Annotated in this window: 53 protein-coding genes and 4 tRNA genes (2 of these 57 running past the window's edge); 38 read left to right on the forward strand and 19 right to left on the reverse strand. The window is 73.8% G+C overall.

The window, feature by feature from the left end; all coding sequences use genetic code 11:
- Positions 1 to 3161, forward strand: partial view of an AfsR/SARP family transcriptional regulator gene (locus tag BUE29_RS15390; protein WP_073391328.1) — the 3' portion only. The gene continues 61 nt to the left of window position 1, outside the view; the window shows 3161 of its 3222 coding nt (coding positions 62-3222); the start codon falls outside the window, past its left edge; it ends in the stop codon at positions 3159 to 3161.
- On the opposite strand, the gene BUE29_RS15395 is transcribed toward BUE29_RS15390, so the two are convergent.
- Positions 3143 to 3976 carry an ABC transporter permease gene (locus BUE29_RS15395; protein WP_073391329.1) on the reverse strand — a complete coding sequence of 278 codons (834 nt, stop codon included), beginning with the start codon at positions 3974 to 3976 and terminating at the stop codon, positions 3143 to 3145. The two genes, BUE29_RS15390 and BUE29_RS15395, sit on opposite strands and share 19 nt — an antisense overlap.
- On the reverse strand, positions 3973 to 4953 hold the full coding sequence (locus BUE29_RS15400; protein ID WP_073391330.1) for an ATP-binding cassette domain-containing protein: 981 nt from the start codon (positions 4951 to 4953) through the stop codon (positions 3973 to 3975). The genes BUE29_RS15395 and BUE29_RS15400 overlap by 4 nt, the downstream gene beginning before the upstream one ends.
- 105 nt (positions 4954 to 5058) lie before the next feature.
- Between BUE29_RS15400 and rph the strand changes: the two genes are divergently transcribed.
- Both rph and rdgB read left to right on the forward strand, forming a co-directional pair.
- Positions 5059 to 5781 (forward strand): ribonuclease PH, encoded by a 723-nt coding sequence (gene rph / locus BUE29_RS15405; protein ID WP_073391331.1) that lies wholly within the window; start codon positions 5059 to 5061, stop codon positions 5779 to 5781.
- Positions 5778 to 6386: an RdgB/HAM1 family non-canonical purine NTP pyrophosphatase gene (gene rdgB / locus BUE29_RS15410; RefSeq protein WP_073391332.1), complete on the forward strand. Its 609-nt coding sequence runs from the start codon at positions 5778 to 5780 to the stop codon at positions 6384 to 6386. Before rph ends, rdgB begins: the two co-directional genes overlap by 4 nt.
- A gap of 53 nt (positions 6387 to 6439) precedes the next feature.
- Here rdgB and BUE29_RS15415 read toward each other — a convergent pair.
- Both BUE29_RS15415 and BUE29_RS22545 read right to left on the reverse strand, forming a co-directional pair.
- Positions 6440 to 6512 (reverse strand) — tRNA-Lys (locus BUE29_RS15415).
- A gap of 96 nt (positions 6513 to 6608) precedes the next feature.
- On the reverse strand, positions 6609 to 6764 hold the full coding sequence (locus tag BUE29_RS22545) for a hypothetical protein (protein WP_159440883.1): 156 nt from the start codon (positions 6762 to 6764) through the stop codon (positions 6609 to 6611).
- Between the two features lie 104 nt (positions 6765 to 6868).
- Between BUE29_RS22545 and BUE29_RS15420 the strand changes: the two genes are divergently transcribed.
- On the forward strand, positions 6869 to 7786 hold the full coding sequence (locus BUE29_RS15420; protein ID WP_073391556.1) for a LysR family transcriptional regulator: 918 nt from the start codon (positions 6869 to 6871) through the stop codon (positions 7784 to 7786).
- 79 nt (positions 7787 to 7865) lie between these two features.
- Here the strand turns inward: BUE29_RS15420 and BUE29_RS15425 are convergent.
- A tRNA-His gene (locus tag BUE29_RS15425) sits at positions 7866 to 7941 on the reverse strand.
- 29 nt (positions 7942 to 7970) lie between these two features.
- Positions 7971 to 8609 carry an oligoribonuclease gene (gene orn, locus BUE29_RS15430; protein ID WP_234971483.1) on the reverse strand — a complete coding sequence of 213 codons (639 nt, stop codon included), beginning with the start codon at positions 8607 to 8609 and terminating at the stop codon, positions 7971 to 7973.
- A gap of 87 nt (positions 8610 to 8696) precedes the next feature.
- Between orn and BUE29_RS15435 the strand changes: the two genes are divergently transcribed.
- The gene (locus BUE29_RS15435; protein WP_073391333.1) at positions 8697 to 9002 is read left to right on the forward strand and encodes a 4a-hydroxytetrahydrobiopterin dehydratase; all 306 of its coding nucleotides are present in this window, start codon (positions 8697 to 8699) and stop codon (positions 9000 to 9002) included.
- Between the two features lie 14 nt (positions 9003 to 9016).
- Here BUE29_RS15435 and BUE29_RS15440 read toward each other — a convergent pair whose 3' ends face one another.
- The gene (locus BUE29_RS15440) at positions 9017 to 9646 is read right to left on the reverse strand and encodes a TetR family transcriptional regulator (RefSeq protein WP_073391334.1); all 630 of its coding nucleotides are present in this window, start codon (positions 9644 to 9646) and stop codon (positions 9017 to 9019) included.
- 188 nt (positions 9647 to 9834) lie between these two features.
- Between BUE29_RS15440 and BUE29_RS15445 the strand changes: the two genes are divergently transcribed.
- The 5 genes from BUE29_RS15445 (at position 9835) to BUE29_RS15465 (ending at position 14445) form a co-directional block, all read left to right on the forward strand.
- The gene (locus BUE29_RS15445; RefSeq protein WP_073391335.1) at positions 9835 to 10968 is read left to right on the forward strand and encodes a ferredoxin reductase; all 1134 of its coding nucleotides are present in this window, start codon (positions 9835 to 9837) and stop codon (positions 10966 to 10968) included.
- A gap of 29 nt (positions 10969 to 10997) precedes the next feature.
- A complete protein-coding gene (locus BUE29_RS15450; RefSeq protein ID WP_073391336.1) occupies positions 10998 to 12125 on the forward strand; it encodes a fatty acid desaturase family protein in 1128 nt (375 codons plus the stop codon).
- A gap of 83 nt (positions 12126 to 12208) precedes the next feature.
- Positions 12209 to 12412: a hypothetical protein gene (locus BUE29_RS15455; RefSeq protein WP_073391558.1), complete on the forward strand. Its 204-nt coding sequence runs from the start codon at positions 12209 to 12211 to the stop codon at positions 12410 to 12412.
- Between the two features lie 106 nt (positions 12413 to 12518).
- A complete protein-coding gene (locus BUE29_RS15460) occupies positions 12519 to 14054 on the forward strand; it encodes a catalase (protein WP_073391337.1) in 1536 nt (511 codons plus the stop codon).
- 103 nt (positions 14055 to 14157) lie between these two features.
- On the forward strand, positions 14158 to 14445 hold the full coding sequence (locus BUE29_RS15465; protein WP_073391338.1) for a hypothetical protein: 288 nt from the start codon (positions 14158 to 14160) through the stop codon (positions 14443 to 14445).
- 32 nt (positions 14446 to 14477) lie between these two features.
- Here the strand turns inward: BUE29_RS15465 and BUE29_RS15470 are convergent.
- Positions 14478 to 14550, reverse strand: a tRNA-Arg gene (locus BUE29_RS15470).
- A 231-nt stretch (positions 14551 to 14781) separates the two neighbouring features.
- Here BUE29_RS15470 and ssb point away from each other — a divergent pair.
- The 5 genes from ssb (at position 14782) to BUE29_RS15495 (ending at position 19502) form a co-directional block, all read left to right on the forward strand.
- Positions 14782 to 15333, forward strand: a complete 552-nt coding sequence (gene ssb / locus BUE29_RS15475; protein ID WP_073391339.1) for a single-stranded DNA-binding protein — start codon at positions 14782 to 14784, stop codon at positions 15331 to 15333.
- A gap of 475 nt (positions 15334 to 15808) precedes the next feature.
- The gene (locus BUE29_RS23515; protein ID WP_084181208.1) at positions 15809 to 16552 is read left to right on the forward strand and encodes a LysM peptidoglycan-binding domain-containing protein; all 744 of its coding nucleotides are present in this window, start codon (positions 15809 to 15811) and stop codon (positions 16550 to 16552) included.
- Between the two features lie 212 nt (positions 16553 to 16764).
- Positions 16765 to 18447 carry an energy-dependent translational throttle protein EttA gene (ettA, locus tag BUE29_RS15485; RefSeq protein ID WP_073391340.1) on the forward strand — a complete coding sequence of 561 codons (1683 nt, stop codon included), beginning with the start codon at positions 16765 to 16767 and terminating at the stop codon, positions 18445 to 18447.
- A 16-nt stretch (positions 18448 to 18463) separates the two neighbouring features.
- Positions 18464 to 18862 carry an acyl-CoA thioesterase gene (locus tag BUE29_RS15490; protein WP_073391341.1) on the forward strand — a complete coding sequence of 133 codons (399 nt, stop codon included), beginning with the start codon at positions 18464 to 18466 and terminating at the stop codon, positions 18860 to 18862.
- Between the two features lie 7 nt (positions 18863 to 18869).
- Positions 18870 to 19502, forward strand: a complete 633-nt coding sequence (locus tag BUE29_RS15495) for a DUF8185 domain-containing protein (RefSeq protein WP_084181210.1) — start codon at positions 18870 to 18872, stop codon at positions 19500 to 19502.
- Between the two features lie 6 nt (positions 19503 to 19508).
- Here the strand turns inward: BUE29_RS15495 and BUE29_RS15500 are convergent, their stop codons facing one another.
- Positions 19509 to 21080, reverse strand: a complete 1572-nt coding sequence (locus BUE29_RS15500) for a glycoside hydrolase family 13 protein (RefSeq protein ID WP_073391342.1) — start codon at positions 21078 to 21080, stop codon at positions 19509 to 19511.
- 66 nt (positions 21081 to 21146) lie between these two features.
- Positions 21147 to 21551 carry a globin gene (locus BUE29_RS15505; protein WP_073391343.1) on the reverse strand — a complete coding sequence of 135 codons (405 nt, stop codon included), beginning with the start codon at positions 21549 to 21551 and terminating at the stop codon, positions 21147 to 21149.
- A 38-nt stretch (positions 21552 to 21589) separates the two neighbouring features.
- Between BUE29_RS15505 and BUE29_RS15510 the strand changes: the two genes are divergently transcribed.
- Positions 21590 to 22978, forward strand: a complete 1389-nt coding sequence (locus BUE29_RS15510) for a dihydrolipoyl dehydrogenase family protein (protein WP_073391344.1) — start codon at positions 21590 to 21592, stop codon at positions 22976 to 22978.
- A gap of 20 nt (positions 22979 to 22998) precedes the next feature.
- Here the strand turns inward: BUE29_RS15510 and BUE29_RS15515 are convergent, their stop codons facing one another.
- Positions 22999 to 23934, reverse strand: coding sequence for a mechanosensitive ion channel family protein (locus tag BUE29_RS15515; protein WP_084181288.1), 936 nt, complete (start codon positions 23932 to 23934; stop codon positions 22999 to 23001).
- Positions 23935 to 24062: 128 nt separating this feature from the next.
- Between BUE29_RS15515 and BUE29_RS15520 the strand changes: the two genes are divergently transcribed.
- Genes BUE29_RS15520 through BUE29_RS15530 form a run of 3 tightly spaced genes read left to right on the forward strand, consistent with a single transcriptional unit; the run spans position 24063 to position 25306 of the window.
- Positions 24063 to 24611 carry an HNH endonuclease gene (locus BUE29_RS15520; RefSeq protein ID WP_073391345.1) on the forward strand — a complete coding sequence of 183 codons (549 nt, stop codon included), beginning with the start codon at positions 24063 to 24065 and terminating at the stop codon, positions 24609 to 24611.
- A 46-nt stretch (positions 24612 to 24657) separates the two neighbouring features.
- A complete protein-coding gene (gene ctaJ, locus BUE29_RS22100; RefSeq protein ID WP_073391346.1) occupies positions 24658 to 24900 on the forward strand; it encodes an aa3-type cytochrome oxidase subunit CtaJ in 243 nt (80 codons plus the stop codon).
- Positions 24890 to 25306, forward strand: coding sequence for a DUF5130 family protein (locus tag BUE29_RS15530; RefSeq protein WP_200800245.1), 417 nt, complete (start codon positions 24890 to 24892; stop codon positions 25304 to 25306). Before ctaJ ends, BUE29_RS15530 begins: the two co-directional genes overlap by 11 nt.
- A 46-nt stretch (positions 25307 to 25352) precedes the next feature.
- Here BUE29_RS15530 and pepN read toward each other — a convergent pair whose 3' ends face one another.
- A complete protein-coding gene (gene pepN, locus BUE29_RS15535; RefSeq protein WP_073391347.1) occupies positions 25353 to 27923 on the reverse strand; it encodes an aminopeptidase N in 2571 nt (856 codons plus the stop codon).
- A 141-nt stretch (positions 27924 to 28064) separates the two neighbouring features.
- Between pepN and BUE29_RS15540 the strand changes: the two genes are divergently transcribed.
- Together BUE29_RS15540 and BUE29_RS15545 are read left to right on the forward strand one after the other, a co-directional pair.
- Positions 28065 to 28523 carry a peroxiredoxin gene (locus BUE29_RS15540; RefSeq protein WP_073391348.1) on the forward strand — a complete coding sequence of 153 codons (459 nt, stop codon included), beginning with the start codon at positions 28065 to 28067 and terminating at the stop codon, positions 28521 to 28523.
- An 81-nt stretch (positions 28524 to 28604) separates the two neighbouring features.
- The gene (locus BUE29_RS15545; protein ID WP_073391563.1) at positions 28605 to 29219 is read left to right on the forward strand and encodes a mycothiol-dependent nitroreductase Rv2466c family protein; all 615 of its coding nucleotides are present in this window, start codon (positions 28605 to 28607) and stop codon (positions 29217 to 29219) included.
- Between the two features lie 15 nt (positions 29220 to 29234).
- Here the strand turns inward: BUE29_RS15545 and BUE29_RS15550 are convergent, their stop codons facing one another.
- Complete coding sequence (locus tag BUE29_RS15550; protein ID WP_073391349.1) at positions 29235 to 30167, reverse strand: NAD-dependent epimerase/dehydratase family protein; 933 nt, start codon at positions 30165 to 30167, stop codon at positions 29235 to 29237.
- A gap of 103 nt (positions 30168 to 30270) precedes the next feature.
- Between BUE29_RS15550 and BUE29_RS15555 the strand changes: the two genes are divergently transcribed.
- Positions 30271 to 30957 (forward strand): TetR/AcrR family transcriptional regulator, encoded by a 687-nt coding sequence (locus BUE29_RS15555; protein ID WP_073391350.1) that lies wholly within the window; start codon positions 30271 to 30273, stop codon positions 30955 to 30957.
- A gap of 1 nt (position 30958) precedes the next feature.
- On the forward strand, positions 30959 to 31297 hold the full coding sequence (locus tag BUE29_RS15560) for a DUF952 domain-containing protein (protein ID WP_073391351.1): 339 nt from the start codon (positions 30959 to 30961) through the stop codon (positions 31295 to 31297).
- Here the strand turns inward: BUE29_RS15560 and BUE29_RS15565 are convergent.
- Positions 31281 to 32213 (reverse strand): cytochrome c oxidase assembly protein, encoded by a 933-nt coding sequence (locus tag BUE29_RS15565; protein ID WP_073391352.1) that lies wholly within the window; start codon positions 32211 to 32213, stop codon positions 31281 to 31283. The genes BUE29_RS15560 and BUE29_RS15565 overlap by 17 nt on opposite strands.
- 43 nt (positions 32214 to 32256) lie before the next feature.
- On the opposite strand from BUE29_RS15565, the gene BUE29_RS15570 reads away from it, so the two are divergent.
- From BUE29_RS15570 to BUE29_RS15615, 11 genes are all read left to right on the forward strand, one after another.
- Positions 32257 to 32730 (forward strand): ribose-5-phosphate isomerase, encoded by a 474-nt coding sequence (locus BUE29_RS15570; protein ID WP_073391353.1) that lies wholly within the window; start codon positions 32257 to 32259, stop codon positions 32728 to 32730.
- Positions 32731 to 32748: 18 nt separating this feature from the next.
- The gene (locus tag BUE29_RS15575; RefSeq protein WP_200800246.1) at positions 32749 to 33585 is read left to right on the forward strand and encodes a hypothetical protein; all 837 of its coding nucleotides are present in this window, start codon (positions 32749 to 32751) and stop codon (positions 33583 to 33585) included.
- Positions 33586 to 33736: 151 nt separating this feature from the next.
- Positions 33737 to 34012, forward strand: a complete 276-nt coding sequence (locus BUE29_RS15580; protein ID WP_073391355.1) for a hypothetical protein — start codon at positions 33737 to 33739, stop codon at positions 34010 to 34012.
- Positions 34009 to 35469, forward strand: coding sequence for a hypothetical protein (locus tag BUE29_RS22550; protein ID WP_073391356.1), 1461 nt, complete (start codon positions 34009 to 34011; stop codon positions 35467 to 35469). Before BUE29_RS15580 ends, BUE29_RS22550 begins: the two co-directional genes overlap by 4 nt.
- 115 nt (positions 35470 to 35584) lie before the next feature.
- Positions 35585 to 35854 (forward strand): hypothetical protein, encoded by a 270-nt coding sequence (locus BUE29_RS22115; protein WP_143168206.1) that lies wholly within the window; start codon positions 35585 to 35587, stop codon positions 35852 to 35854.
- Between the two features lie 78 nt (positions 35855 to 35932).
- On the forward strand, positions 35933 to 36868 hold the full coding sequence (locus BUE29_RS15590) for a hypothetical protein (RefSeq protein WP_073391357.1): 936 nt from the start codon (positions 35933 to 35935) through the stop codon (positions 36866 to 36868).
- Positions 36865 to 41277, forward strand: a complete 4413-nt coding sequence (locus BUE29_RS15595; RefSeq protein WP_073391358.1) for a type VII secretion EssC family protein — start codon at positions 36865 to 36867, stop codon at positions 41275 to 41277. Before BUE29_RS15590 ends, BUE29_RS15595 begins: the two co-directional genes overlap by 4 nt.
- Positions 41278 to 41281: 4 nt before the next feature.
- Positions 41282 to 43723: an NHL repeat-containing protein gene (locus BUE29_RS15600; protein ID WP_073391359.1), complete on the forward strand. Its 2442-nt coding sequence runs from the start codon at positions 41282 to 41284 to the stop codon at positions 43721 to 43723.
- Positions 43720 to 44715, forward strand: a complete 996-nt coding sequence (locus BUE29_RS15605) for an AAA family ATPase (RefSeq protein WP_084181290.1) — start codon at positions 43720 to 43722, stop codon at positions 44713 to 44715. The genes BUE29_RS15600 and BUE29_RS15605 overlap by 4 nt, the downstream gene beginning before the upstream one ends.
- A gap of 5 nt (positions 44716 to 44720) precedes the next feature.
- Positions 44721 to 45896, forward strand: coding sequence for a DUF58 domain-containing protein (locus tag BUE29_RS15610; RefSeq protein ID WP_200800247.1), 1176 nt, complete (start codon positions 44721 to 44723; stop codon positions 45894 to 45896).
- Positions 45893 to 48025, forward strand: coding sequence for a transglutaminase-like domain-containing protein (locus BUE29_RS15615; protein WP_073391360.1), 2133 nt, complete (start codon positions 45893 to 45895; stop codon positions 48023 to 48025). Before BUE29_RS15610 ends, BUE29_RS15615 begins: the two co-directional genes overlap by 4 nt.
- A 166-nt stretch (positions 48026 to 48191) precedes the next feature.
- Here BUE29_RS15615 and BUE29_RS15620 read toward each other — a convergent pair whose 3' ends face one another.
- The 4 genes from BUE29_RS15620 to BUE29_RS15635 all read right to left on the reverse strand — a co-directional run bounded on the left by BUE29_RS15620 (position 48192) and on the right by BUE29_RS15635 (position 52265).
- Complete coding sequence (locus BUE29_RS15620) at positions 48192 to 49865, reverse strand: serine/threonine-protein kinase (RefSeq protein ID WP_073391361.1); 1674 nt, start codon at positions 49863 to 49865, stop codon at positions 48192 to 48194.
- On the reverse strand, positions 49862 to 50155 hold the full coding sequence (locus BUE29_RS15625; protein WP_073391362.1) for a hypothetical protein: 294 nt from the start codon (positions 50153 to 50155) through the stop codon (positions 49862 to 49864). Before BUE29_RS15625 ends, BUE29_RS15620 begins: the two co-directional genes overlap by 4 nt.
- Positions 50156 to 50213: 58 nt before the next feature.
- On the reverse strand, positions 50214 to 51056 hold the full coding sequence (locus BUE29_RS15630) for an aldo/keto reductase (protein ID WP_073391363.1): 843 nt from the start codon (positions 51054 to 51056) through the stop codon (positions 50214 to 50216).
- A gap of 72 nt (positions 51057 to 51128) precedes the next feature.
- Entirely contained in the window at positions 51129 to 52265 is a 1137-nt protein-coding gene (locus tag BUE29_RS15635) for a cysteine--tRNA ligase (RefSeq protein ID WP_407657333.1), read from the reverse strand.
- A 102-nt stretch (positions 52266 to 52367) separates the two neighbouring features.
- On the opposite strand from BUE29_RS15635, the gene BUE29_RS15640 reads away from it, so the two are divergent.
- A complete protein-coding gene (locus tag BUE29_RS15640; RefSeq protein ID WP_159440884.1) occupies positions 52368 to 52604 on the forward strand; it encodes a sigma factor-like helix-turn-helix DNA-binding protein in 237 nt (78 codons plus the stop codon).
- Positions 52605 to 52633: 29 nt separating this feature from the next.
- A tRNA-Gly gene (locus BUE29_RS15645) sits at positions 52634 to 52704 on the forward strand.
- 20 nt (positions 52705 to 52724) lie between these two features.
- Here the strand turns inward: BUE29_RS15645 and BUE29_RS15650 are convergent.
- Positions 52725 to 53894, reverse strand: coding sequence for an NAD(P)/FAD-dependent oxidoreductase (locus BUE29_RS15650; RefSeq protein ID WP_073391365.1), 1170 nt, complete (start codon positions 53892 to 53894; stop codon positions 52725 to 52727).
- 196 nt (positions 53895 to 54090) lie between these two features.
- Between BUE29_RS15650 and BUE29_RS15655 the strand changes: the two genes are divergently transcribed.
- Positions 54091 to 55506, forward strand: coding sequence for an amidohydrolase family protein (locus BUE29_RS15655; protein WP_073391366.1), 1416 nt, complete (start codon positions 54091 to 54093; stop codon positions 55504 to 55506).
- On the forward strand, positions 55503 to 56203 hold the 5' portion of the coding sequence (locus BUE29_RS15660) for an enoyl-CoA hydratase/isomerase family protein (RefSeq protein WP_084181218.1). It continues 115 nt past the right edge of the window; only the first 701 of its 816 coding nucleotides appear in the window; its start codon is at positions 55503 to 55505; its stop codon lies beyond the right edge, outside the window. Before BUE29_RS15655 ends, BUE29_RS15660 begins: the two co-directional genes overlap by 4 nt.

The raw sequence follows: 56203 nt of genomic DNA on the forward strand, positions 1-56203 counted from the left end.
TGGCCGGCGCCCGGCTGCGCACGCTGCTGGCGCGGCTCGCCGTCGACGCCGATCGGCCGGTCGCGGTCTCCACCCTCGTCCACGCCGTCTGGGGCGACGATCCCCCCGCGGAGGCGACCAACGCGCTGCAGACCCTGGTGTCGCGGCTGCGCCGGGCCCTCGGCGGCATCGCCCCGGTCACGCAGTCGCCGTCGGGCTACCGGCTCGCCGCCGATCCGGGCGACACCGACGCCGGCCGCTTCCGCTCGCTCGCCGCCGACGGGGCGGCGGCCCTGCGTCAGGGCCGGGCCGCCGACGCGCTGGTGCTGCTCGACGACGCGCTCGCGCTGTGGCGGGGGCTCGCGCTCGCCGACACGCGGGACCTCGCCGACGACCTCGCGGCCCGTGCCGGCGAGCTCGACGACCTGCGTCTCACCGCCTCGCTCGACCGGGTCGAGGCGCAGCTGCTCGTCGACCCGTCCCGTGTCGACGCCGGCGAGCTGGAACGGGCGGTCGCCGACCACCCGCTGCACGAGCGCCTGGCGGCGACGCTGATCCGGGCGCTCGCCGCGGCCGGGCGCACGCCCGAGGCGCTGCAGGCCTACGAGGCGCTGCGGGGCCGGCTGGCCGACGAGCTCGGCGTCGACCCGTCGGCCGAGCTGCGCGAGCTCCACCTGACCCTGCTGCGCGGCGACACGGTCACCGCCGACCCCGCCGGTCCGGACGGCGACCGGGGCGCGGCGGCGCCGCGGCGGACCAACCTCAAGGCGCAGCTGACGAGCTTCGTCGGTCGTGACGACGAGGTCGCGCGCATCGCGAAGTCGCTCGAGGCGAACCGGCTCGTCACCCTGGTCGGGCCGGGCGGCGCGGGCAAGACGCGGCTGGCGGCCGAGGCCGCCGACCGCATCCTCGACACCGCGGCCGACGGCGTCTGGCTCGTCGAGCTCGCGGCGGTCACCTCGGGCGCCGACGTGCCGCAGGCCGTCCTCGCGTCGGTCGGCCTGCGTGACATCCACGTGCTCGACCGCCGGGCCGCGGCGAATGCGCGGGACGCCATGACGCGGCTGCGGGACGGGTTCGCCCAACGCAGCGCGATCCTGCTGCTCGACAACTGCGAGCACGTCATCGACGCCGGTGCCCGGCTGGCCGAGCAGCTGCTCGGCGAGTGCCCGGGACTGCGGGTGCTCGCCACCAGCCGCGAACCGCTCGGCATCACCGGCGAGACGCTGCTGGCGGTGCCGCCGCTGGCGTTGCCGGCCGCCGGCGCGACCGCCGTCGACGCCCTCGGGTTCCCTGCCGTACGGCTGTTCGTCGACCGTGCGACCGCGGTGCGTCCCGACTTCGTGCTGCGCGACGAGGACGTCCCCGACGTCGTCGAGATCGTGTCGCGGCTCGACGGCCTGCCCCTGGCCATCGAGCTCGCCGCCGCCCGCGTGCGCACGATGCCGTTGCCCGACGTCGCGGCGCGGCTGTCCGACCGCTTCCGCCTGCTCACGGGCGGCAGCCGCACGGCGATGCCCCGCCACCGCACGCTGCGCGCCGTCGTCGAGTGGAGCTGGGGGCTGCTGGACGACGTGGAGCGCGGTGTCGTGGAACGGCTCGCCGTGTTCCCCGCCGGCATCACCGCGGCGAGCGCCGAGGCCGTCTGCGCCGACCTGCTCGATCCCGCCGACGTCCCGGACTGTCTGGCGTCGCTGATCGACAAGTCGCTGCTGCAGCCGGTCGGCGAGGGACGACGCGTGCGGATGCTCGAGACGATCCGCGAGTACGGCGCCGATCGGCTCGCCGAGCGTGGCGAGCTGGGCGCCGCCCGCGACCGCCACGCGACGCACTTCGCCGCGGTCCTGGCCGAGGCCGAGCCCTACCTGACGACGGCCGGGCAGCTGCCCTGGTTCGATCTGCTGCGGGCCGAGCGCGAGAACATCGTGGCCGCGCTGCGGTTCCGGTGCGAGACCGGTGATGCCGACGCCGCGTTGCGGATCGCGGTCCCGCTGTCGACGTCGGCGATGCTGCTCGGCGAGCACGCCGAGATCAGCGTGTGGACCGCGGACGCGCTGGACGTGCCCGGGGCCACGGACGAGGGTCTGCGGCTCATCGCGCGGTCGCTGCTCGCGCTGCACTCGACGACGAGTGGCCGGATCGAGGACGTCGCACAGCTCTCGACCATGGTGGAGGAGCTGCGCGACTCGGAGGTCGACTTCGAGTCGGTGATGGTGCTGCTGCGGCCGGCGATGGCCTTCCTCGTCGGTGACGTCGAGCTCAGCAGACGCTGGCTGGAACAGAACCTCGAGGGCGGCGACGAGTGGACCCGCGCGGCCACGCGCATGTTCCTCGCGAACTTCCACGAGAACAGCGGCGATCTGGTGGGCATGCGCCGCGAGACCGAGGCCGCGCTGGTGCTGTTCCGCGAACTCGGCGAGCGCTGGGGATTGGGCAATGCATTGCGCGGCCTTGCGCAATTGTTGACCTTCGACGGTGACCTCGCCGGCGCGCGAGCCGCGTACGAGGAGGCGCTGGCCCTCATGCGGGAGATGAGGTCGACGGAGGACGAGGTGGTCCTCTACCAGCGCCTCGCCGACCTCGCGCTGCGGCAGGACGACGTCGACGCGGCCGTGCGCTACGTCGAGGCGGCCCATCGCAGCGCGGCGCTGGACCGCTCCCCGCTCGAGTCGGCGTTGACGACGGCGATGCGCGGCGAGATCGAGTGGCGGATGGGGCAGCACGCCGCCGGTCGGGCGCTGGCCGACGAGGCGCTGGTCGCACTGCACAACCTTCCGGTGCTCGCCCCCTCCCTGGGGCACATCCACGCCTTCGTCCTCACCACCGCGGCCCGGATCGAGTTCGAGAGCGGGGAGGTGGAGCTCGCGCGGGCGCACCTGCGCACAGCGCTCACGACTGCCCTCGGCACGCGGGACCACCCCGTCGTCGCGATGGTCGGCGTGCTGCTGGCCGACGTCCTCCGCTCCGACGGCGATGCCCGGTTCGCCGCCGAGCTCCTCGGCGCGTGTAGCCGGTTGCGCGGCGCCGAGGACCTCGACGCGTTCGACGTCGCCGCGGCGCGGCATCGGCTCGTCGCCGCGCTCGACGACACCGACTTCGGCCGCGCGTACGACGAAGGGCGAGCGCTGGACGGTGTCGCAGCGCTCGCCCTGGTCGGGCAGGGTCAGGACCGCTTGCGGTAGGCGCGCAGCGCGAGCGGGACGAACACGACGAGCAGGCCGGCCATCCACGCGAACGTGATGAGCAGGTTGGTGGCGACCGGGCCGCCGATCATGAGCCCGCGCATGGAGTCCACCAGCCGGGTGATCGGGTTGACGTGGTTCCAGGCCTGCAGCCAGCCGGGCATCGTCGACGGGTCGGTGAAGACGCTGCTGCCGAACGACAGCGGGAAGATCAGCAGGAACATGACGCCCTGCACGCTGCCGGCCGTCCGCGCCTTGAGCCCGATCCACACCGAGATCCAGCAGAAGCAGAGCGCGAAGGCGATCGCGAGCGCCGCCGCGGCCACGAGCGCGAGCGGGTTCGCGTCGATGCGGAATCCGATCGCGTACCCGAAGCCGAGCGTGACGACGCACAGGATCAGGTAGCGGACGAAGTCGGCGAGCACCGCCCCGACGAGCGGCGCCGAGCGGGCGATGGGCAGGGCCCGGAACCGGTCGAAGATGCCCTTCTCGATGTCGGTGTTGAGGTTCTGCCCCAGCGCGATGCTGCCCAGGGCGATGCCCTGTCCCAGCAGCCCGGGGAGCAGGTACTGCAGGTAGCCGTGGCGGTCGCCGCCGCCGATCGCACCGCCGAACACGTAGACGAACAGCAGGATGAAGATGATCGGCTGGATCGAGACGTCGATCAGCTGCTCCGGCGTGCGGACGGTCTTGATCAGGTTTCGCTTGGCGAGCACCAGCGCGTGGCGCAGGGTGCGCAGCGGCGGTGCGGACGTGTTCTCGCGGCTCGGGACGGTCGGCGTGCTGCCGGCCGGCTTGCTCAGGGTGGCCGTCATGCCGCCTCCTCGGTGTCGTCGGTGGGGTCGCCGGCCGGGGAGCCGGTGAGGGTGAAGAAAACCTCGTCGAGGCTGGGCAGGTGCAGGGACAGCTCGGTCACGGTGATCCCGGCGTCGTGCAGCCGGGCGACGGCCTGCGGCAGCGCGTCGTCGCTGGTCACCGGGACGCTCAGCGTGTCCCGGCCGTGGGGTTCGGCGTCGACGCCGGCGATGTCGCGCAGGAGCACGCCGACCTCCGCGAGCCGCTCCGGCTCGGCGGGGCGGACGGTCAACCGCTGGCCGCCCACGACGCGCTTGAGCCCGATCGGGGTGTCGTGGGCGATGACCTGGCCGTGGTCGATGACGGTGATCTGGTCGGCCAGGGCGTCGGCCTCGTCGAGGTACTGCGTGGTGAGCAGGACGGTCGAGCCGTCGGCCACCAGGTCGCGCACGACGTCCCACATCGCCTCGCGCTTGGACGGGTCGAGCCCCGTCGTCGGCTCGTCGAGGAAGATGACGGCCGGGCGGCCGACGAGGGACGCGGCGAGGTCGAGGCGGCGCCGCATGCCGCCGGAGTAGGTCTTGGCGATGCGGTCGGCGGCGTCGGCGAGGTCGAACCATTCGAGCAGCTCGCGGGCCCGTGCCGTGGCCGCCGCGGAGCGCAGGTCGAGCAGCTGCCCGATCATGCGCAGGTTCTGCAGGCCGGTGAGGTCGTCGTCGACGGAGGCGAACTGGCCGGTCAGCCCGACCGACTCCCGCACCCGCTGCGGCTCGGTGGCGACGTCGAAGCCGGCCACGCGGGCCGACCCGGCGTCGGGCTGCAGCAGCGTCGCGAGGATGCGGACGGCGGTGGTCTTGCCGGCCCCGTTCGGGCCGAGGACGCTCAGCACGCTGCCCTCGGGCGCGGCGAGGTCGACGCCGGCGAGGGCCTGGGTGGCATTGTTCCCCTTGCCGAAGCGCTTGGTGAGCCCCTCGGCTTCGATGGCGTAGTTGGTCATGGGAGCACCGTGCCCCCCGTCGCTGGCACGGCGCGGTCACGCCGCTGACACGGGACGGCCCCGGCTGACAGCGGCGGCGTCGGCGGCCGTCGCTACCCTCGGCACATGCCTCGCCCCGATGCGCGCGCCCACGACCAACTGCGCCCGGTCACCATCACCCGCAACTGGCAGAAGTACGCGGAGGGCTCGGCGCTGGTCCAGTTCGGCGACACCTCGGTGCTGTGCTCGGCGTCGGTGCAGCAGGGCGTTCCGCGCTGGCGCAAGGGCAGTGGGCTGGGCTGGGTCACGGCCGAGTACTCCATGCTGCCGCGGGCCACCCTCACCCGGAACGACCGCGAGTCGGTCAAGGGCAAGATCGGCGGCCGCACCCACGAGATCTCGCGGCTGATCGGCCGTTCGCTGCGGGCGGCGATCGACCTCGCCGCCCTCGGCGAGAACTCGATCTCCCTCGACTGCGACGTGCTGCAGGCCGACGGCGGCACCCGCACCGCGGCGATCACCGGCGCCTACGTGGCCCTGGCCGACGCGGTGTCCTGGCTCGACGCCAAGGGCGCGCTGGCGCGTCCGAAGCCGCTGATCAACTCGATCTCGGCGGTGTCGGTCGGCGTGATCGACGGCGAGCCCCGTCTCGACCTCATGTACGAGGAGGACGTCCGCGCCGAGACCGACATGAACGTCGTCGTCACCGGCACGGGGGAGTTCGTCGAGGTGCAGGGGACGGCCGAGGGCGTGCCGTTCCGCCGCGACGAGCTCGACGCGCTGCTCGACCTCGCCGTCGCCGGCTGCGCGCAGCTGACGACCCTGCAGCGCGACGCGCTGGGCGCATGAGCGCCGGCCGCACCCGCATCCTGCTGGCGAGCCGGAACGCCAAGAAGCTCGCCGAGATGCGCCGCATCGTCGAGCCGACGCTGCCCGACGTCCAGGTGATCGGGCTGGACGACGTCGAGGCGTACGACGAGGTCCCCGAGAGCGGTGCGACGTTCGCCGACAACGCCCTGCTCAAGGCCCGCGAGGGGCACCGGCACACCGGGTTGCCGACCGTGGCCGACGACTCCGGGCTCACCGTGGCGGCACTCAACGACATGCCCGGCGTGCTGTCGGCCCGCTGGGCCGGTGGCCACGGCGACGACGAGGCCAACCTGCAGCTCGTGCTCTCGCAGCTGCGCGACGTGCCCGACGAGCGCCTCGCGGCCGCCTTCGTCAGCGCGGTCGCCTACGTGAGCAGCGAGGGCGAGATCGTGACCGAGGGCCGCATGCCGGGACGCCTCGTGCGCGAGAAGCGCGGCGCGAACGGGTTCGGCTACGACCCGATCTTCGTCCCCGAGGGCGACGACCTGACCAGCGCCGAGCTCGACAGCGACGCCAAGGACGCCATCAGCCACCGCGGCCAGGCGCTGCGCGCGCTCGTCGACCGCCTCGTCGCCGCGCGCTGAGAGCCCCGGAACGACGAGAGCGGCCACGAGGAGATCTCGTGGCCGCTCGGCCGTGCGCCGTCAGGGACTCGAACCCCGAACCCGCTGGTTAAGAGCCAGCTGCTCTGCCAATTGAGCTAACGGCGCGGATCATGCGACCGGCCCACCGAGGTGGGCCGACGCGTCGACTCTAGCACGCACCGCCGTGCCGCCCGCGGGGTCGGGCGGGTCCTGCGGACGGGTTCAGCGCACCCGAGCGGAGGCGGTGCGCGTCCGCCGGACGAAGCTGCGCAGCGGCCGGTGCGAGGCGCGGCGACGGGTGGTCGTGGTGGCGAACGCCTGGGCGTAGGCGAGCTTGTTGGTGGAGGCCGAGAACGGACGGGCCTGGGGGGAGGTCATGATGGGCTTCCTGCTGGGTCGGGGCGGGCTGACACCACTACTATCGGCCACCGCGAAGTGAAAGAAAATTGCAATCTGATCAACTTGGGTTGAAGCTGTACTTCATGGAGCTCGATCCCCGGCGGCTGGTCGTGTTGCGGGCCGTCGACCGCTACGGCGGCGTCGTCGGCGCCGCGGCCGCGCTACGGGTGTCGCCGTCGGCGATCTCGCAGCAGCTCGCGATGCTGGAACGCGAGACGGGGTTCGTGCTGATCGACCGGTCGCGCCGTGGCGGCCAGCGCTCGGTGGAGTTCACCACGGCGGGCCGGCGGCTCGTCGGCCACGCCGACGCGCTGGTGCAGGTCCTCGACGACGCCGAGGCCGACCTCGGCACGCTCGCCGCCACCATCAGCGGCCGGGTCACCCTCGCCGCGTTCGTGACGGTCCTTCGGGCGTTCGCCGGCGCTGCCATCGTCACCGTCGCCCAGGACCACCCCGGCATCGACCTGTCGGTGCACCAGCTCGACGACTCCACCGCCGCCGAGGACCTCCTCGCCGGACGCACCGACCTCGCGTTGGTGGAGGACGACGCCCAGCGTCGCCGCTCGGTGCCCCGCGGCCTGCACTACGAACCGCTCTACGACGACCCGTTCCGCGTCGTCGTCCCGATCGACTGGCCCGAGTTCGACGACCTCGCGAGCATCGCCGAGCGGCCGTGGATCGACGGCTCGCCGGGTAGCGCGGTCGGCCAGGCCATGCGCCGGGTCCGCCACACCAGCGCGCTGCGGCTGCCGGCAGCGCACCTGTGCCAGGACTTCACCGCGGGGCTCGTGCTCGTCTCCGCCGGCTTCGCGGCCGCGCTCGTCCCCGTGCTGGCGCTGTGGGGCGCCGACCGGGAGCGGATGCGCGACGTGGCGCTGCCCGGCCTCGGCTCGCGGCGCATCGGCGTGCTGTACCGCCGCTCGCGCAACGAGCCCACCCCCGCGGTGCGCACCGTGCTGGACGAGCTGCGCGCCGCCGCGGCGCACTCCGCAGCGAGCTGACCTGCCCGCTCGTCGACGACGGCCACCGTGGTGAGGCCACGGGAAAGGCCTGGCCCCGACGGATCGGGGCCAGGCCTCCTGGGGCGAGCGACGGGACTCGAACCCGCGACATCCGCGACCACAACGCGGCGCTCTACCAGCTGAGCTACGCCCGCCATGCCGACGGACGTGCCGCCGAGCCCGCTCAGTCTACCCGGCCGCCCGCGGCGCCGTTGTCCAGCCCGGCGACCGAGTCCGCGGCGGCCCGGGCCTCCTCCAGCGTGGGGCCGGGCGGTTCGACGAAGAGCGTCCGCCGGTAGTAGCGCAGCTCGTCGATGCTCTCGCGGACGTCGTCGAGGGCGCGGTGCGTAAGGGCCTTGCGCGGCTGCGACTGGTAGACCCGCGGGTACCACCGCTTCGCGAGCTCCTTGACCGAGGAGACGTCGACCATCCGGTAGTGCAGGTGGCCGTCGAGCGCCGGCATGTCCCGGGCGAGGAAGCCTCGGTCGGTCGCGATCGAGTTGCCGCAGAGCGGGGCCGTGCGGGCCTCCGGCACGAGGCCGCGCACGTAGTCGAGGACGCGCTGCTCGGCGTCGGCGAGTGTGACGGTGGACGCGCGCACCGCCTCGGTCAGCCCCGACGAGGCGTGCATGTCGCGCACGACCGGCAGCATCGCGTCCAGCAGCGCGTCGTCGGCGTGCACGATCACGTCGATGCCGTCGTCCAGCGGGTGCAGCTCGCCGTCGGTCACGATCGCCGCGACCTCGATCAGCGCATCGTGGCCGAGATCGAGTCCGGTCATCTCACAGTCGACCCAGACGAGCAGGTCCGCGCGTTCCGTCACGCCCAGAGGCTATACGGGCGGCCGGCGGCGTTGGCTAGCGTGAGACCCGGCCACCCAACCCCGGTGCCGAGGACCAGGAGGACGGTCATGGCCGAACTGCTCGACCAGGACGCCATCGACGACGCGTTGACGGCACGCGCGGGCTGGAGCGGTGACCCCGCGCGCCTCACCCGCTCCATCGAGTTCGCCGACTTCCTGACCGCGGTCGAGTTCGTCGGCCGGCTCGCGCCGCGCTGCGAGGACCTCGACCACCACCCGGACCTCGACCTGCGCTGGCGTCGTGTCGACGTCTCGCTGACGACCCACAGTGCCGGCGGTGTGACGGCGAAGGACGTCGAGCTCGCCGGCGTCGTGGACGAGGTGGCCGCCGGGTTGCCGCTCGCGGGCGGCTGACCGGCCCTGCCGCGTCAGGGTTTGCTGCGCCAGGCGCCCATGCCGAGCACGATGATGCGCAGCTGCCGCTCCGCGTGGTCCAGGATCGACGTCGCGTCCTCGGGGTGCCGCTCGTCGCTCTCCAGCAGCCGCACGACGGTTCCCAGCATCGTGGTGACCATCAGGTCGGCCACCATCTCGAGGTCCTCGGTCGACCAGTCGTAACCGACCGTCAGCCGGGCGAGGTCGATCGTGAGATCGCTGGTGAACAGTCGTAGCTCGGTCGCGATCGCGCGTCGCACGCCGGCGACACCGCCGTAGCGCTCGCGGGTGAGGAAGCGGAACTGCTCCGGATGATCGGCCACCTGGCGAGCCAGGATCGCGACGGTGTCGGCGATGATGTCGCCGTGCGTGACCCGCCCCTTACGGGCGTCGCGCAGCAGTTGCCGCAACGGGCGCATGGACTCGTCGACGAGGTCGACCCCGAGCTCGTCGACGGAGGCGAAGTGGCGGTAGAACGCGGTGGGCACGATGCCTGCCTCGCGGGCCACCTCGCGCAGGCTGATGCTGGCGAGGCTGCGTTCGGTGATGAGCCGCAGTGTGACGTCGAGCAACCTGCGCCGGGTGAGCTCCTTGCGCTCTGCCCGCGATCTGGTGTCGGTCACGGCCCGAGATTACGCGGCGTGTCGTGGGGCCGGTGTTCCGTCGCGCGACCGACCGCGGCCCGGCGGGCCAGGGGGCGTCGTGGGCGCCGTCACGTCGACCCGCATTGACACCTGTCGACACCCTCGTTTCACTGGTCAGTGAACGGATGTGCACTCAAATGTGACCGCCACCGACCGAGGGAGACGTGATGTCGCTGCAGAGCCCCCGACGCCGCTCGCTGCCCGGCCTGCCGGGAGCCGGCGCGCTGTCGGCCCGAGCGCTCGGCGTCCTCGAGGCACTCGCGACGCCGCACGGCCTGGACCGTTACCTGGAGCTCGTCAACCCGATGCTGACCGTGCGCGAGCTGCGCGCGGTCGTCACCGACGTCCGGCACGGCTCGCACGACACCACGACGGTGACGCTGCGGCCGACCCGTCAGTGGCAGGGCTTCCGCGCGGGACAGTTCGTGCAGCTCTCGGTCGACATCGACGGCGTGCGCCGCACCCGCTGCTACTCCCCGGCCAACTCGCAGTACCGCGCCGACGGGCAGCTCGAGCTGACCGTCAAGGCGCATCCGTACGGACTGGTGTCGAATTACCTCTACGCCCACGCCGAGCCGGGCATGGTGCTCGGGCTGTCGCAGGCCGGCGGCGGGTTCACGCTGCCCGACACGCGCCCGGAGCGCACGCTGCTGCTCAGCGGTGGCAGTGGCATCACGCCCGTCATGGCCATGCTGCGCACGCTGTGCGACGAGGGCCACCAGGGCGAGATCGTGTTCCTGCACTACGCCTTCACCGCGAAGCACGTGTCCTATCTGGCCGAGCTGCGCGACATCGAGGCCCGACACGACAACGTGCGGGTCGTCCTCGCCTACACCGAGCAGGAGGTCGGCGGTGACCTGCAGGGACTGTTCCACCAGCAACACCTCGCCGAGGTCGCGCCGTGGTACGCCGACGCGCAGACCTACCTCTGCGGCCCGCCCGGGCTGATGACCTCCATCCGTGCGCACTTCGTCGCGCGGGGCGTCGCCGACCGGTTGCACAGCGAGGACTTCGCGCCCACCGCCCCCGCCGTCGACACCGCGGGCGCGACCGGCGAGCTGACCTTCGCCCGCACCGGAACGACGGCGGCCAACAGCGGCAAGACCCTGCTCGAGCAGGCAGAGGACGCCGGGCTGTCGCCCGAGTACGGCTGCCGCATGGGCATCTGCTTCTCCTGCACGCAGGTGAAGCGCGCCGGCACGGTGCGCAACGTCAACACCGGTGACGTCGACAGCGACCCGGACTGCGAGGTGCAGCTGTGCATCAACGTCCCGGTCGGCGACGTCGACCTGGACCTCTGACCGCCTCACGCAACGTCTGGAGCGAGACCATGACCTCGAAGACGATCCCCCTGACCGACGAGCAGGTCGAGGAGCTCGGCCGCGAGCTCGATGCCCTGCGCAAGCGCGTGATCGACGACCTGGGCGCCGAGGATCGCGAGTACATCGACAACGTCGTGAAGGCGCAGCGCGGGCTCGAGGTCGGCGGCCGCGCCGCCCTGATGCTCAGCGCCCTGCCGCCGTTCTGGCTGCTCGGCACCGCTGCGCTCAGCCTGTCGAAGATCCTCGACAACATGGAGATCGGGCACAACGTCATGCACGGCCAGTACGACTGGATGCGTGACCCCGCGCTCAACTCGAAGATGTTCGAGTGGGACACCGCGTGCCCGTCCGACCAGTGGCGCCACTCGCACAACTACCTGCACCACACCTTCACCAACATCGTCGACAAGGATCGCGACATCGGTTACGGCGTCCTGCGCATGGACGAGTCGCAGAAGTGGAACCCGTACTACCTCGGCAATCCGGTGTACGCCTTCCTGCTGATGACGTTCTTCCAGTACGGCGTCGCGCTGCACGACCTCGAGGTCGACAACCTGGTGACCGGCAAGCGCAAGCTCGGTGACAACAAGAAGCTGTGGCGGGGCATCTGGCGCAAGGTCGGCAAGCAGTCGCTCAAGGACTACGTGCTGTTCCCGCTGCTGAGCGGTCCGCAGTTCGCCACCACGGCCTCGGCCAACGCGACGGCGAACCTCGTCCGCAACCTGTGGGCGTATTCGATCATCTTCTGCGGGCACTTCCCGTCCGGCGTCGCCACCTTCAGCGAGGAGGAGACCGAGAACGAGACCCGCGGCGAGTGGTACGTCCGGCAGATGATGGGCTCGGCCAACATCACCGGCGGGCGGCTGTTCCACATCCTCTCGGGCAACCTCAGCCACCAGATCGAGCACCATCTCTTCCCGGACCTCCCGGCCCGGCGGTACCCGCAGATCGCCGGCGAGGTGCAGGCCCTGTTCGCGAAGTACGGTCTGGACTACAACACCGGCCCGCTGCACAGGCAGCTCGGCTCCACCTGGGCGAAGATCTTCCGACTGGCACTGCCGTTGCGCACCGAGGCCGGGGACGACGTGGAGGTGGCGGCGACGGCCGCGGCGGTGACGGAGCGGGTGCCCGCATGACCGGTGTCCGGTGCGACGACGTCGTCCCGGGCACGTCACCGAGAACGCCGGCACGACCGAGCGAGGAGACCGACGAGAGCGCCATGGTGGGCAGGTTCGAGATTCAGAAGGACACGGTCCAGGTGATCGCCGAGTCCGCGGCCACGCACGTCGGCCGGATCGCCACGATCATCAGCGGCGCCGTCCGCGACGTCACGCACGAGTTCGGGGACTGGGCCTCGGACGTGTTCGAGATGCGCGAGGCCGCCGGCAAGGCCGACGTCGCGCGCCGCGCCGAGGAGCAGTGACGTCGCATTCTTGACTGACTCCAGTTAGCGGAGCAAGGTGGTCGGGGTAGGTGTCGAGAAGAGGCACGCAGTCCCGAAGCCGAACCCGAGCCGAGGAGTCAGCCGCATGACGACGGCACCCGAGAAGTACACCACCACCAATTCCGGCGCACCGGTCGAAAGCGACGAGCACTCGCTGACGCAGGGCGACGCCGGCGGCATCCTGCTGCACGATCACTACCTGATCGAGAAGATGGCGCAGTTCAACCGCGAGCGCGTCCCGGAGCGGGTCGTGCACGCCAAGGGCGGCGGTGCGTTCGGCGAGTTCGAGGTCACCAACCCCGACATCGCGAATTACACCAAGGCCCACTTCCTGCAGCCGGGCCGCAAGACCGAGATGCTCGCCCGTTTCTCGACCGTGGCCGGCGAGCAGGGCTCGCCCGACACGTGGCGCGACCCTCGCGGGTTCGCGTTGAAGTTCTACACCGAGGAGGGCAACTACGACCTCGTCGGCAACAACACCCCGGTGTTCTTCGTCAAGGACCCGATGAAGTTCCAGGACTTCATCCGCTCCCAGAAGCGCCAGCCCGCGTCCGGTCTACGCGACAACAACATGCAGTGGGACTTCTGGACGCTCTCGCCCGAGTCGGCCCACCAGGTCACGTGGCTGATGGGTGACCGCGGGTTGCCGCGTTCGTGGCGGCACATGGACGGCTTCGGCAGCCACACCTACCAGTGGATCAACGCGCAGGGCGAGCGGTTCTGGGTCAAGTACCACTTCAAGACCGACCAGGGGGTCGAGTTCCTCTCGCAGGACAAGGGTGACGAGCTCGCCGGCTCCTCGCCCGACGACCACCGGCAGGACCTCTTCGGCTCGATCGAGAAGGGCGACTTCCCGTCCTGGACGCTGAAGGTGCAGATCATGCCCTTCGCCGACGCGGAGAACTACCGCTTCAACCCCTTCGACCTGACCAAGGTGTGGCCCAAGGGCGACTACCCGCTGATCGAGGTCGGCACGATGACGCTGAACCGCAACCCGCGCAACTTCTTCGCCGAGATCGAGCAGAGCTCGTTCGAGCCGTCGAACTTCGTGCCCGGCATCGACACCTCGCCGGACAAGATGCTGCTGGGCCGCATCTTCAGCTACGCCGACGCGCATCGCTACCGCATCGGCACGAACTACCAGCAGCTGCCGGTGAACGCGCCCAAGGCCGCGCGCTACCTCGGCACGTACAGCAAGGAAGGGTCGATGAACTACCGGTTCAACGACCCCGACCAGCCGGTGTACGCGCCGAACTCCTACGGCGGCCCGCACGCCGACACTGCGCAGCAGGACGGCCGCGGCTGGGAGGCCGGCGGCCCGATGGTCCGCGCCGCCTACGTCTCCCACGCCGAGGACGACGACTGGGGCCAGGCCGGCACGCTGGTGCGCGAGGTCATGGACGACGACGCTCGCGAACGGCTGGTGAGCAACGTGTCCGGTCATCTGCTCAACGGCGTCACCGAGCCGGTGCTCGTGCGGGCCTTCGAGTACTGGCGCAACGTCGACGCCGACCTCGGTAAGGAGATCGAGGAGTCGGTGCGCTCGCAGCAGTCCGACAGTGCCGAGAGCACGTCTCTCGGCGCCACGACACCCGGTGACGAGGCCGAGACGGTCAAGTAGCCGCGTCGTACGACCCGTCGCGCCCCGGTCCTGCTCGGACCGGGGCGCGCGTGCGTTTCGGACCGTGGGGCGCACGCCGCGTGCGGCGTGGTGCGATGGGCGCATGGTGGAGCACACCCCCGACGGTCGGTGGATCGTCGTGGCCGGCCGGCGGTGGCGGGCCACCGACCCCGACATCCCGGACGGGCGCCGCGACGAGCTGCAGCGGATCCTGATGGCCTGGCGTCGCGAGGTGAAGCGGGCCAAGGGCACCGCCGCCGAGCCCGACGCGCGGGCCGGCGTGCAGGCGGCGAAGCTCGCCCTGGGCGAGCGGGGGACGCCCTGGTGGGAGCAGACGGCGCAGGAGCGCCGGCGCCGCTGGGAGGCCGACGTCCGGCCGCCGGGGACGTGACCCTCGTCGTCGGTACCGGCCCGGGGGCTCGGCGCCCCCGGCAGGGATCGAACCTGCGACCAACCGCTTAGAAGGCGGCTGCTCTATCCGCTGAGCTACGAGGGCGGACGGATGGAGGTTACCCGGCGCGTCGGGGGCCGCCGCCGCGCGAAGGACCGCCGCGTGGCCGCTACCAGAGCGTGCCGACGAGTCGTGCCGTCGTCGTCCACAGCCCCGCCGGTCGTCCACAGTCGGGCCGCGGTGCTCGCCCCCGTCGGCGCGCGGAGGTTGGCTGGTCCTACGCCCGAACGGGCCGCCGGCACGACGTGAGCCGGCCACGACGAGACGGGGACGACGATGAACGAGACGACGATGACGGTGTGCGGCAACCTGGTGGACTCGCCCCGGCTGCGCCGGACGAAGAACGGCCATCTGGTCGCGAACTTCCGGGTGGCGTCGACCCAGCGGCGTTTCGACCGCGACAAGGGCGCGTGGGTCGACGGCGACACGCTGTTCGTGTCGGTCAGCGCGTGGCGGGCGCTGGGTGAGAACGTCGCGGCGTCGCTGCAGAAGGGGCAGCCGGTGGTCGTGCACGGGCGCTACTACCAGCGCGACTACCGCAAGGACGAGGCCGTGCGCACCGCGTACGAGCTCGAGGCCGTCGCGGTCGGCCCCGACCTCAGCCGGGGTGTCGCCAGCTTCGAGCGCGTCGTGCGCCCGGTGACCCCGCAGTTCGAGGTCGACGAGACCGGCGCGCCGGCCGACGACTCCCACGAGTACCTCGAGTTCGAGCACGAGGGCGGCGACGGGGACGGGGATTCGGCCGGCACGAGCGACGTGACGACCGACACCGGTCCGGTCACGGTCGATCCCGACACCGGCGAGGTGCGCGAGCTCGCCCCGGTCTGAGTCACGCCGGACCGGCGCGGCCGCGGAACGGTATGCGCGTGCCCGATCACCGGATCCGGACGTGGCGATGGTCACGATCGGCGTGCCGGGGTCGTGCACTCCGGTCCGGTGCCCGTCCTTGCGGAGCCCCCGAGTCGTCGGGGGCGGAGCGGGTCGGCTCAGCGAGCGGCCAGCGACGAACGCGGGTCCTGGTGTGGGGTGCGACACGAGACACCACGCACAGCGGTTTGAAACGGTCCGGTGCGTTGCTTACGTTCGTCCGAGCCGCACGGCGCCAGGAGCGCCGCTGCCGCACCGGGCAGGGACGGTGCGACCGGCACGGTCATCGAAACCGCGGTGACCACGGGGGCTCCCGCGATCCCGGAACCGAGAGAACAGCCGTCCGAGACGGCCAGGCCGCTGCGCGTCCATGCCGCGGCACCGGGGCGATCCATGTGCGGGCACGCGATGGTGCGTGCCCGTGGAGAGGCAATCGATGAAGTCACGTTCCACCGTGCCCACCGCGGCACCCGAGGCCGCGTCGTCCGACGCGGCCGGCACCGGCTCGACGTCCTCGGGCGTCCGCCGTACCGCGGTGGCCGTCGCCGCCAGCGTGGGCGCCGCCGCGGCGATCACCACCCTGGCGACGCCGGCGGAGGCGGCGAGCAAGTTCCACGTCTGGGACCGCGTCGCCCACTGCGAGAGCTCCAACAACTGGGACATCAACACCGGCAACGGGTTCTACGGCGGGTTGCAGTTCACCGACAACACCTGGGACGCCTACGGCGGCGAGAAGTACGCCGGCCGGGCCGACAACGCGAGCCGCATGGAGCAGATCCAGGTCGCTCGCCGCGTCCTGAAGGACCAGGGCCCCGACGCGTGGCCGGTCTGCAGCGGCAAGGCCGGGCTGACCCGCAAGAACGGGCACGCGACGTCGGCGAAGCTGCCGGACAACGCGTCCACCGGCGCCAGCTCGTCCACGCACCACAAGAAGTCCCACACGAAGGCGCACAAGGCCAAGCACCGCCACCACGCCGACCACCACGCGAAGTCGTCGTCGCACAAGGCCAAGCACGCCAAGCACGAGACCTACACCGTCCGCTCCGGCGACACGCTGGCCAAGATCGCCCGCGCGAAGCACGTCGACGGTGGTTGGAAGGCGCTGTACAAGGCGAACAAGGGCAAGCTGCACAACCCGAACCGGATCCACGTGGGCCAGGTCCTGCACCTGCCCAGCTGATCCCACCACGACGCGCGTTCGCTGAACCCCAGCGAGCGCGGCCCGCGAGCCGGCCCGGACCTTCGTGGTCCGGGCCGGTCTCGTTGTCCGCCCGCGGTGACCGGCGCGGGGCCGCGCGCCGGGCCAGTGACTAGGCTCGGTGCCGGTCGATTCGCTCGTCGGCCCGCCTCCCCGCACGCACGGCCGGCACGGCCAGCCCGAACGGAGTACTCGTGGCGCAGTTCATCTACACCATGCAGAAGGTGCGCAAGGCGCACGGTGACAAGGTCATCCTCGACGACGTCACGCTCGCCTTCCTGCCCGGCGCGAAGATCGGCGTCGTCGGGCCCAACGGCGCCGGCAAGTCCAGCGTCCTCAAGATCATGGCGGGGATGGACCAGGCGTCCAACGGCGAGGCGCGGCTCAGCGACGGCTTCACGGTCGGGTTGCTGCAGCAGGAGCCGCCGCTGGACGAGAACAAGACCGTCCGCGAGAACGTCGACGACGCGGTGGCCGACCTGCGCGCCACGCTGGCCCGCTTCGAGGAGGTGTCGGCCGCGATGGGCGAGCCCGACGCCGACTTCGACACGCTGCTCGCCGAGCAGGGCGAGCTCATGGAGAAGATCGATCACGCCGAGGGCTGGGAGCTCGACAGCCGCATCGAGCAGGCCATGGACGCGCTGCGCTGCCCGCCGGGCGACGCCTCGGTCACCCACCTGTCCGGGGGCGAGCGGCGTCGCGTGGCGCTGTGCAAGCTGCTGCTCGAACAGCCCGACCTGCTGCTGCTCGACGAGCCGACCAACCACCTCGACGCCGAGAGCGTGAACTGGCTCGAGCAGCACCTCGCCAAGTACCCCGGCGCCGTGCTCGCCGTCACCCACGACCGGTACTTCCTCGACAACGTGGCCGAGTGGATCCTCGAGCTCGACCGCGGCCGGGCCTACCCCTACGAGGGCAACTACTCGACCTACCTCGAGAAGAAGGCCGAGCGGCTGACCGTCCAGGGCAAGAAGGACCAGAAGCTCGAACGGCGGCTGCGCGAGGAGCTCGAGTGGGTCCGCCAGAACGCCAAGGGCCGGCAGACCAAGAGCAAGTCGCGGCTGCAGCGCTACGAGGAGATGGCGGCCGAGGCGGAGAAGACCCGCAAGCTCGACTTCGAGGAGATCCAGATCCCGCCGGGCCCGCGGCTGGGCAACGTGGTGATGGAGGCCAAGGGGCTCACCAAGGGCTTCGACGGCGAACAGCTGTGGAGCGACATCTCGTTCTCGTTGCCGCGCGGTGGCATCGTCGGCGTCATCGGGCCGAACGGGGTCGGCAAGACGACGCTGTTCAAGATGATGGTCGGCCAGGAGCAGCCCGACGCAGGCCAGCTCCAGCTCGGCGAGACGGTGCAGATCAGCTACGTCGACCAGAACCGTGGCGGCCTGGACCCGGAGAAGAACGTCTGGCAGGTCGTCTCCGACGGGCTCGACTACATCAACGTCGGTCACGTCGAGATGCCCTCGCGGGCCTACGTCTCCGCCTTCGGCTTCAAGGGACCGGACCAGCAGAAGCCGTCGCGGGTGCTCTCGGGCGGTGAGCGCAACCGGCTGAACCTCGCGCTCACGCTGAAGGAGGGCGGCAACGTGCTGATGCTCGACGAGCCGACCAACGACCTCGACGTCGAGACCCTCGGCTCGCTCGAGAACGCGCTGTTGAACTTCCCCGGCTGTGCGGTGATCACGTCGCACGACCGGTGGTTCCTCGACCGCATCGCGACGCACATCCTCGCCTGGGAGGGGACCGCCGACAACCCCGGCAACTGGTTCTGGTTCGAGGGCAACTTCGACTCGTACGAGAAGAACAAGGTGGAGCGGCTCGGCCCGGACGCGGCGCGGCCGCATGCGGTCACGCACCGCAAGCTGACCCGCGACTGAGGCGACGGACGCACCGATGGCGCGCTTCGTGCACGAGGTCAGCATGCGCTGGTCGGACATGGACGCCTACCGGCACATCAACAACACCGCGTACCTCGCCTACCTGGAGGACGCCCGGGTCGCGATGTTCTTCCACCGTCACGAGAGCTTCTCCAGCGGCACGGTCATCGCGCGCCACGAGATCGAGTACCGGCGCCCGATCGTCTACCACCCCGAGCCGCTGCGCCTCGAGCTCTGGGTCGACACGATCCGGGCGGCGTCGTTCGTCGTGCACTACGACGTCCTGGACGGTGGGGTGGCGGCTGCGCGCGCGTCCACGACCTGCGTGACGGTGGACTTCGACGGCGATCATCCGCGCCGGCTCACCGACGAGGAGCGCGACATCCTGCGCGGGTTCGCCGACGACGGCCGGTGACCCGCCGGTGCTGAGCGCGGACGACCGGCCGGCGCTCGCCGACATCGCGCCGGCCCTGCGCCGCGCGGTGTCGCTCGACCCGCGCAGCCTCGTCCGTCTCCGGCTCGGCGACGAGCGGGCGGTCGCGCTGGTGCGACTTCCCTTCGACGTGCTCGTCGCCCGTACCGTGCCGGCGCGGCGTCGGGACCCGATCGACGTCACCGTCGGGGTCGGTGCCGTCCTCGCCTGGCTCGACGACGAGACGGGCACGCCGCCCGCCCCGTGCGACGAGCAGTGGCACAGCGCGCGGCCGCCCGATCACGGCTGGCGACGCATCGAGACCGTCCCCGACCACGACCTCCGCCCGCTCGTGCAGGGCGGCGCGCGCACTCTGCGCGAGGCCGCCGAGCGCGAGGGTGTCCCCGGGGCTCAGCCGCGCGCCGAGGTCGCCGACGCGCTGCTGGACTCGGTGGTGCTGACCGTCAGCGACGGGGAGCGCAGCGCCGAGGTCACGCTGCGGGCGCTGTCCGCCCTCGTCCGGATGGCGTTCCTGCCCCGGGGCGGGCGGGTCCACGTCGACGTCGCCGGCCGCTGGGTGCGCGTCGTCGCCGAGTACGGCACGGTCTTCCTGGAGCGGGGCAGCCCGCTGGCGCTGGCGTGACCGGCGTCAGCGCACCCAGACGGCGGTGTCGGGCGGCAGCTCGCCGGTCACCGGCGCCGAGGCGTGCACGATCTCGCCCGTGGGCAGGGGCACCGGCACCCCGCCGGTGTTGAGCAGGACCGTCACGTCGCCGCGGCGGAACGACAGGCAGTCCTCCGGCGCATCGACCCACGCGAACTCGCCCGCGGTCAGGTCCGCCACCTCCCGGCGCAGCCGGACGGCGGTCCGGACGACGTGCAGCGTCGAGGCCGGGTCGCGCTCCTGCGCCGCCACGGCCACCGGGCCCCACCCGTCGGGCATGGGCAGCCAGGTTCGCTCGCCGCTGGTCCACCCGTAGGGCGCGACGTCGCCCGACCACGGCAGCGGGACGCGCTCGCCGTCGCGGCCGCGCTCGGTGTGGCCGCTGCGTTCCCAGGTCGGGTCCTGCAGTGCGTCGTCGGGGAGCTCCACGTTCTCCAGCCCGAGCTCGTCGCCGTTGTAGAGGAAGGCCGCGCCGGGCAGGGCGAGCTCCACGAGCATGGCGGCGCGGTGGCGGGCCACGCCCTGCGGGCCGCCCCCGTAGCGGGTGGCGGCGCGGTCGACGTCGTGGTTGGACAGCACCCAGGTGCAGGGCGCGCCGACGTCGGCCAGGCTCGCCAGCGACCGGTCGATCGCGTCGCGGAAGGACTTCGCGCCCCACTGGGCCTCGACGAGGGCGAAGTTGAAGGTGAGGTTCAGCTCGTCGGGTCGGACGTAGGCGGCGAGCCGGGCCGGGTCGGCCACCCACGCCTCGCCGACCGCCATCCGATCGCCGGGGTAGGAGTCGAGCACCCGGCGGAATAGCCGGTGGTAGTCGTGGACGCCGTCGCGGTCCCAGCGCAGGTCGGCCGCCGTGGGCATGTTGGTGCCGACGTCGGCGAGCACGTCCAGATCGAGGTCGGGCAGCCCGTCGGGCTTGGCCATCGAGTGCGCGACGTCGACGCGGAAGCCGTCGACGCCCCGGTCGAGCCAGAACCGCATGATGCGCTCGAACTCGGCGGGCACGGCGGGGTCGAGCCAGTTGACGTCGGGCTGCTCGGGGGCGAACAGGTGCAGGTACCAGTCGCCGTCGGGCAGCCGGTGCCACGCGGGGCCGCCGAAGACCGAGGGCCAGTTGTTCGGCGGCAGCTCACCGTCGGCGCCGCGGCCGGGGCGGATCACGAAGCGCGACCGCTCGGGGGCGTCCTTGCCGCCGGCCAGGACCGCCTGGAACCACGGGTGCTGGTCGGAGAAGTGGTTGGGCACGATGTCGACGGTGACCCGGATGCCGCGCTCGTGGGCGGCGGCCAGCATGGCGTCGAAGTCGGCCAGCGTCCCGAAGAGCGGGTCGACGTCGCACGGGTCGGCGATGTCGTAGCCGCCGTCGGCCATGGGGGAGCGGTAGAACGGCGAGAGCCAGATCGCGTCGATGCCCAGCTCGACGAGGTGGTCCAGACGCTCGCGGACGCCCACGAGATCGCCCGTGCCGTCGCCGTTGCCGTCGGCGAAGCTGCGCGGGTAGATCTGGTAGAAGACGGCGGACGCCCACCAGGGCGCGTCCCCGAAAGCGTTTTTGGCCATGGCGACGAGCCTAGTGGTCGGGGCCCGCGCTGTCGGGGGGGCCGACCCGGCCGCGCGGTGGACGGGCTAGTCGGACCGGTTCTGCAGCGAGTGCGCCGCCGAGGACAGGTAGTCCCACAGCACCTGCGCGTGGGCCGGCGCGAGGTCGAGCGAGTCGAGCGCGTCGTGCATGTGCGTCAGCCAGGCGTCGCGCTCGGCCGCCCCGATCGCGAACGGGACGTGCCGCATGCGCAGCCGCGGGTGACCGCGCAGCTGCGAGTACGTGCTCGGCCCGCCCCAGTACTGGATCAGGAACCCCCGCAGCCGCTCCTCGGCCGGGCCGAGGTCCTGCTCGGGGTAGAGCGGTCGCAGCACCGGATCCTGCGCCACACCCTCGTAGAACCGGGCCACGAGCCGTCGGAAGGTGTCCTCGCCACCGACCGCGGCGTAGAAGGTGTCCGCGCGACCCTCGCCCTCCGGTAAGCCCGTCATGGTGCTTATTGTGCCGATCGCCTGGGCACAAGTTCGGCGTGGACTACGACCTGATCGTGTTGGGGCTGGGCCCGGGGGGCGAGGCGGTGGCCGGTTCGGTCGCCGAGGCGGGCCGGTCGGTGCTGGGAGTCGACGAGCGGCTCGTGGGCGGTGAGTGCCCGTACTTCGGCTGCATCCCGTCCAAGATGATCCTGCGCGGTGCCGAGGTGCTGGCCGAGTCGCGCCGCGTCGACGGCCTCGCCGGCCGCGCCCAGGACACGCCGGACTTCGCCGTCGTCGCGAGACGCATCCGCACCGAGGCGACCGACGACTGGGACGACGCCGTCGCCGTCGAACGGTTCGAGGGCCAGGGGGCCACCTTCAGTCGCAGCCACGGCCGGCTCGCCGGCCGGACGGACGACGGCCGCCTCCGGGTCGAGGCGGGGGAGGAGACCCACACCGCCTCGCGGGTCGTGATCGCCACCGGCACGCGGCCGGCGCTGCCACCGGTGACGGGCCTCGCCGACCTCGCGGTCGGCGTCGACGACCTCGTCTGGACGAACCGCGAGGTCCTGCGGACGCCGCAGGCGCCCGAGTCGCTGGTCGTGCTCGGCGGCGGGGTCATCAGCTGCGAGCTGGCGCAGGGCTTCGCCCGCTTCGGCACGGGCGTCACCCTGATCGAGGGCGGGTCGCGGCTGCTCGGTCGCGAGGAGCCCGAGGCCGGCGAGGTCCTGTCCGCGGTGTTCGAGCGGGAGGGCATCGACGTGCGGCTCGGCTCGCAGGTGCAGACCGTGGCCGCCGGCGGCAAGGGCGTCGTGGTCACGCTCGCCGACGGCAGCTCGGTCACCGCGGCCAAGCTGCTCGTCGCCGCGGGGCGCACCACCAACCTCGACCACCTCGGCCTCGAGACCGTCGGCCTCGACCCGCAGGCGACGACGCTGGACATCGACGAGCACATGGCCGTCCCCGGCGTCGACGGCCTGTTCGCGATCGGCGACGTCACGGGCAAGGGACCGTTCACCCACGTCTCGGTCTGGCAGGCGCGAGTGCTCACCCAGCACCTGCTCGGCCAGGACGAGGAGTTCGGCGGCTACGACGCGCTCGCGTGGGCGACCTTCACCGACCCCGAGGTCGGGCGCGTGGGCAAGACCGAGCAGGAGGCGCGCGACGCCGGGTCGAACGTCCGCGTCGGGGTCCAGCAGATCGCGTCGAACTCGCGCGGCTGGATCCACGGCCCGGGCAACGACGGCTTCGTCAAGGTCGTCGAGGACGCCGACCGCGGGGTGCTCGTCGGCGCGACGGTGGTCGGCCCGTACGGCGGGGAGATCATCGGCATGCTGACCGTGGCCGTCCACGCCGAGGTGCCCGTCGCCACGCTGCGCACCATGCACTACGTCTTCCCGACGTTGCACCGCGCGGTGCTGGAGGCGGTCCAGGCGCTCGCCTGACCGCGTCCGATCCCGCTCGCCTATGGGGTCGACAGCTCGGTGGTGTTGATGTCGAGCCGGTCGAACTCGGCGCGGATGCGCCGCCGCAGCTCGCGCGCCGTCCGCCACTGCTCCAGCGGGCGCACGCGGGCGGTCAGCCGGATGACGGTCTGGTCGCGCGACATGTCCTCGACGCCGAGGAGCTCCGGCTCCTTCATGAAGACCGGCTTCCAGGCCTCCTCCTCGGCCATGTCCTTGGCGATCTGCAGCATGGCCGTGGACGCCTCGGCGGTGTCGGCGGTGACGCTCACCGGGATGTCCAGGACGACGGTGGCGAAGCCCTGACTCTTGTTGCCGACGCGCACGACCTCGCCGTTGCGGACGTACCAGACGGTGCCGTTGACGTCGCGCAGCCGCGTGCTGCGCAGGCCGACCGCCTCGACGGTGCCGCTCGCCTTCTCGAAGTCGATGACGTCGCCCACGCCGTACTGGTCCTCGAGCAGCATGAACATGCCGGTCAGGAAGTCCTTGACGATGTTCTGCGCGCCGAAGCCCAGGGCGACGCCGACGATGGACGTGCCGGCGATGAACGGCGCCAGGTCGATGCGCAGCTCGCTGAGGATGAGCAGGAAGCAGATCACGAAGATCGTCGCCGACGCCGCCGACTTCAGCACCGACCCGAGCGTCGCCGCGCGCTGCGCGCGGCGTTCCGAGATGAGGCCCGAGGACTCGAGGAACGAGCTCGTGTGCAGGCGTTCCCGGAACGGTCGCAGGATGCGCGGCGTCCCGGTGCCGGCGCCCTGGACCGGCCGGACCGCCCGGTCGATGGCCCGGCGGGCGATCGAGCGGATCAGCAGGCCGATCACGATGATCGCGGCGATCCGGATCGGCGCCTCGATGAGGACGGCCTTGTGGTCCTCCCAGAACTTCGGGAGCCCGACGGCGGCGATGGCGACGGTGTGGTCGGTGGCGTGCATCCGAATCACCATGCCACGGCGTTCGTAGAGATCCGATGAGGACGCCGCCGACCCGAGCGGCCCGGATCGGCCTTATGGGCGTGCGCAGCCGCGTTCCGTCGGGTTGACTGAAGGCCCGGAGGTGAGCGATGGGTGCGGCGCTGGTCCTGAACGCGACGTACGAGCCACTGTGCGTCGTGCCGCTGCGTCGCGCCGTCGTGCTGGTGCTCGCCGAGAAGGCCTACGTCGTCGAGTCCGGTTCGCTCGTCATGCACTCGGAGCGGCTCAGCCTGCCCATACCGAGCGTGGTGCGGCTCGCCCGCTACGTCCGCGTGCCCTACCGGCGTGACGTACCGCTCACCCGCCGCGCGGTGCTCGAGCGCGACGCCCACGAGTGCGCCTACTGCGAGGCGCGTGCCGACACCATCGACCACGTCCGCCCCCGCTCGCGCGGCGGGCAGCACGTGTGGACCAACGTCGTCGCCGCCTGCGCGCGCTGCAACCACCGCAAGGGCGACCGGCTGCTCGCGGAGCTCGGCTGGACGCTGCCGGTGCCGCCCGTGCAGCCGCCGCCGACGGTCGCGGTGGTGATGGGCTGGACGAGCCGCGAGCCGTCCTGGGCGCGCTACGTCGGGCTGCCCGAGCGCGACCCGCAGCTCGGTGCCGGCCGCGCCGCGGACATCGCTCCCGCGGTGTGACCACCCAGCCGCCGGTGCGCGGCCGTCCAGGGACTACCGTGGGCCCGTGACGATCGTCGAAACCCTGCTGGTGTTCGTCGGCATCCCGCTCGGCATCATCGCCGTCCTCTTCGTGGCGGTGTACGGCCGGTCGCTGGTGCGCCAGCCCAATCGTTACCGCCCCGGCCGGTCCTGGGACTACGCGCCGTCGTGGTACGTCCCACACCCGGACGCCGTGGTGCACGCCGTGAACCCGGCGCAGAGCGGTTCGTCGACGACGGCGGTCGGAGGTGCCAGCGGTGAGTGGTGAGGTCGCGAAGGTCAAGGCAGCCGAGCTGCAGCACGGGCCCCAGGGCAACCTGGCCGGGGACGGGCCGTTCACCACGACGCAGCTGACGCGCCTGGACGAGGCACTCACCCTCGCCAGCCGCGAGACGGGCCTCACGTTCTCGGTCTACGTCGGCGAGTTCCACGCCCCGACGCGGGCCCACGCCGAGGCGCTGTTCGAGAAGCTGTCGGACTCCTCGGTGCTCGTCGCGGTGTCGCCGGGACAGCGCACGTTGCACATCGTCACCGGGCCGGGCTCGGCCCCGCGGCTGCCCAACCGCTCCTGTGCCCTGGCCGCACTGGCCATGCGGGCCTCGTTCGCCAACGGCGACCTGACCGGCGGGATCGTCACCGGCCTGCGCATGCTCGCGGACTCCGCGGGCAGCTGAGGCGACCCGGCAGGGGACGTCGACCGACGCCCCCCGCCGGCCGGCGTCAGCCCGCGGCCGTGTCGGTCGCCCGCGCCCGCAGCGCGCGCACGACGTCGGCCCGTCCCTCGCCGACCAGTCGGCGGAGCGCGGGCGGCACGTCGTCGCCGGCGAGGAACGCGTCGGCGGCGGCCACGGTCGCCTGCGCAATCGTCGAGGACCAGGTCGGGAAGAGCCCGACCACGACGTTCTGCGCGAGCTCGCTGGTGCGCCGGTGCCACACGTCGAGGATGTCGGCGAAGTAGCGCTCGACGTACGGCGCGACGAGCTCACCCTGGGAGGCCGGGGCGAACCCGCCGATCACGGCCTCCTGCATGGCGTTGGGCAGCGTGTCGTCGTGGACCGCGAGCTGCCACGCCTCCTCCTTCGCCGCCGGGCTCGGCCGGGCCGCGCGGGCGGTGGCGGCGTGCCGCCGCCCCGCCGCCGACGGGTCGCGCTCGAGCTCCGCGGCGATCTCGGCCTCGCCGGCCGCCCCGCGCACGACGAGCGACGACAGCACCGACCAGCGCAGTTCGTCGTCGACGGCGAGACCGTCGGGCGTGGTGCTGCCGTCGAGCAGGCCGCGGACGAACGCGACGTGCTCGTCGGTGCGGGCCGAGCCGAGCAGCGCGTGCACCCAGGCGAGTTGGTGGTCCGAGCCCGGGGCGGTCGTGCCGAGCGCGCGCACGGCGGCATCGGCGAGCGCCGCGTAGCCCTGCGGTGCCCACTGCGGGTCGGCGTAGATCTCGAGCGCGCGCAGCGCCTGCCGGGTGAGCGACTGCATGACGCCGATGTCGGTCTCGTGCTCGGCCCCGGCCACCACGAGGGCGACGTAGTCGCGCGTCGGCAGCTCGCCGTCGCGGGTCATGTCCCATGCCGCCGACCAGCACAGCGCGCGGGCCAGCGGCGAGTCCAGCTTGGCGATGCCGCCGTCGAGCAGCGTGCGCAGGCTCTCGGCGCCGAGGCGCTGCTTGCAGTAGGTCAGGTCGTCGTCGTTCACCAGCAGCAGGCCGCCCTCGGGCGGCTGCTCGCCGACGAGCTCCGGTACCGGCGTGCGTTCGCCGACGACGTCCATCTCGACGCGGGCGGTGCGCACGAGCCGGCCGTCCCGCGGCTCGTAGCAACCGACGGCGAGCCGGTGCGGGCGCAGGGTGTTCGAGGTCGCGACCTCCGTCGGCGCCGTCTGCACGATGTCGAACGACGCGTACCGGCCGTCGGCGTCGAGCGTGAACTCGGGCCGCAACGTGTTGATGCCCGAGGTCTCCAGCCACAGCTTGGACCACTCGCCGAGCTCGCGTCCCGAGGACTTCTCGAGCGCGCGCAGCAGGTCGGCCAGCGTGGTGTTGCCGTAGGCGTGCTCGGCGAAGTAGTCGCGGACGCCGGCGAGGAACTCGTCGACGCCGACGTAGGCGCTGAGCTGCTTGAGCACGCTGGCGCCCTTGGCGTACGTGATGCCGTCGAAGTTGACCTCGGCGGTCTGCACGTCGGGGGCGTCGGTGGCGATCGGGTGCGTCGAGGGGAGCTGGTCCTGCCGGTACGCCCACGTCTTCTCGGCGTTGGCGAAGGTGGCCCACGCGTCCGTCCACCGCGTCGCGCGGGTCTGGCACAGCACGGAGGCGAACGTCGCGAACGACTCGTTGAGCCAGAGGTCGTCCCACCAGCGCATGGTGACGAGGTCGCCGAACCACATGTGCGCCATCTCGTGCAGCAGCGTCTCGCCGCGCCGTTCGTAGCGGGCGTCGGTGACCTTGCTGCGGAAGACGTAGTCCTCGCGGAAGGTCACGCAGCCGGCGTTCTCCATCGCGCCGGCGTTGAACTCGGGGACGAAGAGCTGGTCGTACTTGTCGAAGGCGTACCGCACGCCGAAGTTGGCGTGATACCAGTCGAAGCCCTGCCGGGTCAGCAGGAACAGCTCGTCGGCGTCGAGGTGCTCGGCGAGGGTCTTGCGACACCACAGCCCGAGGTCGATGCCGTCGTGGTGGTCGCGCACGACGTGGTACGGCCCGGCGACGAGGGCGGTGATGTACGGGCTGATGCGCGCGGTGGTGGCGAAGTGCAGGAGCGTGCCGGCGGGCAGCTCCTCGGTGCGCTCCACGCGGCCGTTCGAGGAGACCTCCCAGTGCTCGGGCGCCGTGACGTGGAAGGTGAAGGTGGCCTTCAGATCGGGCTGGTCGAAGCAGGCGTACATCCGCTTGGCGTCGGCGGTCTCGAACTGCGAGTAGAGGTAGGTCTCGCCGTCGATGGGGTCGACGAAGCGGTGCAGCCCCTCGCCGGTGTTCGTGTAGAGGCAGTCGGCGTCGACCACGAGCGTGTTCTGCTCGGCCAGGCCGGCGAGCCGGATGCCGTCCTCGTGGCGGTAGCCGCTCACGTCGACGGCGGCGCCGTTCAGGGTGACCTCGTGGAACGCGTCGGCGATGACGTCGACGAAGGTCTCCTCGCCCGCGCGGGCCGAGAACACGATCGTCGTGGTCGAGCGGAACGTCCGCTCGGACGGCTTGCCCCCACCGTCGGTGAGGTCGAGCCGGACGTCGTAGGACTCGACGTGCAGCAGGTCGGCGCGGGCCCGCGCGTCGTCACGGGTCAGGTTCGGTACGGCCACGCGGGCGCTCCTTCGGGTGTGTCCGGTCGGATAGCGGGGACGTGTTCGTCCCGATCGCCGCCGCTGGATCCGCAGCGGACGCGATTGGGACGAGTCTGTCACGGGCACGCGCCGCGGCGTCCGCGCGATTACGGTAGGGGCATGCGTGAAGGCGACGAGGTTCCCGATTTCGAGCTCCCCGACCAGACCGGCACACCGCGCCGGCTGTCGACGCTGCTGGCCGACGGCCCGGTGGTGCTGTTCTTCTACCCGGCGGCGATGACCGGCGGCTGCACGAAGGAGGCCTGCCACTTCCGCGACCTCGGCGCCGAGTTCGCCGCCGCCGGCGTCCAGCGCGTCGGCATCAGCGCCGACGCCGTCGACAAGCAGAAGGCGTTCGCCGACGCGAACGGCTTCGACTACCCGCTGCTGGCCGACCCCGACCGCGAGGTGGCCGGCATCTTCGGCGTCAAGCGCGGCGGGCTGCTCGGCAAGCTGGGCCCGGTCAAGCGGCACACCTTCGTGATCGGTCGCGACCGCCGGATCGGCAAGGTCATCCAGTCCGAGACCAAGTTCGAGCTGCACGCCGACGAGGCGCTCGCCGCCGCCCGCGCGTCCTGACCGGATCGTGGACCCGTCTGCTCGGCGGCTCGGCATGTCGGTCCACGATTCGGTGGGGGTACGTTGGGTGACGTGACCACTATTTCGTCTGAGCCCCGCCCGGTCGTCGACTTCTACTTCGACCCGCTCTGCCCGTTCGCGTGGGTGACGTCCCGGTGGATCCTCGAGGTCGAGAAGCAGCGCGACCTCGAGCTGACGTTCCGGGTGATGTCGCTGTCGGTGCTCAACAGCGGCCGTGACGTGCCCGCGAGCTACCGCGAGATGCTCGACCGCGGGTGGGGGCCGGTGCGCATCTGCATCGCGGCCGAGCAGCAGCACGGCACCGCCGTGCTCCGCGACCTCTACACCGCGCTCGGCACGAAGCGGCACAACGAGAAGCGCGACTTCGGCCGCGAGCTGTACGTCGAGGCGCTGCGTGAGGTCGGCCTGCCCGAGAGCCTGGCCGACGCCGCCGAGTCGACCGAGTACGACGAGGCGCTGACCGAGTCGCACCACCGCGGCATGGACCCGGTCGGCAACGAGGTCGGCACCCCGACGATCCACATCGACGGGGTCGCCTTCTTCGGTCCGGTGCTCACCCGCATCCCGCGCGGCGAGGACGCGGTCAAGCTCTGGGACGGCTCGCGGCTGGTCGCCTCGTACCCGTACTTCTTCGAGCTCAAGCGCAGCCGCACCGAGGATCCTCGTTTCGACTGAGCGCGTCCCGACCGCTCAGCGTCGGGCCGCGGCGGTGCCGGGTGCGGCCTGGTCGTTGGCCAGGTCGAAGCGGACGGACTCGGCGAGCGGGTGCGGCGTCAGGTCGAAGGTGCGCCGCGCGAGCGAGCTGTCGAGGACGTAGGGCCGGCGGAACTGGTGCTGCGTCTCGCGCAGCTCGCGCACGAAGGGATTGGCGACGCCGGCGAGCCACACCGCGGCGTAGGGCAGCGAGCGCACCCGGTTGGGCACGCCCAGCTGACCCGCCGCGAGCGTGGTGAGCTCGCGCAGGGTGACCGGCTCGTCGCTGGGGACGTGCCACGCGTGGCCCCAGGCCCGTTCGTCGCCCACCCCCGTGACGAGCAGTGCCGCGACGTCGCGGACGTCGGTGAAGGTGTGCTGCACGTCGAGGTCGGCCGGCACCCACGCGGTGCGGCCCCTGCGCCACGCCGGCGTGACGACCGTCGACAGGTAGGAGTTGCCGCCGAGGTAGTCGCTGCCACGCACCTCGAACGCGCGCACCCGGCCGGCCTCGTGCGCGGCCAGGGCGTCGGCCCACATCCGGTTGCGGACGCGGCCCTTCGTGCCGGTGGCGGCGAGCGGGGTCGCCTCGGTCATGGGGCCGTCGACCCGGCCGTAGCCGTAGAGATTGCCCGTGGTGGCGAGCACCGCACCCGACGCCTCGGCCGCGGTCAGCAGCGCGGCGGCGATGCCGGGCCACTCCTGCGCCCACTTGTCGTAGGGCGGGTTCACGCAGTTGTAGATCGCGTCGCTGCCGGCGGCCAGCTCGGCCAGCCGGGCGCCGTCGTGCGCGTCCGCGCGGACCCGGTCGGTGCCGTCCGGTCCGCCGCCGCTGCGGGTGACGACCCGGACCTCCTCGCCGCGTGCCAGCAGCTCCGCGGCGACTGCCGACCCGACCGGTCCGGCGCCGACGATCGTGTGCTTGCCCATGACATCCTCCGTTGTGTGAGCACTGCTCTCTGTTATTGGAGAGCATTGCTCTCGGGATCGGTCTTGTCAAGAGCAGTGCTCTCGGTTGTGCCACACTGGCCCGATGGCCGACACACCCCGCGCCCGTGCCCGCGTCGAGACGACCGAGCAGATCAAGGCGATCGCCCGACGGCAGCTCGCGACGGAGGGCCCGAACCTCTCGTTGCGTGCGGTGGCGCGAGAGCTCGGTGTCGTCTCGTCGGCGGTGTACCGCTACTTCGCAAGTCGTGACGAGCTGCTGACCGCGCTGATCCTCGACGCGTACAACGCGATGGGTGAAGCGGTCGAGCGGGCCGAGGCCGCGGTGCCGCGGCGCGAGCTGGTCGCGCGGTGGGCGACGGTGTGGCGCGTTACCCGGGAATGGTCGTTGGCCCGGCCGGCCGAGTACGCGCTGGTCTACGGCAGCCCGATCCCGGGGTACGCCGCGCCGCAGGACACGGTGGCGGCCGCGCAACGCCCGTTGGACGTCGCGATGACGGTGCTGCGCGACGGCATCGAGCGCGGCGTCCTCGAGCCGCCCACTGACCGGCTGCCCCGCCCCGTCCGCAGCGACGTGGAGACCATCGCGACCTTTCCCGGGATCGAGGGGATCCCGCCGACCCTGCTGGCGCGGGCCATGACGATGTGGGCGATGCTGTTCGGGACGATCAGCTTCGAGCTGTTCGGTCGCTACACGAACGGGGTGACCGACCTGGACACCTACTTCGAGCACCAGGTGAAGATGTCGACGCGCTATCTGGGGTTGAGCTGACATGCGCCTGTTCCATCTCGTCACGCCGGTCGCGTGGGCCGAGGCGGTCGCCGCGGGTTCCTACGCGCCGTCGTCCCTGGCCACCGAGGGATTCGTGCACTTCTCCTTCGCCGACCAGGTGGGCGGCACGGCGAACCTGCTCTACCGCGACGTCGCGGAGCTGGTGGTCGTCGAGATCGACCCGGAGCGCACCGGCGCCGAACTGCGCGTCGAGGACAGCTACGGGACGGGCACGCAGTTCCCGCACCTCTACGGCCCGGTGCCGGTGGCCGCCGCGGTCGCCGTCCACCCGATCGCACGTGACGAGGCCGGCGACTGGACCTTCAGTCCCGGCGCTTGAGCCGCTGCTGCATCGACGGGTCGCTGAGCCACCACGGCTCGTCGGTCTCGGCGCCGCGGGCACTGCGTTCGGCCTCGAGCACCGCGTCGACCCGCGCCGCGTCCTTCGCGTCGACCCGGAGCCACCGCCGGAAGACGAGGAGCAGGAACGGCAGGTCGATCAGCTCGGCGATGCACCAGACGATGGCACCCGCGATCTGCTGGTCGTGCAGGGCGTTCGGCGACCAGTCCAGCGCCGCCCGATGATCGAAGAACGTGGTCGCCAGCTGCGTGCGCAGCCGCAGCACGATCCCCGGCAGGGCGTCGATGACCAGCTCGAACGAGCCGATCGCGAGCCCCAGCCCGACCGCGAGCGAGCTGACGTCGTCGTCGACGCCCACGAGCGGCAGCACCATGATCGCGCCGATCGCGACCAGCACCAGCTGCAGCAGCCAGCCGACCACCGGCGTCCCGATCGACCAGCCGGGCAGCGGTCCGAAGAACAGCGCGAACGACAGCAGCGGGACCAGCGCCGGGCCGACCAGGGGGTTCGACACGAACCGCACCGGCCGCGAGCGCAGCAGCCGGTCGACGCGGCCGCCCCGTCCGCCGAGATCGCGGGCCAGCTGCAGCGGCGCGCCGGACAGCACGACGATGGGGACGACGAGCCAGAGCGCCAGCTGCTGCGACGTCCACACCCAGAACAGCGAGTAGGCGTAGGTGCCGAGGAACCCGCAGCTCGCCCACAGCAGCAGGGCGAGTCCGACGCCGAAGGTGACCGACCGGCCGACCGGCCAGGCGCGGCCCGCCCGGGTCGAGCGGCGCACGCCGCGCACGTACCACGCGGCGAGCGCCACGACCGCGACGACCGCGAGGGGCTGCAGCGTCCACTGGGTGAACACCGCGCCGATCGAGGGGCGGTCGAGAGCTGCGGTCACACGTCCATGGTCCCAGGCGGCCGTGGGCTGCAATGATCGCCTCATGCGCGTCTACCTCGGCAGTGACCATGCCGGCTTCGAGCTGAAGGCCCGGCTGCTCGACCACGTCGCGGGCCTCGGCCACGAGGTCGTCGACTGCGGCGCCGCGACCTTCGACCCCGAGGACGACTATCCCGCGCCGTGCATCACCGCGGGCGCTCGTGTCGTCGCCGACCCGGGCAGCCTCGGCATCGTCATCGGCGGGTCGGGCAACGGCGAGCAGATCGCCGCCAACAAGGTCGACGGCATCCGCGCCGCGCTGGTGTGGAGCGACGAGACCGCGCAGCTCGCCCGCGAGCACAACGACGCGAACGTCATCAGCCTCGGCGCCCGCAACCACCCCGAGGCCGACGCCGTCCGCTTCGTCGAGATCTTCCTCGCCACCCCGTTCTCCGGTGTCGAACGGCACGCGCGACGCATCGCCGAGCTGGCCGAGTACGAGCAGACCGGGGCGATCGCCGGCCAGCAGACGAGCTGACCGGCCGCCGTGCTCAGGGTGACGCTGCGGGGGTCCGGTCTGCCCACCGCCGTCCTCGGCTCGGGGGAGACGCTGCTGTTCGGCCGCTCGCCCACGGCCGCGCTGCCCGAGGTCGAGGCCGAGCAGCAGCTGCGCTACACCGCGCTGCCGCTGCCCCGCTGCGCACCGCACGTCTCGCGGCTGCTCGGCGAGCTGGTCGTGGGGGAGGAGATGGTGCGGCTGCGCTGGCGCGGCGGCGTCGAGGCGCAGCTGTCGTCGCTGTTCGACGCCCCGGGCGGCGCGCGCCGGGTGACCCTCGTCGACGCGATGTCCGCGCTGCTCGACGAGGGTGAGAACCGCCTGGTCGTGCTGCGCGGGCGGCAGCAGGACGACGGCAGCTACGGTGACCTCACCCTCGCGATCGACGTCGCGGCGTCGCAGGAGTCGACGGGCGGGCCTGCCGAGCCGGCGCCCGCGGCCGCGGGGGACGCCGATGCGAGCCCCACCGCCACCGCGCCCGGCCTCGCGCCCGGCACCCGGGAGTGGTTCGTCGCACTCGCCCTCGCCGAGCCGTGGCTCTCGGGGGCCGACGACTACCCGCGTCCGCCGTCCAACCGCGAGGTGTACGAGCGGGTGCGGCACTGGCACGGGTACGCCTGGAACCTGGAGCGCCCGCAGCGGGTCGACGACGCGATCCGCGCCATCGCCGGGGTCGCCTTCGGCCCCAAGGACGACCCGTTCCGCCGCACCGGCGGCGGCCGGGTGCAGAACGTCCGCTTCGCCGTCGGCCGACGCGCGGCCGAGGTGCGCCTCGTGACCGTCGACGACCTCGACGCCGCCGAGCAGGCCGCCGCCGCCCGCGACCGCTCGGCCTGAGCCCTCCCGGATCCATCGCCTTCCTCGGCGAGTTGGTCGCATTCCGGGGGCATTTCGCCACCAACTCGCCGAGGAAGGCGGGAATCGAAACGGAAGTTTCCGGCGGTCGAGGGCTGGTCGGACATGTCCGGCGCTGCCTAGCGTCCTCGCCATGAGCTACCAGGGCTTCGAAGGCATGGACACCGACTACGCACGGTCGGCGGCCCACAGCATGGACGGCGGCGTGAACGCCATCCGCGGGGTCGTCGGCAACATCGGCTCGCTGCTGGAGAGCACGCAATGGTTCGGCGTGTACGCGCAGCAGTTCCTCGACGAATGGCACGGGGCGTTCGCGCAGCAGCTCGGCGGTGCCACCGACGCGATCACCCACCACGCCGCACTGCTGCGCCAGCGGGCCGACATGCAGGACGAGGCCAGCGCGTCATGACCGAGCTGGCGACGACGACCGGCGCCGCGGTCGCGACCGGGGGCAGCTTCCTCGGGGCGGACGTCGACGGCCTCGACCACCTCGCGAAGGAGTTCGAGGGGGCCGCCGAGATCGTCGACATGGTCAAGACCGCCTGCGAGGTGATCGTCGCCGCCGCGTCGATCTTCGGACCCTTCGGCGCGGCGTTCGTCGCCTACCTCAAGAGCACGGTCATCCCCTGGCTGAGCAAGATCTCGATGGCGCTCAAGGCGATGGCGAAGCTGTTGAGCGTGCACTCGCAGGCGCAGCGGGAGACCTCGTCGAGCACCACGTCGCTGAACAACACGGTGACGATCACGCTGCCGAGCTACCCCGGCACCCCGAACCTGCCGACGACGAGCACGGCCGCCCCCACCCTGCCGGCCGCGGTCACGCCGACGACCCCGGCGCCACCGACGACCACCACCCCGGCCGGTGCCGGATCCGCGGTCGCGACGCCACCGACCATCGGCGCGACGACGGACACCCCCGCCGCCGCCAGCACCGGCGCCACCACAGGCAGCACCGCGACGGCGGGTGCGGGAACCACGCCGTTCGTGCAGGCCGTCACCGCGCTGACCGGGCTCGTCACCGCCGTCGACCATCTCGTCCACCCCGGCGCGACCGCCACCACCACGCCCACCACCCCGACGACGGACACCCCGACCACGGACAGCCCGACCACGGACAGCCCGACCACGGACAGCCCCGGCACGACCGACCCGGTGACCGCGACGCCCCCCACCCTGGGGGGCACGGGCGGCAGCGGCGCGCCCGCGGTCGGCGGCATCGACCTCAGCACGCTGCACCCGCTGCACCCCGGCGACACCGTCGGCGTGCTCAGCATCCCGGTCGACGTCGCCCCCGACGGCACGGTGACGCCGCTGCTCACCGGCGCCGGCGACACCCCCGCGCTGCCGGGCGCCGGTGACACCGGCAGCACACCGGCGGCGGACGCCCCGACGGCCACCGTGCCGTCGTCTCCCACCGACACCGGCCCCACCGACACCGGCCCCACCGACACCGGCCCCACCGGCACGCCCGGCGCGGCGAGCGGCGACACCGGCGGCGGGACGGGCGGCGGCTCCGGCGGCAGCGCGGCACCCGACACGACGCCCACCTCGACAGCCGACCCGACGGGCACCACCGACCCCGGCGCCACCGCGGTCACCACCGCGGCCCACCCGGCGGCGGCCCACCCGACGACCCAGGCCGACCCCCAGCTGCGCACCGAGCGCATCGGTTCGCACGACGGCCTGTTCGGCGGTCTCGGCCAGGCGGCCGGCATCGGCGCCGGCGCCGCGGCCCTCGCCCGCGCCGTGCTCACCGAGGCCAGGCAGGGCGGGGACGGGGCGCTCCTCGGCGCCGTCCCGCTGCCCTTCGAGGCCGGCGCCGACGACGCCGCGCAGGCGCAGATCTACCAGGGCGCGATCGGCTGACCGGCCGCGCGCCGCACCACCCCCCGACGTCCGGGCGCACCGCGTCCCGGCGGTCCGTGACGACCAGGACCCGATGCACGACCCCGAGCACCACCCACACACCCAGGAGGAAGACATGACCGGCGTTCTCGGAATGGACATCGAGCAGGTGCAGGCCCTCGCCACCTCGATGCAGACCAACTCCGACGCGATCGCGCAGGCGACCGCGCAGCTCACCAGCCAGATCGACGCCACGCACTGGACCGGCCAGGACCAGATGAAGTTCCGCAGCGACTGGGACTCGATCTACGCCGTCCAGCTGCGCAACGTCGTCGAGCAGCTGCAGGACCGCTACACCCACCTGCGCGCCGAGGCCGACCAGCAGGCGCAGGCCTCCGGCAGCTGACCGCGTGCGGTCCGTGCCCCGCCGCCCGCCCCGCGGGGCACGGACCGTCCCGACCTCACGACACAGGAGCCACCAGCCATGCCCGAGTTCACCCACGAGTCCTGGGCGCGCGACCTGCTCACGCGCATGGGCTATCCGGTCACCACCGAGAACATGACCTCGGTCCTCGCCTGGGAGTACCAGGAGGGCGGCCACTTCAAGAACGCCGCCACCTTCAACCCGTTGAACTCCACGCTGGGGCACAAGACCTACGGCTCGATGAACGGCGTCGGCGTCGCGACCTACCCCGACTACGAGACGGGCATGACGCAGACGATCAAGACGCTGAAGCTGCACTACTACGACAAGATCCGCGCGGACCTGCAGGCCAACGCCGACCCGGCGACGACGACGGCGGACATCAAGGCGTCGCCGTGGGGGACGTGGCACGGCGGCGCCTCGACCGCGGGTGCGCTGGGCCAGGCCCGCAAGAACGTGGCCGCGCACCCCGTCGGCACCCCCACCCCGGCCACCACCCCCACCCCGCGCACCACCCCGACCAGCGCGGCCGCCCCGCTCGTCGGCGCCGCCGCCGGTGCGGCGGGCGGCGGGTTCCGCGGTGCCGACGTCGACGGCCTCGACCGGCTCGCCCGGGAGTTCGCGCAGGCCGCCGGCGTCACCGACGAGGTCAAGCAGGCCTGCGAGGCCATCGTCGCGGCGGCGGCGATGTTCGGGCCCTTCAGCGCCGCGTTCATCGCCTACCTCAAGGGGACGGTCATCCCGTACCTCACCCGTATCGCCGCGTCGCTGCGGGCGATGAGCACGCTGCTCTCGCAGCACTCGCAGGCCCAGCGCGACGCGAGCGCCTCGGCGACCTCGCTGCCCAGCTACACGCCGCCCAGCAGCACGGTGACCGCGGGCGACACCCCGGCCACGGTCACCTCGGTCGCCACCGCGACGCCGGTCGCGCCGGTGACGCATGCGCCGGCCGCCGTCGTCGGCGCCGTCCCGCTGATCGGCGCGACCGCGTCATGACCGCGGCGCCGGTGCGCGGCTGGACGGTGACCGTCCGACCGTCGGCCGAGAGCGGGCTGCAGCCGGCCGACGTCACCGTCGACCCGCGCCCCGGCGCCACCGTCGGCGACCTCGCCGCGGCGTTGGGCGAACACCTGACCGGCGGCCGCCACGGTGTCCTGGTCGCCCCGCTCGAGGAGGGGCGGCCGTGGCCCGCGCGCCGACCGCTCACCGACTGCGGGCTCGCCAGCGGCGACGTCCTCGACGTCGTCACCGTCCCCGCCGGCTGGGCCGACCAGCCCGCGCGCCCGTCGCGGCGGCGCGGGCTGCTGCGCGTCGTGGCAGGCCCCGACGCCGGGACGAGCCACGCGCTGACCGCGGACGCGGTGACGATCGGGCGCGACGACGACTGCACGGTCACGCTGTCCGACCCGCTCGTCTCGCGCCGCCACGCGTCGGTCATCCTCGGCACCCAGCCCGTCATCACCGACGAGGGCTCCGCGCACGGGACGCTCGTCGACGGCGCCGCGATCACCGGCCCCACCGCGCTCGAGTGGGGCCGCGCGGTCCGCCTCGGCGACAGCGCCGTCGTGGTCGACCGCGCCGCCGGCGACGTCACCGGCCGCTCGGCCGCGGTGCTGCGGCCGCCGCGCTTCGGCGAGCCGCAGGCCGCGGGGTCGCTGGACGTGCCCGCCCCGCCGAGCCCGCCGCGACCCCAGCCGCTGCAGTGGGCGATGTTCGCGATGCCGCTCGTGTTCGGCGGCGCCATGCTCGCGCAGACCCGCAGCACGTTCAGCCTCGCCTACATCTGCGGCTACCCGGTGATCATGCTGGCCGCGTGGTGGCAGCAGCGCCGCCGCGCCCGCAAGGAGCACCGCGAGGCGCTGCGGCTGTGGCGTGCGGACGTCGACGAGCTGATCGCCGGCCTGGACCGTGCCGGCGCCGCGCAGCGGGTGCGCGCGCAGGAGGACCACCCCGAGTTCCGCACCCTGGTGGCGCGGACCCAGCTCCGTTCCCGGTCGCTGTGGACGCGTCGGCCCGGCGACGCGGACTTCCTCGCCTGCCGCACCGGCACCGGTCCCGTCGCCGCGACGCTCGACGCGACGCTGCGCGACGGCGGCGACCGTGCCGCGGCCGCCCGGGCCCGCGACGACCTCGCGCTGCGCCGGGTGCTCGACGGGCTCGCCGTGCCCGTGTCGCTCGCGACGTCGCCGGTCGTCGCGGTCGCCGGTCCGCCACCCCGCGTCGACGCCGCCGTCCGCGCGCTGGTGTCCCGGCTGGCCGTCGACCATTCGCCGGCCGATCTGACGATCACCGCCGTGCTCGGCCGGCACCGGACGCACCACGAGACCTGGCTGCGCTGGCTGCCGCACGCCGGCCGGCGCCCGGGCGGCCTCGCCCCGGTCGCGATCGGCGCCGCCGACGGCGCGACGCTGGTCGACGCGCTCGCCGGCGAGGACCGCGAGCGCGGCGTGACCCTCTGCCTGGTCGACGAGGACGCCGCCGTCCCCCGACGGTTGCTCGAGGCGGCCGCGGCCAGCGAGCTCGTGGCCGACGGGCTGCTGCGCTTCGTCTGGCTGGGTGGCGCCGCGGGCGGTGTCGACACGGTGCCCGCGGCCACGTCGACGCTGCTCGACCTCGGCGCCTCGGTCCCGGCACCCGACGCGCGCGCGGCCGCGGCCCGCCCCGACCGGCCCGCGCCCGAGCCCGTCGCCGTGCTCGCGCACCGCGACCGGGGCGGCGTCCAGCTGCTCACCGAGGTCGACGAGGTCGGCCTCGACGAGGTCTGGCGCCTCGCCCGCGCGATGGTCGAGTGCCAGGACGAGGTCGCGGTCGTCCCGGCCGCCACCGCCCTGCCCGACGTGACCCGGCTGCCCGACCTCGTCCCCGACCTCGCCGACCCCGACGACGCGGCGGGCATCCGGCAGCGCTGGGCGTCGCGGCGCGGGCTGCGGGCGCAGCTCGGCGTCGGCGCCGGGGGCGTCGTCTCGCTCGACCTGCGCGAGGACGGTCCGCACGGCCTCGTCGCCGGCACCACCGGCTCGGGCAAGAGCGAGCTGCTGCAGACGCTCATCTGCTCGCTCGCGCTCAACAACCCGCCCGAGCGGATGACGTTCCTGCTCGTCGACTACAAGGGCGGCGCCGCGTTCCGCGAGTGCGCCGACCTGCCGCACACCGTCGGCTACATCACCGACCTGTCCCCGGCCCTGGTGCAGCGCGCGCTGACGTCCCTCGGCGCCGAGATCACCGCCCGTGAGACCCTGCTCGAGCGCTACGGCGCGAAGGACCTCGCCGCGCTGGAGGCCGCGCACCCCGAGGTCGCACCGCCGAGCCTGCTGATCTGCGTCGACGAGTTCGCCGCGCTCACCGCCGAGGTGCCGGACTTCGTCGACGGCGTCGTCAACATCGCGCAGCGGGGCCGGTCGCTCGGCATGCACCTGCTGCTCGCGACGCAGCGGCCGGCCGGCGTCGTCACCGCCAACGTCCGCGCCAACACCGACCTGCGGATCGCGCTGCGGGTGTCGTCCGTGGACGACTCGTCCGACGTGATCGACAGCCCGGAGGCGGCCCGGATCTCGCGCCGCACCCCCGGTCGCGCGTGGATCCGCCGGACCGGGCACGGCACGGCCGAGCTCGTGCAGACCGGCTGGGTGGGGGCGCGGGCCGAGCTGCCGACCGGACGGGCGCCGGTCGGCGTCCGTGCCTTCACCGCCACCGGGGTCGAGGCGGCGGCGCCCGCCGGCACGCTCGACCCCCGCACCGACCTGGAGCGGCTGGTCGGGGCGGTGCGCGAGGCGTTCCGCAGCTCCGGGGCGCCGCTGCCGGCCAAGCCGTGGCTGCCGGCGCTCGGCACCGAGACGGTGCTGGAGTGCTCCGAGCGCGGCACCGTCACCGTCGGCGGTGCGGCGGCGGCGACGCGGCCCGGCCAGGTCGTGATCGGCGTGCTCGACCGGCCCGCCGCCCAGGCGCAGGGCCCGGCGCTGCTCGACTACGCCCACGCCGGCAACGTCCTCGCCTTCGGCGCGTCCGGCAGCGGCAAGACCGAGCTGCTGCGCACGGTCGCGGTGTCGGCCGCCCTCACCGACGCGGTCGCGCCGTCGGTGTACGCGATCGACTTCGGCGGCGGGGCGCTCGGCACGCTCGCGACGCTGCCGGTGGTGGGCGCGGTGATCGGCGAGGGCGAGCCGGAGCGCGTGATGCGCCTGCTGCGCATGCTGCGGGCCGCGGTCGCCGACCGGAACCGGCTGCTCGCGAGCCACGGCGCCGCGGACGTCGGCGCGCTCCGCGCGACCGGGCTCGCGCTGCCCCGCATCCATGTGCTGATCGACAACCTGCCCAGCCTGCTCGAGACGCTGGAGGCCGGCGGCGCGGCCCGACGCGTGCACGCCGACATGCTCGCCGGCATCCTGCAGGACGGCCGCCGCGTCGGCGTGCACGTCACGGCGACGTCGCCGCGGCGCACCGGTATCAGCAGCGGCCTGCAGTCGGCGTTCGGGCAGCGGCTCGTGCTGCGGATGCCGACCGACGACGACTACCAGATGCTCGGCGTGCCCGCCGGCGTGCTGACCCAGGATGCGGCCCCCGGGCGCGCCCTGCTCGGCCGCCACGAGCTGCAGGTCGCGACGATCGGCGGCGCGGGCACCCCGGCCCAGGCCGACCAGCTCGGCAAGCTCGCGGCGCTGCTGGACGGGGACGCGCCGGCCGTCGGCGTGCCGCCCATGCCGCCGCGACTGCCGCAGCAGGTCATGCCCCGACCGCAGGGTGACGCCCTGCCGCTGGCCGTCGACGCCGACTTCGTCGCGGCGGTCACGCTGCCGCTGCGCCGCACGCCGCTGCTCGTCGCGGGCCGGTCGGGGTCGGGCCGGACCGGGCTGCTGCTCGGGCTGGCCCAGCTCGCCCGCCGCTCCGACGAGCCGCCGTGCGAGATCGTGCTCGTCGGCCCTCGGGCGAACGCCGTCCTGGCCGGCGACGGGGAGCTCGACCGTGTGCTGCACGACCCCGCCGACGTCCTCGCCTGGGCCGCGACCCCGCCCCCGGCCGTCGGCTGGCGCCTCGTCCTCGTCGACGACGCGCACGTGTGGGAGCGGGACTGGGAGAAGAACGGACCGGCCCGTGAGGTCGCGGTCGCACTGGCCGACGTCGTCGGTGCCGCCGCGGTCGCGTCGCACACCGCCGCGGTCGTCGTCACCGACACCGACGACGCCCGGACGCGGCAGCACGTCGCCGGACCGACCCAGGTCGCGCGGCGCGCTCGCGTGGGCGTCCTGCTGCAGCCCGACCTGCCCGACGGCTCCGTGCTCGGCGCGTCCGTCCCGACGCAGACCGTCGAGCCGTTGACCGGTCCCGGTCGCGGGTTGTTCTGCGAGACAGGACGCGTTCGTGTTGTGCAGGTAATCTGCGCGGGAATGTCCGGTGAGGGTGGGGGATAGCGGAATGACCGTCGAGTCCTTGCGGCGCCGGGCGCGCGGCATCGTCCGCGGCCGGCGCGGGTCGGCCCAGCTCGGGTTGCTGCTCGCCGCCGCGGCGGCCGCCGGGGGCATGACCCTCGGCAGTGGCGTCGCGAGCCACGACGCCAAGTCCGGTTACGACCTCGCCTGGCTGCCCGACGGCACCCGCGGCCAGCTCGTCCAGGTCGACCCCGTGCTCGGCCGGGCGAACGTCCGGCTACAGGTCGCCGACCCCGGCAGCACGCTGACGATCCAGCAGGGCAACGGCCAGCTCGTGGTCGTCGACCGCAAGACCGGCAAGATCACCAGCATCGATCTCGGGACGCTGCTCGTGGGCGGGTCGCGCACCGAGCGCGCCGGCGGCGGCGTCAAGGTCCTGCTCGCCGGCACGCGGCTCTACGTCGCCGACCTACCGCGTGGCACCGTCCGCGCGGTCGACCCCGCCACCCAGGCCGACGTCGGCCGGCCGTGGTCCGCGGGCCGGCCGCTGGTCGACATCGGCGTCGACGGCGCGCACGACGTGTGGGCGCTGGACGACTCGCAGCACCTCGTCAACCTGCACTGGCGCGGCAGCTCCCTCGCGCCGGTCTCGACGCGCACCGTCCAGGGCGCCGGCCCCGGTTCGGTCATCGTCGGCCACGACCGCGGCGTCACCCTCGTCGGCTCGCGCGGCGCGATCGTGCGCGTCGGCACCGGCCGCGACGCCCGGTTGGACGCCCCGAACATCCACGGCCCGCTGCACGGGCCGCAGCGCAGCCCCGACGGTCTCGTGCCGGTCGCCGACCCGGGCACGTCGTCGGTGGTCATCGTCGGTCCGCAGGACGCCGTCGTCGACGACGTCTCCGGTTACGGCTGCACCCACCCGCTCACGCCCACGGTCTTCGACGGCAAGGTGTACGTGCCCTGCTCGGGCGCCCGCCGGGTGCTCGTGCTCGACGCCGACGGCAGGCAGGTCGGCGCCGCCATCCCCACCCCGGCCGGCGGCGACCCGCAGCTCACCGTGAGCGGCGGGCGACTGCTCATCGACGTGCCGGGCGCCGGGCGGGCCACCGTCGTCGACCGGTCCGGCAGCAGGCACGACTTCCCGACCGTCGCGCCCGGCATCGGCGTGCAGAACCCGAACACGCCGCCCCCGGCGCCGCCCGCCCCGCCCAAGCCCGAGCCGCCCAAGCACACGAATAGCGGCGGCCACGACGACGGTCGCGACGGCGGTCACGACGGCCCGCGCGGTGTCTCGCCGCGCGGCTCGGGCGGCCGCGACGGGGAGCGACCCGGCAGCGGCCGGCCGAGCGGCGCGCCGGTCTCCGACGGACCCGTCGCCGAGGTCGGCGCCACGGCCAGCGTGCGACCGGACGGTTCGGTCCTCGTCCGCTGGGACGCCGAACCCGGAGCCGGCGCCACCGTCGTCACCGCCACCGCGTCCGGCGACGACGTCGCGACCGTCCCGGTCGGCGGTACGTCGGCGACCGTCACCGTCCTCGACCCGGGGACGACGACGTCCTTCCACGTCCACAACGCCAAGGTCGACGTCACCACCAACGTGGTGACCACGTCCACGACGCCGGGTGCGGCGTCGGGCGTCACCGTCACGCCGCAGGGCGTCAGCAACGGGGCGGCGACCCTGGCCGTCACGTGGACGGCGGCGACCGCGAACGGCGCCCGGGTCAGCTACGCGGTCAGTGCCGGCGGCTCGGCCACGCGGACCACCGGCAACCTCAACACGACGCTCACGGTCCCGTGCGCCGACGGCTGCACCGGCACCGTCACGGTGACGCCGCGCAACGTCGCCGGCGGCGGCGCCGCCGCGTCGGGCACCTACACCGTCAGCGCGCAGACGCCGGCGCAACCGCCGGCCCAGCCGCCCGCGCAGCCGCCCGCGCAGCCGCCGGCCCAGCCGACGACCACCGAGGCGCCGCCGCCCCCGCCGCCGAACACGCCGGCCCCGGTGGCCATGCCCGCCGGCGGCGAGACGCTGATCACGACGACGGCCACGACGGGGAGCGACGCCAGCAGCACGCCCGCGATCGCACATCTCACGATCACGGCGCCGGCCGACTGGGCGGCGTTCCCGGGCACGTGCACGCTGTTCGCCGACGGCACCGACGAGGGCACCGTCCCGTGCAACGCCAACGGCGAGACGCGCGACTACCAGTACCTGGACTCCGAGACGCACGAGTTCTGGGTGGTGGCCTCGGACAGCGGTCGCAGCGTCGAGTCCGCGCACGCGCAGCAGAAGGTGCGGTACAACCAGATCTGCCTGAACTCGGTGCACGAGCGGTCGCTCACCGGCGCACCCATGCTGCGCCCGGTGTGCGACGGCAACGAGCCGCCGCGCTGCCCGAACTGCCAGATCCCGTTCAAGCAGGCGCCGCTGCTCCCGGCGGCCGACCGGCCCGCGCTCGGCGCGTGGCTGCGGAGGACCCGGTGACCGCGACCGTCGAACCCCGCGGTGCCGGGCTGGCCGAGTCGGACGTCGCGGCGTTCCGCACGCTGCACGCCGAGGTGGCCGAGGCCGTCGAGATCGCCGTGCGGGGTAAGCGGCTGACGATCGAACTGGTGCTGACCGCGCTGTTCGCGGGCGGCCACGTGCTGCTCGAGGACGTCCCCGGCACCGGCAAGACGACGCTCGCCCGCTCGGTCGCCGCCGCACTCGGCGGGCAGTCGCGGCGGGTGCAGTTCACGCCCGACCTGCTGCCCTCGGACGTCACCGGGACCGCCGTCTACGACCCGCGCACCAGCGACATCGCGTTCCGCGCCGGCCCGGTGTTCGCCAACGTCGTGCTCGCCGACGAGATCAACCGGGCCGCGGCCAAGACGCAGTCGGCGCTGCTCGAGGTCATGGAGGAGCGGACGGTCACCGTCGACGGCGTCCCGCACGCCGTGCCGGACCCGTTCCTCGTCGTCGCGACGCAGAACCCGGTCGACCTCGACGGCACCTACCGGTTGCCGGAGGCGCAGCTCGACCGCTTCGCGATCCGCACGGCGCTCGGCTACCCCGACGTCGAGGACGAGATCGCCGTGCTGCGCCCGGGCGGCCGGGCCGGTGCCGTCGCCGACGTCCCGGCGGTGACGACGCCCGAGACGGTCGCCGGGCACAGCGCGCGCCTGACGCACGTCCACGTGGCCGACCCGATCCTGCGCTACGTGCGCGAGCTCGGCGCGGCGACGCGGGACGACGAGCGGTTGCGCCTCGGGGTGAGCACGCGCGGACTGCGCACCCTCGTCCGCTGCGCGCAGGTGCGCGCCGCGGCGTCGGGCCGGCACTACGTGGTGCCCAGCGACGTGCAGCAGCTGGCCGGCCCCGTGCTCGGGCACCGGGTGCAGCTCACCCGCGCTGCCGCGGTCGGCGGAGCGGACACCGCCGAGGTGCTGGCCGACGTGCTCGCCGCGACGCCGGTGCCCCGTCCCACCGCGGACTGACGGCGGTGACCGAGGAGTCGGCCGGGTCGGGGCTGCGGCTGTCCCTGCGTCCCACCGCCCGGGGGGTGCTGGCCGCGGTGCTCGGCGCCGCGCTCCTCGTCGGCGGCGGCTGGGGCCGCTACCCGGGACTCGTCGCGTTCGGCGCCGCGCTGCTGCTGCTCGTCGTCGCCGCGGTCGCCTCGGTGCTGCTGCCCGCCCCCGTGCTCCCCGAGCGGCGGGTGGCGCCGTTGCGGGTGGCTCGCAACGCCGCATGCACGGCGACGCTGCGGGTACGCAGCGGCGGCGAGCGCTTCGCGGTGAGCCTCGACGCGCTCGAACGCATCGGGGACCGGCAGGTGCCGGTGGTCGTCCCGCGACTGCGTCCCGGCGCGGTCGTCGAGGCGCGCTACGACATTCCGACGAGCCGGCGCGGTCGGATCGAGGTGGGCCCGTTGCGGCTGCGGCGGGTGGGGGTGGCCGGCCTCGCGGTGGCGCAGGGCGTCGTCGGGTCGGCGGTGACGGTGCACGTCCTGCCGCGGGTGCTGCCGGTACTCGGCCTGCCCGCCGGGGTCCGGCGGGGACACGTCGGTGCGGACGAACGCGTCGAACGCGGCGGGACCGATCTCGTCGCGCTGCGTGAGTACACGCCGGGTGACGACCTGCGCCGCGTGCACTGGGCCACCAGCGCGCGCAGCGGCACGCTGATGGTGCGCGAGGACGCCGATCCCGCCCGGCCCCACCTGACCGTGGTGGTGGACGACCGGGCGGACCGCTACGCCGGCGAGCAGTTCGAGGACGCCGTCGAGGTCGCCGCGTCGCTGGCCGCCACCGTCGTGGAGGCCGGGCACCCGATCCGGCTGGTCAGCGTCTCCGGCGAGCTCGACGTCGACGTGCCCGCCGCGCCGCCCGGCATGCTCGCGCCGGGCGCGGAGCTGCTGCTGCGCGGGTTGGCCGAGCTGCGGGCGACGGCGACGGACGGCCCGGGGTCACCGCCCCTGCGCGACCTCGACGTGGTCGTCGTGGTGACCGGTGCGCGGGCGGCACCGGACGCGCTCGTCGCCGACGCGGCCCGGGCCTCGCTCGGCGTCGCGCTCGTGCTGGACGCGCACTCGACCGAGGTCTCGGCGCACGGCGCCGTGCTCGTGCTGCGCGGTCCCCGTGCGGAGGACCTGCTCCAGGCGTGGGACGCGGTGGTGTCGTGAGCGCGGGCCGCCCGACACGGGTCCGGGCCGGCTGGGCGGTCGCGCTGCTGGCGGTCGCGGCGCTCGGCTTCACCGCCTCCGTCGCCGGGTTCGCGGCCGTCCTCGTCGTGCTGGTCGCGGTCGGCCTGCCGTTCGGCGCGGTCGCGCTCGGGCAACGGACCCGGCTCGGGGCCAACGGGGCCGCGCTGGTGGTGATCGCCGCGTCGACCGCGCTGGCGTGGTGGTTGCTGCGCCGCGACGGCGTCGGGCTCGGCGACGCGGTGCCGCGGCTGCTGACCACCGCCCGACCGGCGCCCGCCGACGCCGTCCTGCTCGTGCCGCCCGCGCTGCTGACCGCCGTGGTGGCGGCCGTGGTCGCCGCGGCCGTGCTGACCCGTGCGCCGGCGGCCGTGCCGCCCCGCGCCCCGGCGACGGGGCTGCTCGCGCCGGTCGCCGGTGCCGCGCTGCTCTACGCCGCCGCCCAGCTGCTGTCGGCGGGGACGGCCGATCCGCGTGGGATCGTCGCGGTGTGTCTCGTGGTGATGATCGTCGCCGGCTGGTCGCACCCGTGGTTGCGTGGCGGCGCCGACGGGCCGGCATGGCGCCCGGTGGCCGTCGTCCCGGTGCTGGTGGTGGGCGCGCTGGCGCTCGGGCTGGCCGCCCTCGTCCCGACCGGGGCGTTCGACCCACGCCAGCACGTGACGCCGCCGACGGTGCGGCTGCCGCAGGCCAGTCCGCTCGTCCAGCTGCGCACCTGGACCGCCAACCCGACCGTGCGCATCCTGCGGGCCCGGGTCACCGGCACCGACCGCCTGCATCTGGCCACGCTGTCCACGTTCACCGGCGCGGCGTGGGAGGTGGACGCGCGCTACCGCCAGCTCGGGCTGGCCGGCGGCGGCGACCTGCCCCGGCCGACCCGGGACGTGGCCGCGCGCGCGACCGTCCGGCTCGACCGGCTCGGCGGCCTCTGGCTGCCCGCACCCGGCGTGGCCGCCGCGTCCTCGCTCGACGACGTGCTCGTCGACGCCGACGACGGCACCCTGGCGCGCCCCGGGCAGGTACGGCCGGGGCTGCAGTACGAGGTCGCCGGGCGCGTCGCCGCCCCGACGCGGGGGCAGCTCGCCGCGGCAGCGGTGCCGACCTCGGTGCCGCCGCGCTACCTCGCGCTCCCGCGCGCGCCGATCGCCTTCGCCGAGTACGCCCGGGCCGCCGTCCGTGGGGCCTCGACGCCGCTCGAGGAGGCCATCGCCCTCGAGAACGCGGTGTCGGCGAAGCGCCGGGTCGAGCCCTCGGCGCCGACCGGCTCGTCCTACGGTCGGCTGTCGACCTTCCTGTTCGGCAGGGCCGGGACGGCCGGCGCCGGTGTCGGCACCGCCGAGCAGTTCGCCGCCGCCTTCGCCGTCCTCGGTCGCGAGGTCGGACTGCCGACCCGGCTGACGGTGGGTTTCGACCTCGGCCGCCCCGCCGCCGACGGCACCGTCGTCGTGACGGGCGCGGACGCCACGGTGTGGCCGGAGGTCTACCTGGCCGGCGCGGGCTGGGTGGCGTTCGCGCCCACGCCCGGCAGCGACGACTCCGGCCCCGGCGGCAGCCTGCGCGACGACGTGCTGCAGCGGCTGTCGAAGGCCGCGGCCACGGCGCCCGACGACCCTCCGGTCCGCCCCGGCAACACCGGCGCGATCACCCCCGGCCACCGCGCCCCGGGCGCCACCGCCGCCGCAAACCGCACCGGCCCCGCGACCTGGGTCGTCGCGGTGGCGCTCGCCGGCGCCGTCCTGGTGGTGCTGATGGGACTGCTGCTCCTGCTGCGCGCGCTGCGCCGGCGACGTCACCAGCGCGCCGGCGCCCGGGGCGCGTGGGCGGAGATCGTCGACCTGCTCGTGCTGGCCGACCACCGCCCCGCCCCCGGCCGTCCCGCGCCCGAGGTCGCGGCCGACGCCCGCGACCTGTTCGGCGACGACGGCGCTCACGCCGCCGCCGTCGTGGCCGCGGCCGCCGATCGGGAGGCCTTCGCCCCGGACGCCGCCGTGTCGCCCCCGGTGTGGGGGCACGTGCGGGTGCTGCGTCGCCGGGCCCGCGCGGGCGTGCCCCGCTACCGGCGCCCGCTGCTGCCGCTCGACCCGCGCCCGCTGCTGGCGCGTCGTCGCTGACCCGACGCCGTTACCGCCCTCGGGCGCGGTGTAGGACAGCCCGCGTGCAGCCCGTGTGCAGCCCGTGTGCAGCCCGTATGCAGGTCGTATGCAGCCCGTATGCGGTCCGTACACGGCGTGCACACGGGCCGTGTGACACCGCGACCACTCACCCCGCCGAGCTGCGTCAGCGGGCGGTGCACTGCTGTCGGGACAGGCCGAACACGGTGTCGCCCGTGGCGGTCGTGGTGACGGCGGCGAGCCGGACGCAGTGCCGGCCGCGGGGGAAGCCGGCGAGGGTGATGCTGTGCCGGCCGGCGGGCACGGTGGCGAGCGCGCGGCGTCCGGACCCGTCGTCGAGGAAGACGACCACCGGGGCCGCGCCGCCGCTCGCGGGCTGGCGCCAGCGCAGGTCGACGCGCGCGCCGTCGCGGGTGAGCCGGGTGATGGTGGGGGCGAGTCGGGTGTCGAAGACGGCGCTGCCGCTCGGCCCGGTCGGTGTCGCCGTCACGCTGGGGACCACGACCACCGGCTGCGTCGACCGCGTCGGCGTGGGCGTGGCGGAACTGCCCGTCTGCCGGTCGTCACCCCCGCCGCGCAGGATGCCGATCAGCACGCCGGCCACCGCGGCGACGGCGACGACCGCGCCGGTGATCGCCCACCGCCGCGTGGCGCCGGAGCCGGCGGACGGGGTGCCGGCGGGGGCGGTGCCGGCGGGGGCGGCCACCGGCTCGGTGGGCCGGGCCGCGGTCGCCTCGGGGTCGCCGGTCCCGGTCGGGCCGGCGAGGTGGGCGAGGGCCGAGACGGCCACCGGCTGCGGGTCGGGCTGCGGGTCGGGCTGCGGGTCGGGAAGCGCCGTCGTGGGCGGCGGCGCGACGGGTGTGTCGAGGGCGGGTGTGTCGGGGGCGGGTGTGTCGGGGGCCGGTGTGCCGGGAGCAGCGGGCGCCCAGCTGCGGGTCTCGGTGGGAACGGCGGCGAGCGCGTCGCGCAGCTCGGCGGCGGTGGCGAAGCGGTCCTCGCGGCGGCGGGACAGGCAGCGGGCGACGACGGCGGCCAGCCCGACCGGGACGTCGTCGCGGGTGAGGGGGCGCGGGGTCGCCGTCCGGGCGCGGCGCAGGTATCCCAGGGCCGAGTCCTCGTCGGGGTCGTCCGCCGCGAAGGGGGCGCGACCGTCGAGCAGGGTGAACAGCGTCGAGCCGAGCGAGTAGACGTCGTCGGCGACGGTGGGCGGCTCCCCGTCGAGGATCTGCGGCGAGGCGTGCCGGTAGGAGAAGCGTTCCAGCGAGGACGAGTGTCCGGCGTCCACGGCGCGGGCGAGCCCGAAGTCGGCCAGCACGAAGGACGTCGGCAGCACCATCACGTTCTGCGGCTTGACGTCGCGGTGCAGCACGCCCTGCTCGTGGGCGAAGGAGAGCGCGTCGGCCACGACCGAGCCCGCGGCGACGACCTCGTGGACGGGGAGCGGCCCGTGCTCGCGCAGCCGGTCGTGCAGCGAGCCGAGCTCGACGTAGTCCATGACCAGGCACGGTTGGCCGGCCACGGTCGTGGCGACCGCGAGCACCGTCATGATGTGCGGGTGCTGGCGGCCGAGCCGCACGGTGATCTCGAGCTCGCGACGGAACCGGGCGAGCGCGGCGGCGCCGTCCTCGTCGCCGGCGTCGGCCAGCTGCACGACCTTGATCGCGACGTCGCGGCCCGCCGACTTCTGGTGCGCCCGGTAGACGACGCTGTCGCCGCCGCGGGCGACGATCACCGCGTCGCGGTAGCCGGCGAGCAGTGGCGGTGCTCCCAGGCGCTCGGCCGTGCGTCGGGGCGCCCAGGCCTCGTCGTCGGCGCCGCCCGCGCCGTCGTCCTGGCTCACGTCGTCGGCTGCCAGTTCCGGCGGACCAGCTGGACGTCGCGCTCGGCGGCGGCGAGCTCGTCGTCGGTGGGGCGGTGCAGGTCACGCGCCCGCAACGCCCGGCTCGCCGACAGCTGCGACGCCCCGGACCCGACGACGTCGCGGAGGGCCCGGTCGGCAGCCGCGTCGCGTCGCTTCCCGGACGGCGACGGAGGGGGTGACGACGGCGTCGACGACGCGGCCGGCGCGCCGGGGGCGGTGCTCGGGCGCCGCCGCCGACGCCGTCGCGGCCGCTCGTCGTCCTGCGTCATCCTGCGATCTTCGCGCACCGACGCGACGATCGTCAGTGGGGGATCGTCGTGCGGGAGGTCAGCCCGGGATGAAGTCGAAGGTGTCCGGGTCGGGCCCGGTGCGCTCGTTGCGGTTCACCGAGCTGATCGTCTCGACGTCGTCGCCGGCGAGCTCGAAGTCGAAGATGTCGAAGTTCTCGACGATCCGCTCGGGGGTAGTGGACTTCGGGAAGACGATGTCGCCGCGCTCGATGTGCCAGCGCAGGACGACCTGCGCGACGGTCTTGTCGTACTTCTGCGCGACGGCCTTGATCACCGGGTCGTCGAGGACGGCGCCCTGGGCGATCGGCGACCAGGCCTCGACCGCGATCTGGTGCTCGCCGCAGAACGCGCGGACGTCGTCCTGGGTCAGATAGGGGTGCACCTCGATCTGGTTGATCGCGGGCACGATCTCGGCCTCCTCGTGCAGCCGGCGCAGGTGGTGCGGGTTGAAGTTCGAGACGCCGATCGAACGGGCCCGTCCCTCGCGGTAGAACTCCTCGAGCGTCTTCCACGTCGACACGTAGTCGCCGTCGTAGCGGGTCGGCAACGGCCAGTGGATGAGGAAGAGGTCGACGTAGTCGCTGCCGAGCTTCTCGAGCGTCTCGTCGAACGCGCGCTTGGCGTCGTCGGGGCGGTGGAAGCCGTTGTTGAGCTTGCTCGTGACGAACACGTCGCCACGGTCGATCTCGTAGCGCGAGACGGCCTCGCCCACCTCGCGCTCGTTGCCGTACATCTGCGCGGTGTCGATGTGGCGGTAGCCGGCGTCGAGGGCGCGGGTGGTGGCCTCGACGGTGTCCTTCGGCTCGATCTGGAAGACGCCGAACCCGAACTGCGGGATGGTCTTGCCGTTGTTGAGCAGGATGTCAGGTACTGCACTCACGTGGGGTTGTCTCCTTCGTCGAAAGTCTCCGTCCGATGGCCTACCCGCCCCTCGGTCGGGGCGAACCAGACGTCAGCCCAGCGCGAGCAGCTCGATGAACGTGCGGGCCGCCTGCCCGCCGTCGTCCAGGGCGATGGCGAGCGCTCGGGGGACGTCGAGGTCGTCGAGCAGCGCGGCGGGGACGGCCGCGGCGCCGGGAGCCGAGCCGGGGCTCGCCGCGGCGCCGTACAACCGCTCGAGCGTCTCCTCCGCGCGGACGAGCTCGGCGGCGCTGTACTCCCACGGATCGCTCCAGCGCCGGTTCAGGCACAGCAGCCGGACCGCTCCGGGGGAGTGGTCGCGCAGCAGGTCCTGCACCAGCACGAGGTTGCCCGTCGACTTCGCCATCTTGCGGCCGTCGACGGAGACGACACCGGCGCGCAACCAGCTGCGCGCGAACGGCGCGACCCCGGTCGCCGCCTCGGCGAGCGCGGCCTCGCACGCGTGGTGCGGATAGGCGAGATCGCCGCCGCCGCAATGGATGTCGACGGTCGGGCCGAAGAGCGCGAGCACCATGGCGGCGCACTCCGCGTGCCACCCGGGTCGACCCTCGCCCCACGGGCTGGGCCAGCTGACGTCGTCGTCGGGGCCGCTCGACTGCCAGACGGCGATGTCGAGCGGATCGTCCTTGTCCTGGTCGTCGGGCCGGTCGTGGAACTCGGTCGCGCGGGCCAGGGCCGTCTCGTGGTCGAAGCCGACGTGCGCGTACGCGCCGGACGTGCGCGCGTACACGGTGCCGTTGCGCTCGTACGCGGCCCCGCGGTCGAGCAGGGCGGCGGCCAGCTGGATCACGTGCCCGATGTGCTGGGCGGCGCTCGGCGACAGGTCGGGTGGACGGACCTGCAGCGTCGCCATCGTCCCCTCGAACGACGCCCGCTGCAGCGTCGCGAGCATGGTGTGCGACTCGCCGCGACGGCGGGCCTCGGCGAAGAGCACGTCGTCGACGTCGGTCACGTTGCGCGCGACGGTGACGTGGTGACCGTGCCACCGCAGCACCCGCTCGGCGGCGTCGGCCCAGATATAGGTCGCGGCGTGACCGAGATGGGTGACGTCGTAGGGCGTGATGCCGCAGACGTACATGCGCACGCGGCCCACCATGGGCAGCAGCGTGCCGGCGAGACGGAGTCGCATGGGCGGGCCGGTGAGGCGGGACGGGTTCACGCCTCGCATCCTGCCAGCGTCGCGTGCGGTGCTGTCCGGTACGCGAAGGAACGCCACCGCGAAGCGCGCCGTGTGGCCGTTCCGTGATCCGGGATCGGCATGATCCGGGACGTGGTCGACCCGGATGCGCACGTCGCCGCCCTGGTGGCGGGGTCGCAGGACGTCCACGCGGCCCTGCGCCGCCTCGACCCGACGCAGACCCGGGTGCTGCGGATGATCTACTTCGAGCGGCGCACCCAGGCGCAGGTCGCCGCCGAGCTCCAGCTGCCGGCCCGCACCGTCGCCGCGACGACGGCCAGCGGCATGCAGGCGTTGGCGGTCTTGGTGCTCGGTGCCCAGCTGGACTAGGTAGGCTGACCGCGGCGTTCCCACGTCACGCGGGCGTAGCTCAATGGTAGAGCCTCAGTCTTCCAAACTGATTACGCGAGTTCGATTCTCGTCGCCCGCTCCCCTCCCGTTCCTCGCCCCTCACGCGGCGAGGAGGGCGAGCACCTCCTCGACCGGCGCACGGTCGGCGACCGCCGAGCGCAGCCGCATGACGTGACGCGCGGCGGAGAAGCCCACGAGCGCGGTGAGTCGGCCCGACCGGGAGTAGACGAGGACGGTGCGTCCGCCGGGGCTCGCGACGTGCACGTCGTCGGCGGGGTCGACGAAGCCGAGGGCCTGGATCTTGGTGTCGAAGACGTCGCTCCAGAAGTACGGGACGTCGGCCGGCTCGTCGGCCTCGCCGGTGGCGACCGCGCGGCCGACGACGGCGGCCTGGTCGACGACGTTCGTCCAGTGCTCCAGCCGGACCCGGCGCCCGGCGAGCGGGTGGTGCCACGCGGCGGCGTCGCCGACCGCCCAGACGTCCGGCGCGGTGGTCCGGCCGACGGCGTCGCACACGATGCCGTCGCCGGTCTCGACGCCGCTGCCGGCGAGCCAGTCGAGGTCGGGGACGACCCCGAGCCCGAGTACGACCTCGGTGGTCGCGAGCTCGGTGCCGTCCTGGAGCCGGAGACCGGCGACGGCGCCGTCGCCGGTCACCTCGGCGACGCCGGTGTTGCCGCGCACGTGCACGCCCTGCTCGACGAGCAGGTCGGTGACGAGCTGCGACCCGATCGGGCCGAGCACGCGGGCGAGCGGCGCGGGCAGGACCTCGACGAGGTCCACCTCGGCGCCGAGCAGGCGCGCGCTCGCCGCGACCTCGCAGCCGACGAACCCGCCGCCGACGACCACGAGGCGTCGCGACCGCTCGACCGCGGTGCGCAGTCGCAGCGCGTCGTCGATGGTGCGGACGACGTGTACCCCGTCGAGGCCGGCGAAGGCCGGCAGCGTCCGGGGGACGGCGCCGGTCGCGAGGACGAGGGACTCGTACCCGAGCTCGGTGCCGTCGTCGAGCCGCACGCGACGGCGGGCGGTGTCCAGGCCGGTCGCCCGTCGGCCGGTACGCAGGTCCACCCCCAGCTCGGCGAGGTCCGCGGGCAGCGTCGTGTCGTCGACGGTGCCGCGGAGCACGGCCTTGGTCAGCGGCGGCCGGTCGTAGGGCGCATGCGACTCGGCGCCGACCATCGTGATCGGGTCGGGGCAGCCGTGGCGACGTAACGCCTCCGCGGTGCGCAGGCCGCCGAGCCCCGCGCCGATGACGACGACGCTCATGTGCGATCACCGCGGACGATCGCCGCGCCGGGGATCGCGATCGTCGTGCCCGTCTGCCTTGTCGCATGCGCCACGTGCGCGTCTCCCGTCGCTCTGCCGGTCGTCGACCGTTGCGGCACCGGGTGCCGCAACGCGCAGCAGACTACGGTTGCGGCATCCGGTGCCGCAATGGCCCGCGGTCGGTTACCGTCGCCGCGTGCTCATCCGCGATGTCGAGGTCGACTGGCGACGGGTCGACGTGCGCGTCACCGCCGGCGCGATCGCCGAGATCGCGCCCGGTCTGCCCGGGCCGGCAGAGCTGGACGGGCACGGGGCGGCGCTGCTGCCGGGACTGCACGACCATCACCTGCACCTGCTGGCCACCGCCGCGCACGCCGACTCGCTGCGGGTGGGGCCGCCACACGTGACGACGCCGCACCAGTTGGCCGCGGCCCTGCACGTGCGCCCCCTCGCCGGCTGGCTGCGATGCGTCGACTACCACGAGAGCGTGGCCGGGCTGCTCGACCGCGCCGCCCTCGACGACCTCCGCGCCGACGTCCCGATCCGGGTGCAGCACTCCAGCGGGGCGCTCTGGATGCTCAACACGGCTGCCCTGCGCGAACTGGGCATGACCGACGACGCGCACCTGCCCCCGAGCGTCGAGCGTGACGCGCGGGGTCGCGTCACCGGTCGGGTGTGGCGGGGGGACGCCTGGCTCGGCAGGCGTGTGCGGTCGAGAGCGCGGGCACGCGTCGAACCGGACCTGCGCGACGTCGGCGCCCGGCTCGCCGCGTTCGGCGTCACCGGGGTCACCGACGCGACACCGCACCTGGACGACGCCTCGCTCGCGACGATCCTGCGGGCGCGGGCCGACGGCTCCCTGCCGCAACGCGTGACGTTGCTCGCCGACGTCCCGGCGGCGGCCGCCGGCGACTGCGTCCTGGGGCCGGGCAAGATCGTGGTCGCCGACCACGATCTCCCCGCGCTGGCCGAGCTGGTGCGGCGCGTCCGCGCCGTCCACGACTCCGGCCGGCCCGTCGCCGTCCACTGCGTCACGTCGGCCGCGCTGATGCTGACGGTGGCCGCGCTGGACGAGGCCGGTGCGGTCGACGGCGACCGGGTCGAGCACGCCGCCGTCGCCGCGCCGCAGTCGGTGGCCCGGCTCGCCGACCTCGGCGTGCGGGTCGTGACCCAGCCGTCCCTGCCGGCGCGGCGGGGCGACGAGTACCTGGCCGGCACGGACGAGTCGGAGCGCGACCAGCTGTGGCCGTTCGGCTCGTTGCTGCGCGCGGGCGTGCGCGTCGGCTGCTCGAGCGACGCGCCGTACGGCGACCTGGATCCCTGGGCCGCGATCCGGGCGGCCACCGAGCGCAGGACGCCGTCCGGTCGCGACATCGGGCCGTGGGAACGGGTGTCGGCGCAGGAGGCGTTGCGCGGGTACCTCGGCCGGCCGGACGATCCGGGGGGTCCACCGCGGCGCGTACGGGTCGGCGCGGCGGCCGACCTGGTGCTGCTGGACGCACCGCTCGCCACCGTGCTCGCCGATCCGAACGCCCGACGAGTGCGGACGACCGTGCAGGCCGGGCGGGTGGTGCACGATGCCGAGCGTCACGACCACGAGGAGAGCCAGTGAGCGACCGAGCCACGAACAGCGCCACGAACAGCGCCATCGACAGCGCCGAGAGCAGGATCGAGAGCAGGGTGCGTGACGGCGTCCTGGAGGTCGTGCTCGCCCGGCCCGCGGCCCGCAACGCCATCGACACCGCGCTGGCCGTCGCGCTCCGCGAGGCGCTGAGCGACACCGGCGGCGTCGGAGCCGTCGCGGTGCTGGCGCGTGGCGAGCACTTCTGCGTCGGCGGCGACGTGCGCGCCATGGCCGCGGCTGCCGATCCGGGCACGTTCGTGACCGGGCTCGCCGAGCAGTTCCACCGCAGCGTCGTCGCGCTGGCCGAGGGGCCGCCGGTGGTGGCCGGCGTCCGCGGGTGGGCGGCGGGGGCGGGGCTGAGCCTGGTCCTGGCCGCCGACGTCGTGGTGGCCACCGAGCAGGCGTCCTTCCAACCGGGGTACGCCGGGCTGGGCGTGACGCCCGACGGCGGGCTGTCCTGGTCGCTGCCGCGCGCCGTCGGCGACCGCCGGGCGCGGGCGCTGCTGCTGAGCAACCGCGTCGTGGGCGCCGCCGAGGCGCAGCGCATCGGCATCGTCGACGACCTGGTCGCCGACGAGGAGCTCGAGACCACCGTGCTCGACGTCGCGCGACGCCTCGCCGCCGGGCCGCGACGGGCCGCCCGCGCCACGAAACGGCTGGTGCGCGAGGGCGCGTCCCGGCCCCT

It is taken from the genome of Jatrophihabitans endophyticus (assembly GCF_900129455.1).
Taxonomy (GTDB): Bacteria; Actinomycetota; Actinomycetes; order Mycobacteriales; family Jatrophihabitantaceae; genus Jatrophihabitans; species Jatrophihabitans endophyticus.

Bases quoted from the DNA above. Each gene is read 5' to 3' on its own strand.
- BUE29_RS15395 (WP_073391329.1), bottom strand. From the start codon at position 3,976: ATGACGGCCACCCTGAGCAAGCCGGCCGGCAGCACGCCGACCGTCCCG.
- BUE29_RS15400 (WP_073391330.1), bottom strand. From the start codon at position 4,953: ATGACCAACTACGCCATCGAAGCCGAGGGGCTCACCAAGCGCTTCGGC.
- rph (WP_073391331.1), top strand. From the start codon at position 5,059: ATGCCTCGCCCCGATGCGCGCGCCCACGACCAACTGCGCCCGGTCACC.
- rdgB (WP_073391332.1), top strand. From the start codon at position 5,778: ATGAGCGCCGGCCGCACCCGCATCCTGCTGGCGAGCCGGAACGCCAAG.
- BUE29_RS22545 (WP_159440883.1), bottom strand. From the start codon at position 6,764: ATGACCTCCCCCCAGGCCCGTCCGTTCTCGGCCTCCACCAACAAGCTC.
- BUE29_RS15420 (WP_073391556.1), top strand. From the start codon at position 6,869: ATGGAGCTCGATCCCCGGCGGCTGGTCGTGTTGCGGGCCGTCGACCGC.
- BUE29_RS15435 (WP_073391333.1), top strand. From the start codon at position 8,697: ATGGCCGAACTGCTCGACCAGGACGCCATCGACGACGCGTTGACGGCA.
- BUE29_RS15445 (WP_073391335.1), top strand. From the start codon at position 9,835: ATGTCGCTGCAGAGCCCCCGACGCCGCTCGCTGCCCGGCCTGCCGGGA.
- BUE29_RS15450 (WP_073391336.1), top strand. From the start codon at position 10,998: ATGACCTCGAAGACGATCCCCCTGACCGACGAGCAGGTCGAGGAGCTC.
- BUE29_RS15455 (WP_073391558.1), top strand. From the start codon at position 12,209: ATGGTGGGCAGGTTCGAGATTCAGAAGGACACGGTCCAGGTGATCGCC.
- BUE29_RS15460 (WP_073391337.1), top strand. From the start codon at position 12,519: ATGACGACGGCACCCGAGAAGTACACCACCACCAATTCCGGCGCACCG.
- BUE29_RS15465 (WP_073391338.1), top strand. From the start codon at position 14,158: ATGGTGGAGCACACCCCCGACGGTCGGTGGATCGTCGTGGCCGGCCGG.
- ssb (WP_073391339.1), top strand. From the start codon at position 14,782: ATGAACGAGACGACGATGACGGTGTGCGGCAACCTGGTGGACTCGCCC.
- BUE29_RS23515 (WP_084181208.1), top strand. From the start codon at position 15,809: ATGAAGTCACGTTCCACCGTGCCCACCGCGGCACCCGAGGCCGCGTCG.
- BUE29_RS15490 (WP_073391341.1), top strand. From the start codon at position 18,464: ATGGCGCGCTTCGTGCACGAGGTCAGCATGCGCTGGTCGGACATGGAC.
- BUE29_RS15500 (WP_073391342.1), bottom strand. From the start codon at position 21,080: ATGGCCAAAAACGCTTTCGGGGACGCGCCCTGGTGGGCGTCCGCCGTC.
- BUE29_RS15505 (WP_073391343.1), bottom strand. From the start codon at position 21,551: ATGACGGGCTTACCGGAGGGCGAGGGTCGCGCGGACACCTTCTACGCC.
- BUE29_RS15515 (WP_084181288.1), bottom strand. From the start codon at position 23,934: ATGCACGCCACCGACCACACCGTCGCCATCGCCGCCGTCGGGCTCCCG.
- BUE29_RS15520 (WP_073391345.1), top strand. From the start codon at position 24,063: ATGGGTGCGGCGCTGGTCCTGAACGCGACGTACGAGCCACTGTGCGTC.
- BUE29_RS15540 (WP_073391348.1), top strand. From the start codon at position 28,065: ATGCGTGAAGGCGACGAGGTTCCCGATTTCGAGCTCCCCGACCAGACC.
- BUE29_RS15550 (WP_073391349.1), bottom strand. From the start codon at position 30,167: ATGGGCAAGCACACGATCGTCGGCGCCGGACCGGTCGGGTCGGCAGTC.
- BUE29_RS15555 (WP_073391350.1), top strand. From the start codon at position 30,271: ATGGCCGACACACCCCGCGCCCGTGCCCGCGTCGAGACGACCGAGCAG.
- BUE29_RS15560 (WP_073391351.1), top strand. From the start codon at position 30,959: ATGCGCCTGTTCCATCTCGTCACGCCGGTCGCGTGGGCCGAGGCGGTC.
- BUE29_RS15570 (WP_073391353.1), top strand. From the start codon at position 32,257: ATGCGCGTCTACCTCGGCAGTGACCATGCCGGCTTCGAGCTGAAGGCC.
- BUE29_RS15580 (WP_073391355.1), top strand. From the start codon at position 33,737: ATGAGCTACCAGGGCTTCGAAGGCATGGACACCGACTACGCACGGTCG.
- BUE29_RS22550 (WP_073391356.1), top strand. From the start codon at position 34,009: ATGACCGAGCTGGCGACGACGACCGGCGCCGCGGTCGCGACCGGGGGC.
- BUE29_RS22115 (WP_143168206.1), top strand. From the start codon at position 35,585: ATGACCGGCGTTCTCGGAATGGACATCGAGCAGGTGCAGGCCCTCGCC.
- BUE29_RS15590 (WP_073391357.1), top strand. From the start codon at position 35,933: ATGCCCGAGTTCACCCACGAGTCCTGGGCGCGCGACCTGCTCACGCGC.
- BUE29_RS15595 (WP_073391358.1), top strand. From the start codon at position 36,865: ATGACCGCGGCGCCGGTGCGCGGCTGGACGGTGACCGTCCGACCGTCG.
- BUE29_RS15600 (WP_073391359.1), top strand. From the start codon at position 41,282: ATGACCGTCGAGTCCTTGCGGCGCCGGGCGCGCGGCATCGTCCGCGGC.
- BUE29_RS15625 (WP_073391362.1), bottom strand. From the start codon at position 50,155: ATGACGCAGGACGACGAGCGGCCGCGACGGCGTCGGCGGCGGCGCCCG.
- BUE29_RS15635 (WP_407657333.1), bottom strand. From the start codon at position 52,265: ATGCGAGGCGTGAACCCGTCCCGCCTCACCGGCCCGCCCATGCGACTC.
- BUE29_RS15650 (WP_073391365.1), bottom strand. From the start codon at position 53,894: ATGAGCGTCGTCGTCATCGGCGCGGGGCTCGGCGGCCTGCGCACCGCG.